The organism is Gillisella taibaishanensis (genome assembly GCF_001938985.1).
Classification (GTDB): domain Bacteria; phylum Pseudomonadota; class Alphaproteobacteria; order Rhizobiales; family Rhizobiaceae; genus Allorhizobium; species Allorhizobium taibaishanense.
Window position 1 is genome coordinate 286274 of record NZ_MKIN01000022.1, and the last position, 55962, is coordinate 342235.

Consider the following 55962-nt stretch of genomic DNA (forward strand, 5'->3'; position numbering starts at 1 on the left):
CCATCGGCGATGCGCTTGGACGCCTAGCCAAGGGCGATGTCAGCTTTACTGTCGACAAGGCATTTGCTGCCGATTTTGAATCGCTCAGAACCAACCTGAACGAAGCCGTTGGTCAACTTGCCACGACGCTCATTGCTGTGGCCGAGTCCACTGACCAGATCGATAACGGCAGCCGCGAGATCAGCTCGAGCGCCGAGAACCTGTCGAAGCGAACCGAACAACAAGCCGCATCTCTGGAAGAAACAGCCGCTGCCCTCGACCAGATCACCGTCAACGTGAACAACGCCTCCAAACGCGCTGATGAAGCCCGGCATGCGACGCAAGCTGCCGACACGAGTGCAACGCGCTCCGGCCAGATCGTCGCAGAGGCCGTCGGTGCCATGGCCCGCATCGAGCAGTCGTCGAACCAGATCTCCAACATCATCGGCGTCATCGACGAAATTGCCTTCCAGACAAACCTCCTCGCGCTCAATGCAGGCGTCGAAGCGGCACGCGCCGGTGAAGCCGGTAAAGGTTTCGCTGTTGTTGCCCAGGAAGTACGCGAGCTCGCGCAGCGTTCGGCACAGGCGGCAAAAGAGATCAAAGAGCTGATCCGCAATTCGTCCGAAGAGGTAAAGAACGGTGTCAAGCTGGTCAGCGAAACCGGTGAAGCATTGAAAACGATCCAGGACAATATCGTCGCGGTTAACGACCATATGCAAGCAATCGCCAGCTCGGCGCGCGAGCAGGCGACGGGTCTTTCAGAGGTGAACTCAGCTGTTAACCAGATGGATCAGGTGACCCAGCAGAACGCCGCGATGGTCGAAGAATCGAATGCGGCGAGCGCCACACTCGCGACCGAAACACAACGCCTACGCCAGTTCATATCCCGCTTCACACTTGGCCGGGACCATAGCAGTCAGAAAAGACGCGCGGCGTAAGCTAATCACATGTAGAGAACGTCGTCCTGAAGCAGGATGAGTGGCAAGAGTTGAAATTCAATGCCGATGGTCAACATCACCGGCTGACAAACTCCCACAACTCATCCCGCTCCCTCTCAGCCGCTGCAGTCCCCTATTCCGGCACATCCGCCCTTATCTTGTAACCGTATGCATGCGCTGACCGTCCAGCAGCTCAAGAAGCTGCCGGCAGATCAGCGCATGGCCGCCGAGGACGCGAGCGGTCGATGCATTAGCTCCCTGCCCTGCCCCTGGAGCCCGCCAGCGACCGCCGCGCCTCGCGGGAAAACTCTTGGAAATCACAGAGAATAGCACGCAACAACGTTGCAACGCGCGCCGTGGCGACATGCGCTCGGCTCGACTTAAGTACCTGAAATTACTATAAATTTGAATGGAGGCCTCGCCCGGAATCGAACCGGGATGCAAGGATTTGCAGTCCTCTGCGTAACCACTCCGCCACGAGGCCATTCCATAACTTAAAAGCGTGTGGTGACGGGCATTTAGAACGGATCGAAACGAAGCGCAAGAGGAATTTCCGAAAAACCTGTCATTGGCCAATTTAGCTGGGCGGGGAGTACCGATCAGGGCGTTGTCACTAGGTCGTCCAGTTGCGGACCGCCACGCTACCGCTGACCAAATCGTTCTTTTCGGCGGAGAACAGGCGGACTTTCCGCTTGCTACGCTGATGCTTTATCGTCAGCCGCACAGCGGCAAAAAACATCAGGAAAGAGCCGACCTGATAGGCAAAGATGATGTCGATTTCCACAAAGGAACGGATGACCAGCAGCAGCATCAGGCCAAACATCACGGACGAATCCACGTCCACGACCCGGGTCAAGAGTCGGCGCAGATGGCCGAACAGCGCCGTATAAAGGACAGCGCAGAGCGACAGCACGCCAGCAACGCCATTTTCAACAGCGACTTCGATATAGGTATTATGGAAATGGAAGCCTTGGCGGGAATCGATGAAAAACTCCGCCCAGAGACGCTCCGGCTCAGAAGAGCCCTGCCGCCAATAGGCCTGATAGCCGACTCCGAAGATCGGATTGCGCGACCACACCGTCATCCCCTGCTGCCAGAGATAAGTGCGTCCGGTCAATGTCGAATCCTTACCGAACAGGCCGAGGATCAGATCGCTACCTCCGCCATAGACAAAAGCTGCGCCGGCAACGAGGAAAAACAGGCCGCCGCCGACAAACAGCACAACCCGGTTGCTTGGCATCAGCTTCATGCCCATCTGCAGCACGAGCGACACCATGATGACAGCTGCAATGGTTATGACTGACGTTGCCGACAGGGCCGCATATAGACAGTAGATAGCCAGCACCACGGTCATAGCCGCCGCCGCTAGCCAGATGCGCTCCCGTTCCTTGGCCAGAAACACCGCTGAGAAGGCGACGAACAGCCCAAGGGAAGCGTAGAGCCCAAGCTGGTTCTTCGACGAGAAAGCGCCGATAAATCCGACCGTGCCATCGAGCGGATCCAGCAGGTATTCGCCAAACAAAATAGAGTAGAGCAGCACGAGGACAGAGCCGATCAAGCCGCCACGCAGGAAAGTCTGTGTGTCGATGATCCGCGCTGCGACCAGGGCGCACGCGATATGGGACATGTACTGCGCGAAGGCGCGTGCCGAAGAAGATGGGTCATTCGACCAAAAAACCGACAGAAACGCGATAGCAAGAAAGGCCATAAGCCAGGGATAACGATAGAACGGTCCAAGAACCCGGCGATAATCAACGAAGATCATCGACAGCCACAGGCCATAATAGCTCAGGATCGCGATCTGCCCCCAGCGGGCGGAATAGGCAAAAACCAGCCAGGAGAACGAAACGGCGGTAACGCCGTAAATGCTGTTTTCTCCCGGCTCGACGAGACTGACCCTGCTGATGCGCATCTTTATCCCACAGAACCGGCTTTGTTCTTGTCGACAAGTAAAACCAGCTCGAAAATAGCCCCATAGACGGCGTTCTGCACGGATGCCGCCGGGTCCTTCTTAGCGCAACAGTCTTAATAATGACATCGCAGGATAATCGCCATTTTCGGCTGTATCTGGCGCTCAGTCTGATTTTTGAAGTAACGAGGCTTCTTCAGGGCTCTCATTGTGACATTTGCAACGGGTCGCAGCACCCTCCGGAGCAAATATCACACTATTTCAGACAAATACCCCTTTGTTTCTACTGGAAGAATTTGACAGTTGATCCTCGGGCGCGCGGCAAGTGGATAATAATGTCGAATTCGTTCCATTGGGGGAAACAGATCGCGCTTGCCCGATGGCAGCGCTGGGGCGTCTAGACCCGGATCAGCATATCGCCGTCAGGAGCGCCATTTCTTGGGGTCTTCGGGGCTCTGGCAGCCGGCGGGCGGCAGCATCGTGCCGAAATTAGCCTGCAGTTTCGCGCAGCCCCACTTGTTGAAAGGGTCGGGAAGCCGGCTATTGATGTCGATGCCGACCTCCTGATACGGGCTTTCCGTATTGGTGACGTAGGAATACCAGCGCGAGCCGAATAGCACGATGGCAGCGATGATCATGACCAGGATCACACGTAGCAGGCGTTTCATCAGTTTTGTTCTCTCTTTTGCGGCTCAGCCTGCAAACAGCATCACCCAGGCAACATATAGCGCATTGGCAACCAGCAGGCAGAACACGGCAAAAGAGCCGAGATCCTTGGCATTGCGGGCCACGACGGAAAACTCCGGCGAAATCCGATCGATCACGTCTTCGATCGCCGTATTCAGCGCCTCCACGGCAAACAACACCAGCATCAGCAGCAGAAAGCCGAGGTAATGCAAGGGTGCAGCACCGCGCAAGGTCAAAAGCACGAGGCCAGTTGCCAGGGCCAGCACTTCATGGCGAAAAGCCGCTTCTTTCCAAAGGCGGCGCAGGCCCTGCATGGAATAGCGGGTGGCCGCGAACAGATGCGCAAAGCCTGTCTTCTTTTCGAAGGGGGCGGCTTTGCGCTCAAAGGAGCCTGGCTCTTCGCCGTCGACGATCATCGGCACCTGCGCATCAATGGGTGCCGGCGTTGGTAACGCCGGCCTGTTCGAAGGTCGCCATGCCGGAATGACAAGCCGCGGCAGACTTGACGATGCTGGCCGCCAAGGCAGCACCCGTGCCTTCGCCAAGGCGCATGCCAAGCGCCAGAAGCGGCGTCTTGCCGAGCTTGTCGATGGCCCTCATATGCGCCGGTTCTGCCGAGACATGGCCGATCAGGCAATGATCGAGCGCCGACGGATTGGCGGCCTTCAACAGAGCCGCGGCCGCCGTCGCGACATAGCCGTCGATCAGAACGGGAATACGCTCCACGCGGGCCGCCAGGATCGCGCCCGCCATGGCAGCGATTTCCCGCCCGCCCAAGCGCCGCATCACTTCCAGAGGATCGGAGAGATGCTCCCGATGGAACTCGACGGCCTGCTTGACCACGGCGATCTTGCGCGCCAGCATCTCGCCTTGCGAACCGGTGCCGGGGCCGACCCAGTCTTCGGCAGTGCCGCCGTACAGCGCTAGGTTAATGGCGGCCGCAATCGTGGTGTTGCCGATCCCCATTTCGCCAAGGCAGAGAAGATCGGTACCACCGGCAATCGCTTCCATGCCAAAGGCCATAGTGGCAGCGCAGTCGCGTTCCGACAGCGCCGGCTCAATGGTGATGTCGCCGGTCGGGTAATCCAGCGCCAGATCGAAGATCTTCAGGCCAAGGTCGTTCGCCGCGCAGATCTGGTTGATCGCAGCGCCGCCAGCGGCGAAATTCTCCACCATCTGCTGGGTCACGGACGCCGGGAACGGGGTAATGCCATGGCGCGCCACGCCGTGATTGCCGGCGAAAATCGCCACCAGCGGCCGATTGACCGCAGGCGCGCGCCCCGTCCAGGCGGCAAGCCACATGGCGATTTCTTCGAGACGCCCAAGCGAGCCCGGCGGCTTGGTCAATTGCCGGTCACGGTCGCGCGCTGTAACCAGCGCCTGGCTGTCAGGCCCGGGCAGATCGCGCAGCAGCACTCGGAAATCGTCAAACGGCAGACCGGTCACACTCATCAGGCAGGCTTTCTTGTCATAGAGCATCGGACCGGAAAACAGAATCGGACCGATGCCCCAAATTTTTGTTTGCGCATCGGATATGCTCGAAAACCGGTTCCCACTTTTCGGTCCGATGCTTAAGGCATCACATCCTTCGCTCATGCGAAGACGGCGCCCTTCTTACTGCATAAATCCCCGCAGCGGAATCGATTCGGATCAAAAATTATTGGATTTAAAGTCCTGGCTCCTCTTGCACTCCTGCGACCAAGACAGGAGATCCTTCCGGCTGGCAAATCGCACTATCGCAGCTATATAGTCAGTCAGGCGAGGCAGGTCGGCAGTCGTGGCCGGAGCTTGCAGAAATTCCGCAGTGGACCGATGTGATGACCCTCAATGCGCTTGTCGACGATCTTGCCCGCTCGCTCGGCTTTCTCAGCCGGCTTCCGGTGTCCTCGCGCTTCTTTGCCGGTCATTCCGGTGAAATGAGCCGCACGCCACGCGCCTTTCCCCTGGCCGGTGCAGTCATCGCAGCGCCAGTCGGGCTGGCGCTGGCATTGCTCCTCAATCTAGGCGCCAGCAGCCTCATCGCGGCCTTCGTTGCGGTGGCGTTGCAGGTCATCCTGAGCGGCGCGCTGCACGAGGATGGTTTGGCCGACACGGCAGATGGTTTTGGCGGCGCCAGCCGTGAGCGAGCGCTTGAGATCATGAAGGACAGCCGTATCGGCGCCTATGGTGTACTCGCCCTGGTGCTCGGGGTTGGGCTGCGGGTGGCTGCACTTGCAGCGCTCGCCAACCGGTTGGCACCCCTCGACGTCGCACTTGCCGTGATCGGCATCGCCGCCGTCAGCCGGGCGCTGATGGTCTGGCATTGGCATGCCCTTCCCCCGGCCCGGCCGGGTGGCGTCGCCGCCTCGCTCGGCAAACCCACTGACACGGCGCTTTATACGGCATTGTTTTTCGGACTGGCTGTGGCGGTGATCACCATCACGCCCTTCGCCTCCTTCCATCCATTAGCCGTCACGCTTTTCATCTCGGCCACGGCTGCTTTTGGCTTCAACCAGTTGACGCGACGACGGCTTGGCGGCCAGACCGGCGATACGATCGGTGCCACACAGCAGATCTGTGAAATCGTCGCACTGGTCACTCTGTCGATGGCGGTATAGCAAAGGCCATGACCACAGCATCCGCCACCCCCGCCGACCCCATTTCCTCGCCCTGCACCCGCGTTTGCACGCTGGATGAACACCGATCGGTCTGTATCGGCTGCGGCCGAACGCTGGAGGAGATCATGAACTGGTCGTATTACAGCCATGACCAGCGCCAGACGATCATGGCGCGTCTTTCCTCGTTGCCCAAACCGAACTGGACCAGCCCATGAAGATCGACGGATTCGTTGTTGTTATCGCTATCCTTTCCGTCGGCCTGATGATCCTGATCGCAAACAACAATAGCGGCCAAACCTTCGGCATGGACAATGACGATTTCGCCCAGGCGTTGGTTCTGCTGCCGTTCATCATGGTTCTTTCGGCAAGCATGCTTGCCAGCCAGCACAATCTCAGCCGCAACCTGCGCTATGCCGCCGCCTGGCTTTTGATCGCGCTCGTTCTGGTGACAGGCTATGTCTATCGACAGGATGCAACCACTGTTGCCGACCGCGTGCTGGGCGGCCTGATCCCGGGCCGGGCCGTCGTCACGACCACCAGCGACGGCGAAAGCCAGATCGTACTACAGCGTGGCCGCTCCGGGCATTTTTCCGCCAAGGTCGAGATAGAAGGCGTTACCATGCCGATGATGGTCGACACCGGCGCAAGTTCTGTGGTGCTAAGCACCGAAGACGCCGAGAAACTGGGCATCGATACCAATAAGCTGAACTTCGGCGTCACGGTCAGCACGGCCAATGGCGATGCCCTCGCCGCACCGACCGTACTGCGTCAGGTGGCGATTGGCCCTATCGTGCGCAACAATGTGCGGGCGCTCGTCACGCAGAAAGGCCGCATGGATGGCAGCCTTCTGGGTATGAGCTTTCTATCGACACTCGACAGCGTCCAGATCCGCGGCGACGAATTGCGGCTGACGGATTGATGGCTGATCAAGCCTTCAGCTTGTAGCCGGTGCTGAACATCCGGGCGATCACGACGAGGCAAACGGCTAGAAACAGGCCGACCATGCCAAGGCTGATGAGCGGATTGATGTCGGCCTCGCCGAAGAAGCTCCAACGGAAACCGCTGACGAGGTAGAAGACCGGGTTGAAATGGCTGACCACCTGCCAGGCGTGCGGCAGTGCGCTGATCGAATAGAAGGTGCCACCGAGGAACGTCAGCGGCGGCACGACCAGCGTCGGCACCATGCTCAACTGCTCGAAATTCTGCGCCCAGACGCCGATAATGAAGCCCGCAATGCTGAAGGAAATAGCGGTCAGCAGCATGAAAGCCAGCATCAGCAGGGGATGGTCTATCCGCATATCCACAAACAGAGTGGAGGTTGCCAGAATGATCAGGCCGAGAATCATGCCCTTGGTGGTTGCGGCGCCAACATAGCCAATCAGCACTTCGGGCAACGCAATCGGTGCGGAGAGAATTTCGTAAATCGTCCCGGTAAACTTCGGGAAGTAGATTCCGTTTGCACCATTGGCGATGCACTGGGTGATGAGCGCCAGCATGATGAGCCCCGGCGTGATGAAGCCGCCATAGGCAACCGCATTGCCGGCCTGCATCCTGGAGCCGATCGCCGCCCCAAAGACGATAAAATAAAGCGCCGTCGACACGACGGGAGAAATCAGGCTCTGCAGCAGCGTGCGGCGCATGCGCTGCATTTCTGCTCGGTAAATCACCCAGATCGCCGTGTAATTCATGATTTTTCCCCGATCAGCGAAACGAAAATATCCTCGAGCGAGGTCTGTCTGGTGGCAACGTCTGTTACCGCGATGCTGGAGGTCTCCAGCGCCGCCAGCAGCGCCATCATCGCGCCCGGCGTTGCCTGCGGTTCGTAATCGTAGACGATCTGGCGCCCTTCGCCGGCAAGGCTCAGGTTCCAATCGTCCAGCCGCCCTGGCAGGCTCTTCAACGGTTCGGCCAGATCCAGAATCATCTGCTTGCGCCCAAGCTTTCGCATCAGCACGGCCTTGTCTTCGACCAGCAGCACCTCGCCCTTGTTGATGATGCCGATGCGATCGGCAATCTCCTCGGCCTCCTCGATATAATGGGTGGTGAGAATGATGGTCACGCCACGCTTCTTGAGGTCGCTGACCAGCGCCCACATGTCGCGGCGTAGGGAAACGTCGACGCCGGCGGTAGGTTCGTCGAGGAACAGCACTCGCGGCTCATGCGACAGCGCCTTGGCGATCAGCACTCGCCGCTTCATGCCGCCCGAGAGTTCACGCAGCACGGCATCGCGCTTTTCCCAGAGCGACAGCGATTTCAGCACCTGCTCGATATAGGCGGGGTCGGCCTTGCGCCCATGAAGGCCGCGCGAAAAGCAGACGGTGTTCCACACGGTTTCAAACTGGTCCGTCGTCAGTTCCTGCGGCACCAGGCCGATAGCGGCGCGGGTTTTGCGAAAGTCGCGCACGACGTCGAAGCCGTCGACCAGAACCGTCCCGGAGCTGGGATTGACGATGCCGCAGACGATAGAGATCAGGGTTGTCTTGCCGGCTCCATTCGGCCCGAGCAACGCCAGGATCTCGCCCTCCTCTATATCAAGGGACACATTCTTCAGGGCCGAATACCCGGTGGAATAAGTCTTGGTCAGGGAGGTGATCGATATGATAGGCGCCATGCTTGCAGACAATCCTGAATTTCCGCCTGACGGCTCCAAGTGTCGATCGGCAACACGGATTTTATCCACGCGCCTGACCGGCCTTGCCTCCCGCAGCGGACGATGAGCGACAGAGGCGCCTATATAGCACGGCGACCGGAGGCGGCCACCGCCATCAGGCAAATCTTTTACCTGAAACCGAAAAAGAGCGGTGGACGGCGGTAATTTCGCTGGAAATCAAGCGTTTAACGCGACTGCAGTTAAAGAGTGATCGTTGAAGACCCGGTTGCGGCCATTCTGCTTGGCTAGATAGAGATACTGGTCGGCTGCATTCAGATAATTGTCGAATGTCTCGCGTCCGCCGACTTCCGCCACGCCAACGGAAACGGTCAGCCCCACCTCGCCGGCTGCGAGAACGACGCGCCCCTGGGCCAGATGCTCGCGCAGGCCGTCGCAAAACACCTGGGCTTGACCACTATCCATATCGGGCATCAGGATCCCGAATTCCTCGCCGCCAAGCCGCCCCAGCAGAACCGAAGTATTGCTGGCATAGGCCGTCATTCGGTCGGCTACGTGTTTAAGCACCCGGTCGCCGGCTTCGTGGCCATGGGTATCGTTAAGCCGCTTGAAGTGATCGACATCGACGATCGCTACGCTGCAGGCGCGGTTATGCAGCAGACATTGCTCGACCAATACAGGCCCTTGGCTGAAGAAATAGCGGCGGTTGTTCAATCCGGTCAGATAGTCCTTGAAGGCTGCCGAGCGCAGCTGCCGAATCTGCAGCAGCGCTTGCACATGCAAGTCGATGCGGCATTGCAACTCCTCGGTGACATAGGGCCGATAGACGAAATCGCTGGCACCGGCTTTCAGGAAACTTGCCGACAGCAGTCGGTCCGCAGAAGAGGAAATTCCGATAATGCGCAGATCGGCATTGGCATAGAGCGAGCGGATCGTACGGGTCAGCTCATACCCGTTCATGTCGGGCATGTGGTAGTCGGTCAGGACGAGCGAAACTTCCTTTTCCTCCGCCAGAATTTCCAAGGCCTGACGCCCGGTTCGGGCTTGCAGCACCTGGAACCCCTGGAGAACAAGCATATCCACCAGCCCAAGCCGCGCCGAGACCATATCGTCGACGACAAGCACCTTGAAAGCCCGGTTCGCCAAAAGCCGCTTCACCGAGGTAATGACGACATCCATCGCCCGGTCATTGTCCTTGACGATGTAATCGGCAACGCCGCGCCCGATGATCTGTTCGCGAATATGGAGGTTGAACGTCCCGGTGAAGACCACGACAGGTATGCTCCGCGCGATAACCGCGTCCAGCATTTCGCCATCCTCAGCCCCTGGTATCTGCAATCCCGCGATCGCTATGTCGAAATGGCAGTCCTCCCGCGACAGGACGGCACGGCACATATCGGCGCTCATGCAACAGGTGACCTCGGCCCCGAGGCTGGTGCGCAGCCGGTGCTCGAGCAGACGGGAAATCGAACGAGAATCCTCGATCAGCAGGACCCTGAGCGGCGCACCGGAAGACGGTCCGCCGCCCAGTCCGACAATGTCAAACAGTTCAGATAGTGGCACGTCCTTCTCCATGGCCTCCCGGCGTCAGGCGTCAGGCAATACCTGCCCAATCACACCGCGCCATTGCTTCGGAAAAGCACCGCTGCGCCTTCAACGGCGGATCAGAGCATTCCCGCATAGTGCTGCTTCCAACGTGCAATCGCGAATACTCGTATTCATCGGAAGAAAAGGATGGGCCGCATCGCGGAAAATCAAATTAGCCGTCACGGCAGTCGGATTGAAAGCCGCATATTATAACTGCACCAACCGGACTGCAGCGGCATATGCTCCATTGCATATCGCCAAGAGGCTTGTCCTCAGCGGCGCTGGCATCGTCTAACGCCGGTGTTCAGCCACCGATTATGCCGATGTAGGGCGCTCCAGCTTTCAGCTGGAGCATCGAACATAAAATTTGGAACCCGCGCAATTCTCGCGGCTGCTTTTCCGCATCGGATCTACTCGAAAACCGGCTCCCTTTTCGACCCGCGCCAAGGTCAGGCTGCGGCCTGATTGCGCTTGCGGCCCGCGCGGATCTGCACCAAAGTGTCAAGGTTCTGGTTGACGCGGCAGTAGAACTCCTCATCGATAAACGGCCGCAGCATAAAATCGTTGCCGCCAACCTTCAGGAAGCGAGCCGACAGCAACCGATCGGAGGAGGAGGAAACGCCGATGATGCGCAATTCATGCGATCCGCGAACCGCACGTATGCGGCGGGTCAGTTCAAAGCCGTCAATGTCGGGCATGTTATAGTCGGTGACGACAAGACCGATATCGGCGTTGCTCTTGAGAAGCTGGAGCGCATTGGCACCGTTATCTGCAGTGCTGACGCGGAAATTGTAGCGTTTCAGGCGGCTCGACAGCAATGCACGCGCAGTCGGGCTATCGTCGACAATCAGGACGTGGTGATTGTGATTGGTCAGGAAGCGGCAAACAGACTCGATCAGCATTTCAACTGCGAAGATATTGTCCTTGAGAATGTAATCGACAATATCCTTCGCCAAAAGCTTTTCACGGGTTTTCTCATGAAACGTGCTGGTAAAGACGATGGTCGGAATGCTCAGATCGGTTAAATATTCGAGCGCCTCACCGTTTTCAGCGCCTGGCAAGTTTATATTCGAGATTGCGAGTGTCACCGGCTCGTCAGAAAGCTCGTTGGCGGCCATCAGATCTTCGTAGGTACGGCAAATTTCCGCGTCTATATTGAATATTTCTTTCAAACGCTGCGATATCATTGATGTAAAAACGTTGGAGTCTTCCGCGACAATAATACGTGCGTCCGGGAATTTTTCGCCCGAATATTGCATTCCTGAAACGCCAAGATAGGTCATGACACGCCTTCGAAAAAATGATCTTGCCGTAACATAGACATGATCGATTGCTGAAATATTAATTGAAACCGCAAGTTATACCTTGTATGCTTAATAAACGAAAAAGGCGGCTCCCCATGGAGCCGCCTTTTTCAGAAGAGTTGGTTTGTTAAGAGACGCGGGTAGTAAATCGTAGCGCCGATCAGGCCCTGAGCGCTGCGTTATCAGGATCAAACGGGCTCTCACCTACAACCACCGCATCATAGAGGGTGCCAAGAATCTTGATCTTCAAACGCGTTCCCTCAGCCGCATAACCGGGTTGCAGCATGGCAAGCGCAATCGACTTGCCGATGCGCCAGCCATAGGTGCCGTTGGTGGCCCGGCCGACGAGTTCGCCGGCGCTGTTGTAGATCGCTTCCGAGCCGCGCGCGTCAACATCGGCGACGCCTTCGACAATAATGGTTGCGAAATTCCATCTCAGTCCATTATCGCGATAGGCAACCAGCGCCTCCTTGCCGATAAAGTCCTTATCAAGCTTGATGAAGCGGTCGAGTGCGGATTCATAGGCATTGTATTCGATCGACATTTCGCGCGGGATCAGACGGTAGGATTTCTCCACCGACATCGACAGCATGGCGCGGATACCGAAAGGCTTGATCGAAAACTCGGCACCGGCCTCCATCAAACGGTCGAAGATATAGTTCTGCATTTCGATCGGGTGATGCAGTTCCCAACCGAGTTCGCCAACGAAGTTGACGCGCAGGGCATGGGCGGAGGCAACGCCAACCGAGATTTCCTTGCCGGTCAGCCAGGGGAAATCCTTGTTTTCAAGGCTGGTGCGGGTCAGCTTCTGCAGGACCTGACGCGACTTCGGCCCGGCCAGCACGAGCACGCCGAGCTTCTGGGTGATCTGCTGCAGACGCACAGAGCCCTCGGTCGGCGCCAGCTTGCGCAGATAATCATGGTCGTGAGCCTCATAGGCTCCGGCCGAGACGAGATAGAAGCGGCCGGGAGCCCATTCGTAGACAGTGAATTCAGCCCGCACGCCGCCATGCTTGGTGAGCATATGGCAAAGCGCGATGCGGCCGCGCTTTTTCGGGATCGCATTGGCAAAAATGCTGTCCAGCCAGGCGCGCGCGCCAGGGCCGGAGACTTCCATCTTGGCAAAGGCTGACATGTCGAGCACGCCGACATGCTGATTGACGTGCTTTACCTCGTTGCCGACATGCTCGAAGTAGTTGGAGCGGCGGAACGACCATTTTTCAACGACGCGGCCATCCTCGGTCGGCGGCGCGTAGTTATGGCTGGTGAGAACATCGACGCCGACGCCAAGCTCTTCCTTCGGCACTTCATAGCCTTCGGGCGCAAACCAGTTGGCGCGCTCCCAGCCATAGACGGAGCCGAACACCGCACCCATCGTCTTCAACCGGTCGTAGACTGGCGTGGTCTTCAACGGGCGAGCAGCAGCGCGCTCCTCGTCGGGATAATGCATGGTGAAGACATTGGCATAGGCTTCTTCGTTCTTCGCGATCAGATAGCCTTCCGTCGCATAGGGGCCGAAGCGGCGCGGATCGGCGCCCATCATGTCGAGCGTGGATTCGCCGTCGACAATCCATTCCGCCAATTGCCAGCCAGCACCGCCAGCGGCAGTGATGCCGAAGGAATGGCCTTCGTTCAGCCAGAAATTCTTGAGGCCCGGTGCCGGGCCGACAATCGGGTTGCCATCGGGCGTATAGGCGATGGCGCCGTTATAAACCTTCTTGATCCCGACTTCGCCGAAGGCCGGCACGCGCACCATCGCCGTTTCGATATGCGGCATCAGCCGGTCGAGTTCTTCCTGGAACAACTCGTATTCGCTCTCGTCGGAGGGACCATCGACATAACACACGGGCGCGCCATGTTCGTAAGGCCCGAGCAGCAGACCGCCGTTTTCCTCGCGCATATACCAGGCACTGTCGGATTCGCGCAGCACGCCCATTTCCGGCATGCCCTTGGCCTTGCGCTCGACGATGGCAGGATGCGGCTCGGTGACGATATACTGATGCTCGACCGGAATGACGGGAATGTTGATGCCGACCATTTCACCGGTCTTGCGGGCAAAGTTGCCGGTGCAGGAAATCACGTGCTCGGCGGTGATTTCGCCCTTGTCGGTGGTGATCTTCCACAAACCGTCCGGCTGACACTCGATGGCTGTCACCGTCGTGTTGCGATAGATAGTGGCGCCGCGATCACGCGCGCCCTTGGCCAGTGCCTGGGTCAGGTCTGCCGGCTGGATATAGCCATCGTCGGGATGCTGGATCGCGCCGAGCAGACCTTCGGTCTCACAGAGCGGCCAGATCTCCTTCACCTGTTCCGGCGTCAGGATATTGACATTGACGCCGATGGTTTCGGCAATGCCGGCATAATACATATATTCGTCCCAGCGGTCCTTGGTACGGGCGAGACGAATGTTGGAGACCTTGCTGAAACCGACATTCATGCCGGTCTCTTCCTGGAGCTCCTGATAGAATTTCACCGAATATTTGTGGATCTGTCCAACCGAATAGCTCATGTTGAACAGCGGCAGCAGGCCGGCGGCATGCCAGGTCGACCCCGAGGTAAGCTCCTTGCGTTCGATCAGGACGCTATCGCTCCAGCCTTTCTTTGCAAGGTGATAGAGCGTGGAAACGCCGACGACGCCGCCACCGATCACCACGGCCCGTGCATGAGATTTGATCGACATGGATTTCCCCTGTTCTGCTGCTGGCCGACGTAGGTGGCCGGATGATGCCGCACGATTCATCCCGCGACTATGATAAAGACCCGCCCCCCTGTGCCGCCCGTTTGCGACATACGACGCCGCGCGTTTTACAAAACGCGCAAAGGACGCCGTAACTCTTTAAATCAGAGGCATGGGCCGCCGCGACATCAGTGGAAAAACTGCACCGGCTACGGCTCTTGATCAATCGCAAAATTTCAAACCCGTCGCAGCGAGGCAGAATCGGCTGGAGCGAGCAGACGGGATGCTATTGCGGCACGAGAAAAACCAGCTTGCAATCCGGCCGGTCGCAGGGCCGGTAGTTGAACTGGCGAAACCGCAACTGACCACGATCGGGCAGCGTAAACATTCGCTCTCCGCCTTGGCGTTCAAGCACCATCTGCTCCTGCCACCCTGCTGCAAACAGTGGGCTTTCCCGCTGCAATAGTTCCACCAGCGCCCGCATGGCGGGATCGCGCATCATATGGCTGAAATCTGCACGAAACTCCGCCAACAGACGCAGTGCCCTCAATTCCCAATCGACGATCAGCTCACGCGCTCGAGGATCGAGAAACACGTAGCACATTAGGTTCTTTTCCTCGCTGCGCTCGTCGAGCCAGTCGGCAAACAGTGAGGCGGCTGCGGAATTCCAGCAGCAGGCGTTCCAATTCCGGTCAAGGGCATAGGCGGGATGCTGGACCATGCTGACGGCCGCAACCAGCGAGGCTGGCACGTCCTCGATCGCATCGCCCTCCTCCTCGTCGGGATCACGCCGTGCTGCGAGCTCAAAGAGATAGGCCCGTTCGGCTCTGGTAAGCTCAAGCGCACGCGCCAGCCGTGCCAGCGCATGGGGAGAGGCCTGCACCTGGCGCCCCTGTTCGATCCAGGCGCACCATGTCGGGCTGATACCGGCGCGGTCAGCCAATTCCTCCCGCCTGAGCCCCGGCGTGCGTCGGCGGCCGATGCGCTCAGGCATCAGTTTTTCACGGTGAGTGCGAACGAATTCGCCGAGCAGTCGTCTCTGTTCAACATCCAGCATGGCAGCATTTATAACAGGATAACTGCTCCTCTTGTAACAGCATATTTTTCCGTCATGCTCTGGTCAGATCTTCGGCAAACAGTGGCCTATTTTCCGCAAGACGAGCGCCAGAATGCGATAACGTCCGCCCCCCAAACCCCGGGGAGCGGCGACAAGGTTTCGATCTTGTCGGGAGCCACGTCGTATTTGTCAGTTTAGCAGGATCGAACCCTTACCAACACCAACCATGAGAGCAGATATGACGAAAGACAGTCACGACCGAAACGTGCAGCAGAATTTCGGACCGAGAGCCGGGGCCTATGTGGAAAGCGCCGTTCACGCGACAGGCGCGGATCTGGCCCGGCTGGGCGAGCTGGCCCGCAACGCTGGCGCACGCCACGGCATTGACCTCGGCTGCGGCGGCGGCCATGTCTCCTATGCGATAGCACCGCATCTTGAGACTGTGACCGCGGTGGACCTGTCCAACGACATGCTGACGGCAGTCACTGAAGCCGCCAAGGCTCGTGGCCTTGCCAATATCACCACACTGCAGTCACCGGTCGAACACCTGCCCTGCGAAGACGGCCAGTTCGACTTCCTCGCCTGTCGCTTTACCGCGCACCACTGGCACGATGCCGAGGCAGGACTGCGCCAGGCGCGCCGGGTACTAAAGTCAGGCTCGCAAGCCGTATTCATCGATGTCGTTTCACCGCAACTGCCACTCGCCAATACCCATCTCCAGGCGGTCGAACTGCTGCGCGACACCTCGCACGTTCGCAATTACACGATTGCGGAATGGACCGAGGTGCTGGGACGGGCGGGCTTTGCCATCGAGGCCTTCCACACCAGCCGGCTGCGGATGGAGTTCAAGGTCTGGACAGACCGCATGGATACGCCGGAAAGCCTGCGGGCAGCCATCCGCCAACTGCAGCAAAGTGCCGCCTTTGACGTCAGGACGTATTTCGAGATCGAGGACGACGGCTCGTTTATGCTCGACGTCGCCATGTTCGAGACCCGCCGGGTCTAGCGCATCTCAGCAGATAATGAGGACCGGATGTCGACAGATCCGGTCCTCCATAACAATCAGGCATCAAGCGCAGGCGCCGGTGGGTCTGCCGTTGCCGGCGCCTCTTCCTTGAGAATGATGCGCTCAGCCTTGAACCGTTCGAAAATACTCAGCCGCAACTCGTTGCGCACCGACAGCCCGTTCAGCACGTCGCCAACGAAGACGCGCACCTCGAATTCGAGGTCGCCGCCATCAAAATTCTTGAAGACAACGACAGGCTCCGGGGTGCGCAACACGCCGGGGATCTCGCCAGCCACTTCCCTCAGGATCGCCATGACGTGACGCGCGTCATTGATCGCCTTGGCGCTGACCTGCATGTCGATCCGACCAAGCTTGTTGCGGTGGGTCCAGTTGCCAACCGAAGCGTTGATCAGCTGCGAATTCGGCACGATGATCGACTGGCGCTGGAAGGTCTCGATTTCCGTCGCGCGGACCGAGATACGCCGCACGAAGCCTTCGCTGGTCCCCGTTGCCACCCAGTCGCCAACCTTGAAGGGCCGCTCGAACAGCAGGATCAAGCCGGACACAAAGTTGGAAATGATGTTCTGTAGGCCGAAACCGATACCAACCGAGAGAGCACCAGCAACGAGCGCCAGGCTCGAGAGATTGATGCCGGCCGCTGACAGGCCCATGAAGCCCGCGACGATTGCTCCGAAATAGCCGACAGAGGTCTTGACTGAATTGCGCACGCCCGCATCGACCTGCGAGCGCGCCATGACATTGCCATCCAGCCATTTCTCGAACCAGCGGGTAATAACGACACCGATCAGGAAGATGGCGATGCCGCTAAAGATCCCGACGATGGAAATGCTGATGCCGCCGATATTGATCTGGATGAAAAGATTGTAGAACCAGGTCTGGATGTCAGGCGGCTGGAAACCCCAGGAGACCAGCACCAGCGGCACGCCGATGATGAACACGAAGCCGTAGATCAGCAGCCCTGCAACGATACCGAACTGATCAAGGGCGACAGGCCCGAAATTGAAACGGCGCTGCATGAAACGACCGACCATGGTCTCCGCAAACCGGTCGCGCTCGGACACCGCCCTGCCCGACCGGATACCGATATACATGGTCGCGACCACGCCGCCGGTCAGGATCAACTGTGTTGCGACGAAGCGTGCCAATCCAACATAGCCGATCAAAGCGGTGAAGATCAGCCAGACGCCACAGACCCTCAAGGCCAGTGCCGTGCGCTTCGACCAGGGACGCCCGGCCTCGGCTTCCTCTTCGGTCTTCGGCAAAAAGGGGCGAGTGAACGACACGACCAGCAGAATCAGCCCGATCAGGCTTGAGGACATCATTCCCTTCAGAACCGTCAGTTCGATCGGCGATCCCAGCGTCTGGGCTATGCTGCCCATGGCATAGTCGAGACCATTGATCGTGGTCATTCCCACGAAGGCGGCAACCAACCGCCGGCTGCCGCGATCCGACACGTGCACCAGCCGCCACTTCGGCGCCCAGGGATTGAAGACGGCAATTGCCAGGCGCGCGGCAAAGAACACGAGCCAGAACACACCAAAGAAGGAATTGATGATCGGCTGGATATCCGGCCGCATCACATTGAAGTTGTCGAGGAAGAAAAAGGTCGAGATCAGGAAGAAGGCAAAGGCGAATGAGGGAATAATCGTCGACCAGAAGGCAACGGAAAACCGGCTCATATAAGAGGGATTTTCCTCCAGTTTGCCACGTTCGATCACAGGCCCGAGAAGGCGGTGCAAGGTAAAACGGATGCCTAGTGCAAGCGCCAGCGACAACACCAGGGCAGAGGCCAGCGAAATCTTCTTGAACCGCCAGGCGAAGCTGACCCAGCCATCGACCAGGTCGACGAATTTGCGCATTTCCGGACCGACCGACATGAGTGCCGCGCCCATGCTGTCAACCGAAACATCGGTATGAGCAAGCAATTGCCGGGTAAACAATTCTCTTCGCGTGGTGATGATCTTAATGGCAAGATCGTTTGCCGCCTTGCTGACATCGTCGATCCGGTTCAGGACCGAGGCAACCTGCCCTTTTTGCGCGTTGAGCTTGTTGCGCTGCTGCGTCACATCAGTTGCTTCGGGCGGCTGACCGTCCTTGGGTGGATCGCCGAGATCCTTGAGCCGCGCGGCAATATCGTCCTGGCGTGGCGCGATCTGCGCCTTCATCGCCAGCAACTGGCCGGTGATGTCATCCAGCGCAGACTTCGCAGCCATCAGCTCACGGTCGTTATTTCCTGATCTTGTCGGGACATCGGCAAGCGAATCGATCTTCTTCTGGATCTGATCGAGGGTCGACGGCGCCTTGGCGACCGGATCGTCGCCGGCAAAGGGGCTGTCCTGAGCCTGGGCCGGGCCGGTGAAGCCGTGCGGACCGAAACCTTCTGCCCCTAGCGCAAGCGCCAGGATCATCGAAAATAGCGCAAGAAATCTCTTCAAGCTCTTCAACTCACTGTCCCTTTATCCCTGAAGCGCGTCGCCATCTCAGGCAAAAAGCGAACGCTCCGACTCACTGTCTCCGGCTTTTACCAAAGGAAAACTGCTTTACGCTTTCCTATGGCAAGCACTCACGAAACATGCCGATGCGCAGGCCTGCCAGCCCTTTCCGGCTAATCCATGATCAAGCCAAACAAGGATAAGCCGGTCGCGCTCAGGCAATGGCGCAATCGGTACACACGATGCTCTCGATATAGCACCGCCTGATGAAGGAGAAACCGGTTTTCGACAGGAAATTTAGGGATTGACGAAGATGGCGCGCAAGGGCGAGCGATGTCGCAGGAGCGGCGATAGAAAAGCAGGAGCGCGGTATTGATGCCGGCTCGCAATCAAGCAAAATGGCGTGGATCCACCAAGGCAGGATGAACCCGCCGAGGGAAGAAATCAACGCGGCTGGCGATAACCAGCTCTGAGTATTTCAAACAGCGCCACCTGTTCGGCAATCAGCGCCTTTTCCGCGTCCCGGCGCACGAAGATTTTGAACATGGCGCCGCCATCCTCGTTCATGAACCAGATCGACAGCGAACGGCGGCCGTGGAACATGCGGTCGACGAAGGCGATGGAGCGGCAGCGCTCCATGCGGATATGGCCGCCAACAGGGCTGTCGCCGTGGATATTGAACCAGCCATGACCGATAGAGCCAGGTGGCAGGGCGCCGACCACTTCCAGAACCACGTCCTTGGTATGGACAATGGTCAGCACATCGCCCCAGCCAGTCAGATGCGCCCAGATCGGCTCGAAAGCCTCGGATGGTGCCAGCGTCACGGCGTCGGCGGGCAGGAGTGCCAGTACCTCGGCGGGCGTCACACCGGCCTCGTCCGCAATCGCTTCCACCACGCCGTCGGGCTTGGCGGCCAGGGCCGCCTTCGCTCGATCGAGCGCAGACGATGGCGCATGATCAATGATGTCCATGCTCATCTCCAGCAGGCTCAAGCCGCTTCGGAGCGGCGCGTGCCGGTGCTGTCTTCGTGAAGGATGACCTCGAAACCTTCGAAATGCGGACCGCTCAGATATTGCACCTTGCTCTTGCCGGCATTGGCATGGGCGGCGCGAAACTGCTCCGATTTCGTCCATGCGACAAAGGTCTCGTGATTTTCCCAGACGGTATGGGAGGCATACAGCGTGTGATCCTCGCTCTTGGGGCCCTTCAGCATGTGAAACTCGATGTAACCGGGCACTTCCGCCAAACGGCCCTGACGCTCGCGCCATTGCGCCTCGAAAGCCTCTTCAAAGCCGGGAACGACGCGAAAGCGGTTCATTGCGATATACATGCTCTGCTCCTTTGCGGCACCGCGCCGCCAATGTCCTGTTGCACCATTATTTAAACTTGTGCATTATAGTCAAGTTAAAACCCGGCCCATCGCGACCAGTCCGACACCTGCTCTGTTAGAGTGTACCAAAGGGCGCATGACCATCACCAGTTATTGCTTTGAACCATGCGCGCAACCGCGCTTGTCGAGCAAGATCCAGGACGATTTTTCGATGAGACTCTCTTCTCGCCTCGCCTGCCCCGACCGCTCCGGCCTGCCCCGCCTGGTGCTGGCCTTCGTCGGCTTTGCCCTTTTATCTTCGACAGTCGTGCGGGCAGCGGACAGTCAACCAGAAGCACACCGAATCGTCTCTGTCGGCGGCACCGTCACCGAAATCCTCTATGATCTCGGCGCTGGCGACCGCATCGTGGCAGTCGATTCGACCAGTTTCTATCCATCCGAAGCTACCAAGAAGCCCAATGTTGGCTATATGCGCCGCCTCTCGGCCGAAGGTATTCTGGCGCAGACGCCAGACCTCATCCTGACGGAGGCTGGCTCAGGCCCGCCGGACGCTCTTGCGGTGCTGGCGCAAAGCGGCATCCGCCTCATCAACATTGCAGAACCGCCGGCTGCCGAAACCGTTGGCGCCCGCATTCGTGCCATTGGTGCCGCCATCGGCAAGACCAGCGAAGCGGACGCGCTGGCCGGAAAGGCAGACGCCGACCTGGCAAAGCTGAAGGCCGATCTTGCCCATCTGCCGCCGGAACGAAAGCGGGTGATGTTCGTGCTCTCCATCGCCAATGGCCGGATCATGGCCGCGGGCAAGGACACTGCGGCGGACGCAATGATCAGGCTTGCGGGCGCCACCAACGCGCTCGCAGATAGCACCGGATATAAACCGCTGAGCGACGAGGCAGTGATTGCCGCCGCACCTGACGTAATCCTCACCATGGACCAGGGTGCTGCCCCTGTTAAAGCCGAGGATGTGTTTGCCCTGCCCGCGCTTGCTGCAAGCCCGGCGGCCAAGCAAAAGGCCTTTGTGAGCATGGACAGCCTCTATCTCTTAGGCTTTGGCCCGCGCACCGCGGACGCCGCCCGTGAGCTGGCAAGCCGGCTTTATCCCGGGGCGGCCATCCGGTGAGCATCGCCATCGACATCGCGCAGCAGCAGCCCGCGCGCGGAGATCGGTCGCAGCAGGGCGCTTTGGCACTGGCCTTGCTAAGCGCCCTTCTCGTAGCCGCCTGCCTTATCTCTTTGACCAGTGGCCCAACCGGCGTCGGGCTCCGCGATCTGATGTCTTATCTGGCCGGCAGCCTCCTCTCGGGCCACCAGACACTGTCCAAGCAGGATCTGATCGTGCTGGAAGCGGTGCGCCTGCCGCGCACCCTGCTTGGCTTGCTGGTCGGCGCCGGGCTCGGTCTGTCAGGCGCGATGATGCAGGGCCTGTTTCGCAATCCGCTTGCCGATCCCGGCATCGTCGGCGTCACCTCAGGCGCGAGCCTTGCCGCCGTCGCGGCCATCGTGCTTGGCCCTACCCTGCTGCTGCCCTTGCAGACCGCACTCGGGGCGCAGTTCCTACCGCTGATGGCTTTTGCCGGCGCACTGATCAATACCGGCATGCTCTACCGGATTGCCACGCGCGGCGGCCAGACATCCACCGTGGCGCTGGTGCTCTCCGGCATTGCCATCGGCGCGTTGACCATGGCAGCAACCGGATTGCTGATCTTCCTTGCCGATGACCGCGCGCTACGCGACATCACCTTCTGGAGCCTCGGCTCGCTCGGTGGCGCCACCTATGGCAAGGCGCTGTCGATTGCCCCCTTTATTCTCGCAGCACTCGCCCTGCTGCCCTTTCTCGCCCGTGGACTGGACGCGCTGGTGCTCGGCGACGCCGCAGCCTTTCATATGGGCATCCCGGTGGAACGACTGAAGCGCATCAGCGTGCTGGTTGTCGCGGGCGCCTGCGGCGCATCCGTGGCCGTGGCCGGCTCGATTGCCTTTGTCGGCATCATCGTGCCGCATCTTCTGCGGCTGGCGATCGGTCCGTCGCACCGTTTCCTGCTGCCGGGCGCAGCACTTGGCGGCGCAAGCCTGCTGCTGCTTGCCGACAGCATCGCCCGCACCGTTGCAGCACCCGCAGAATTGCCAATCGGCATCATTACCGCGCTGATCGGTGCGCCTGTATTTCTGCTTCTGCTGCTTGGCCGCGGCGGGCGCGGCCTCATCGACTGACATTGGTGGAGGAATAGCAATGATCATTGCCGACCATTTGGTCCTCACACGCCAGGGCCGCCCTATTCTGGAAAAGGTCAGCTTACGCCTTGTGCCCGGCCGCTTCACCGTTGTCATCGGCCCGAACGGCGCTGGAAAATCGACGCTGCTAAAGCTGATAAGCGGCGACATCAAGCCGGACAGCGGTCATATCCTGTATGGCGACGAGGATATCAGCCGGCTAAAGCCCCGGCAGTTGGCGGAAAGACGCGCCGTTCTGCCGCAAAGCACCAGCCTCTCCTTTCCCTTCACGGCTCTTGAAGTGGTGCGTATGGGCGCAATCGCCGCCGGCAGTCTAAAGCCCTGCGAGGATGCTCGGAGGGCACTTGCAAGGGTCGGGCTTGCAGCACTTGAGGCACGCGCTTACCAGGCGCTTTCCGGAGGCGAGCAGCAGAGGGTGCAATTTGCGCGAGTTCTCGCGCAGCTGCCAACACCAGTCAACGAGGCGGGCCCGCGTGCCCTGTTTCTCGACGAACCCACCTCTAGCCTTGACCTCACCCATCAAATATCAGTGCTGGAAATCGCGCGGGAATTCGCCGCCGCAGGCGGCATGGTGATGGCAGTGCTGCACGACCTCAATCTGGCTGCCGAATTTGCCGACAGCCTGCTGATCCTCAAGGGCGGTAGAGCAATCGCTGAAGGACCACCGCAAACCGTCATCCGAGACGACATCATCACCTCAGTCTATGGCCTCAGCGGCACTGTAGGCCGCACCCCGGAAACAACACCTTTCGTGCTACCTCAATCGCGCCACCCTGCGTTCGCATCGGCGATCTGAAGCCGGCGAATCATCTCCATAGGCGGCAAACGGCTAACCAAAGTTATCCACAGGAATCCACAGCCATTTTTGGATGAAGTTTCAGAAATAACGTGAACAAAGAGGGAAAAACCCGACCTCTTCACTGAACAAAAAAAGAACGACCTTAAGCAGACGTCTGACTATCCACAGCGTCCACTCCATCAGCTCTTTACGATCGCCGCTTGGACACCATCTGTAAAAGATAAGCCCGCACGAGATGCAGGTCACAAAACATAGCGTGACATCGCAATGAGCCTATCAACCGTTGCATCGATGATGGCCAGCCAAGAAGGCCGCCCGACGAGCGCTTCTCAAGAACGATCAAAAACTCAAATCCGTCCGGCGATAGCAATCCGTCGACATAGCGCAAGCCAGATGAACTCGCCTCGGCTGCCAGAGACACGACGTCGCGGACCGACTGCACGTCGTAAACGTGGTAATGCTGCCTGAGGTCAGCGTCGACCCATTCCTGCGCCTGGCGGTCGAGTTCGACCGGATCGGTTATTTGGTAGAGAGTGCGGCAGATATCGACATAGTGCTGGAAATTACGCGCTGGCCGGCCCTCCGCGTCTCGGTGATCGAGGTCCAGATGATCCCGCCGCACCGGAGGGCGCTCGAAATCGTAGCAATTCCCACGAAAATTCGGCAGGGTGATAAACAAATAGCCCCCGTCTTTGACAATCCGCATCCACTCACGCAGGCCGCCAACCGGATCGTCGAAATGCTCAAGCACATGGTTGGCAATGACGAAATCCAACGCGCCGTCTGCGTAGACCGATAGATCGTTTCCATCGATGACATGGGCCAGCGGTACGAGTTCGTCCACCGGCAGCCCATAAAGCGCGACAAGGGTCTCGTTGGAAACGACATCGACATATTCGACCCGGCAGCCCTGTCCCACATTCGTCGGAACCTGCTGTGCGCCAAGCTCTATGCCCCGTCCACGCAGATGTTTTCGCGCGAACCAGTCCCTGATTTCGAGCCGGTTCTTTAAGGCAGAACACAGTGTCGCTTTACTCAACCAGGATCGCGCTTCAGCTTGATCAAGAAAACGGCGCACCCAAAGCAGCATTCCATCATCAGGCGCTGGCCAGACATAATCACGGATATTGATCACTGCCCCTCACTCACTTTACGCTACGGTCCAGACAAAGCTGGATAATATCTTCTCAACCGGCCACACCCGAGGGCCACCTAACCAGGTCGGCACCACGCAGGTCCTCTCCTTAAAAGGCTCAATCGCACAGCGCCCGCAAGGTTGGCAATTAAAGATAATCTTTTCATGGCAACCCAACGCCCCTCAACATACGGCGCAACCTCAGCCCGGGCGGGAAGCAAAAAGGAAAAAGCCGTATGAATCGGCTCTCGCGAGCCGCCTGCCACAGGCAAGACGGTATAAAAATTCCGCTTCTTGCTAGGACAGCATAGACTTATCGAGAAACTGGAAGAGCTGCATTATCCACAGCGATCGGCGCACAGACCGCTCACCAGCTAAGCTCATGACAATTTTTATATTCTGAGGAAGAATAACCAGGGTAAACCCTGTCAAACTCAACCTTAAACACGGTTGGAAAAGAATGGTGGGTGATGTAGGGCTCGAACCTACGACCCGCTGATTAAGAGTCAGCTGCTCTACCAACTGAGCTAATCACCCGCCTGCAGAGCTTGGTAAGTGCCTCGCCGCTGCCGTGAGCGGGGATATAAAGGGGTTCCCCGCCCTTGTCCAGCGCCCTTTGAAAAAAACATTGAAGGAAAGGGCAAAAAACCGCTAACCCACGAAAAAGTCAGCAAAATCAAATGTCGAGTTGGCCGGAGGCTATGCGCACGGCATTGCCGCCGATGCGGGCGCGGAAAACTTTGGCGTCCTTGGTATCGATGTGAAGGTGGATGAAAGAGGGTCGGCCCATCTCTAAGCCCTGCTCGATCAGCAAGGGGTGATGCCCATCAGGCAAGGCGTCGAAATGCTGGATTGCACCGGAAAGTGCGGCGACAGCCGAACCTGTCGCCGGGTCCTCGGCAATCCCCATATCGGGTGAAAACATCCGCGCGTGGAAATGGGCAGCATGGTGCACGCCGCCCCGGCAATAGACATAGGCGGAGGTCAAAGCACCGTCGCAAAAGGGCGCGGCACGCTCCCAGAGCTGCGGATCGAACTCGATGCTCTCGACCTCACCCAGGTTGTTGACCGGCACCAACAGGAAGGGCACACCGGCCGACCAGATCGACGGCACATGATTTTCGAAGAACAGCTGGCTGGGCTTCAGCGCCAGCGCATCGGCAATACCCTGCCGGTCGAGCGGCAGTTGGATCTGTGTCGAAGTTTTCGGCAGGTCAAATTCGGCAAAGCTTACCTCACCCGGCCGCAGGCTCACTGCACAACGCACCGGACCAATCTTTTCGTCGATCACGGAAACGAGGTCGATAGGCCCCGAGCGATCCTGATGCGCCTTCTCCGCCAGCGCAATGGCGGTTCCAACCGTTGGATGGCCTGCAAAGGGTAATTCCCGGCCAGGCGTGAAGATCCGGATACGCGCTACATGCGCGACATTCACGGAGGGAAACACGAAGACGGTCTCCGATAAATTGAATTCCCGCGCTATTGCCTGCAACGCGTCGTCATCAAGACCTTCGCAATCGAACACGACTGCAAGCGGGTTGCCGCCCAGCTTTTTATCCGTGAAGACGTCGTAAATGCAATAGTGCCGAGCCAAACAAGCCTCCAGTCGCCGTTACCTTCGGCGCAGACTGCACGAGCGGCGCCGGCCATGCAAGGCGAACCGTCGCTTAGCCGGGAAAAACCCAATCGAGCAGGGGATACATGTCTGGCGTGTAATCGTAAGCACTGCGATCGGCCGAGCGGATCGCGACGGCGCGGGAAATCTCCTGCTCCTCGTCTACGGCCATATGCGCGGCCACGCGCTCGAAAATTGCCTCGGTGGACAGCGGTAGGCGGAATACCCGGAACATCGTCACCCGCCGTCCGCGACGATAGGCTCGAAGTTGTGGATCAATGACCGCCTCCGCCAGCGACAGGCCAGTCTCTTCCAACACCTCGCGGCGCATATTACCGTCGACATCAACCTTGCCATCGACGATATCGGAACCATCGAGCGAGCCGGCCGGGCAATAGACCCGTCCTGCGTTGGCCGTATGAGCCCCCATTTCAACGGCAATCATCGCGCCGTCCGCCGACAACACGACCGGGAAGGCGAACAGATGATAGCCAAAATCCGGCTCAGCCTGCCGACGCCAGAACAGGAATGTCGAATAGGGCACGATATGGCCGGCGCCGACCATTTCCCCTGTGCCGATCCTCAGCGACGAGAACAACACCATGGAGCCGTCGTAAAGTGCCGGATTGGCAGCCGACTCGGCGGCCCAATTTCGGCGAATAGCGTCCAGATTGCTGCTATGAAACGGATGGTCGCCAGGCTGAACACTGAGATCAAGGAGGTCTATATCAAAAACCTCACCATCTGCCGGAAAGGCCGCAAGGCCGTCATCGGCCTGCGATAGCATGATCTTGGCATGAGACAGCATCGAGGGGTCCTTTATCTAGCAGGTCCCGTCAGGGCGCCGCAGCCCCGTTATTGGCGGGGATTTCCAGCATTTGTAAAGGGAGCCCTGCGCAAAAAGATGACAGCAGCATCACGTCTTCACGTTTTCCCGCCTCAATATCAAAAGTGCTCGTCAGACGGATGTCTTACGAGCACTGCACCTTCTGCCGTGGTCTGTAAAAGGCCTCTAACTCAAGCCGCTCTCGAATAGCTCGCGGCGTTGGTCCTGGCTTCCGTCTTGAATTGAGCGACCATATGGAAAAGATCCTCGACTTCCTTGGCGAGTGAAAAGGCCGCCGCGGTGGTTTCTTCGACCATTGCCGCATTCTTCTGAGTGGACTGATCGATGACGTTGACCGAGCTGTTGATTTCCCGCAGGGCTGTCGCCTGCTCTCTGCCGCCGTTGACGATCGCCAAGACGTTGCTGTCGATAGAACGGATCTGGCCGAGGATCAGATCGAGCGCTGCGCCAGTCTGACCGACAAGATCGACGCCGCGGCCGACCTGTTTGCCCGACACATTGATCAACTGTCGGATTTCCTTGGCAGATGCCGCCGAGCGCTGGGCGAGTTCACGTACTTCCTGGGCAACGACCGCAAAACCCTTGCCGGCCTCACCGGCCCTAGCCGCTTCCACGCCTGCATTCAGGGCAAGAAGATTGGTCTGGAAAGCAATCTCGTCGATCACGCCAAGAATGCTCGAAATCTGTCCGGAAGACTGTTCGATCTCGTTCATGGCAACCACGGCATCCTTGACGATTGCGCTTGACTGCTCGGCATTGACACGAGTTTCCCCCATGAGCCGGGCGACCTCCGTGGCCCTCTCCGCCGAATCGGCCACAGTGGTCGTGACTTGCTCCATAGATGCCGCAGCCTCTTCAACGGAAGCAGCCTGCACTTCGGTGCGGCGCGACAAATCGTTGGCAGCCTCTTTGATCTCGTTTGTGCTTGAAGCGATGGAGCGGGCGCTTATCGTCACTCCATTGATCGTGTTGCGCAGATGATTGAGTGCCTCATTGAAATCGGCACGAAGCTTTTCCATGGTCGGGACAAATGTCCTCTCGATCGTCATGGTCAGGTCGCCGGCAGCCAACGCCTTCAATGCAACGCCGAGATGGGCGATAGCATCCATACGGTTGGACACATCGGTGGCGAATTTTACGATCTTGCAGACCTTTCCATGCGCGTCGAAAACCGGATTATACGTGGCTTGGATCCAGACATCGTGGCCGTCCTTGGCAACACGGCGGAACTCGTTGGCCATGGTCCGTCCGCTGGCGAGATCGCGCCAGAAAGCGGTATAGTCGGCCGACGCACTATAGTCCTTCTCGCAGAACATCCTGTGATGGCGACCGACGAGTTCGGAGTGTGCGTAACCCAGCGCCGTGCAGAAATTTTCGTTGGCGGTGATGATCGTGCCATCGGGCGTGAATTCGATCACGGCCATCGACACGGATACTGCCTTTAGCTTGGCATCGTCTTCCATGGCCTTGAGCTTCGTCGCAGTGATATCTGTTGCGTATTTGATCACCTTGAAGGGCTTGCCGCCCTTCATGACGGGATTGTATGAGGCTTCGATCCAGACGTCCCGGCCACCCTTGCCAATACGGCGATATTGAGCGCGTTGGAACTTACCCTGGCTAAGGTTTTGCCAAAACTGCCGATACTCCGGCCCCTCGATCTCGCTCGGGTCGACGAATATCCGATGGTGCTTGCCCTTGATCTCGGCCAGCGTGTAGCCGATCACCTGACAAAAATTCTCGTTGGCGTCGAGGATCGTTCCGTCCAAGCCGAATTCTATCACTGCCTGCGATTTGCGCAGGGCGACAACTTCTGACCTGGCATCAGCTCCCAATCCGAAAATGCTCATGTTCAATCCTCGACTTCCCATCGGCGTGGTGCTTTGACCAGCGTCATTTGATGCCAACATTATCGCACAAAAATAAATACAATAAATATCTAAATTAGAAGAACTATGCAGTTACTGTATATTGATGGAACAAGATGAAGGACGCGTTATCGTTGCAATTTAAATTTCCCTAAATTTATAGGGGCTCAAACGCCAAAGCTCTAAAACTGCACGAAAACGCCCGTTTTCTGTGAAGACGCGGTCTCCTCGCCGTTTCACGACAATAAGGAATAGCGGCCAGAAAACCTCGAATGAAAGCGTTACCTTTCACTGCAATCGTCGACAATAAGTGGATTTACCGGCTTATAAGCATTGTTGTATATGTTAGAAATAGTGACATGTGACGCGGTGCAACTCATGAAGAACACTTATTCGCTTCGGGAAATTGTCGAAGAAACCGGCTTGTCCAAGCTTGTTCTGCACGCGTGGGAGCGGCGCTATGGGGCGATCGTGCCGGAGCGGACGGAAACAGGCCGCCGCATCTATCGACATGAGGATCTTCTCAGGCTGCAATTGCTGAAGGGCTGCGTCGACAATGGCCAGCGGATCGGCTCCATCATTCACCTCTCGAACGACGACTTGCAGAGGGTACTGCTCGGCCAGAAAAGGCTGCAAGATCTGGGTGACGTCATCGCGGCGATTGAGCTCATGGATGGTGACGGCTTGGACCGGATGCTGGGCACCCGCTTCATGACGCTCGGGCCGGTCGAATTCTGTCGGGAAGTCGTGCTGCCATTGATGAGTGAAATTGGCCGCCTCTGGGCAGAGGGCAAAATGTCCATTGCCAGCGAACATCTGGTAACGGCAGCCATCCGGGCGCTGCTGAGCGGCGCCTTCAAGCTCATGCCAGCCCCGCGCGGCGCACACCGCATGGTGTTTTCAACGGTTGAGGGCGAATTGCATGAAATAGGCGCGTTGGTCGCGGCGATCATTGCCCGGGATCAAGGTGTGCACGCTACCTATCTTGGCAGCCAGCTTCCGGCCGAGGCTTTGGCGGAAGCGGTGACAAAGACTGGCTCTACGATCGTTTGCCTCAGCGGCGCGGTCAAGCGCAATCGCAATGCGATCTCTCAGATCAAGACTATCCGCGCCGCTCTTCCCGCCAATGTGGCGCTCTGGCTAGGCGGCGCCGCGTTCGCCGATTTGCCGCCGATCACGGGCGTCACCTATTTCGATCGAATTGACCTTTTCGAGACGGCGACGGCAGCCCTGCAGGCCGATTGAGGCCGAGACGGCTCTTAACAAAAAGGCGGGGATGCCGAAACATCCCCGCCATTCTTAGTCGAAGCCTAATTGGCGAACCGCTTTCGCAGGATTAGTTGCGGGCCTTGTCGACCAACTGGTTCTTGGCGATCCAGGGCATCATGCCGCGCAGCTTGGCGCCGACTTCTTCGATCTGGTGCTTGTCGTTCATGCGGCGAATGCCCTTGAAGCGAGCAGCACCTGCACGGTATTCCTGCATCCAATCCGAGGTGAACTTGCCGGTCTGGATGTCGTGCAGAACGCGCTTCATTTCAGCCTTGGTTTCAGCCGTGATGATGCGAGGACCGGTGACGTATTCGCCCCACTCTGCCGTGTTGGAGATCGAGTAGTTCATGTTAGCGATGCCGCCTTCATAGATCAGATCGACGATCAGCTTCACTTCGTGCAGGCATTCGAAATAGGCCATCTCAGGCGCATAGCCGCCTTCGACCAGGGTTTCGAAACCAGCGCGGATCAGCTCGACCAGACCGCCGCAGAGAACGACCTGCTCGCCGAACAGGTCGGTTTCGCATTCTTCCTGGAAAGTGGTTTCGATGATGCCGGAACGGCCGCCGCCAACGCCGCAGGCGTAGGACAGAGCGAGTTCAAGGGCATTGCCCGAAGCATTGTGATGGATGGCAACCAGGCAAGGCACGCCGCCGCCCTTCTGGTATTCGCCGCGAACGGTATGACCAGGGCCCTTCGGCGCGATCATGACGACGTCGACAGTGTCCTTCGGCTCGATCAGGCCGAAATGGACATTCAGGCCATGGGCGAAGGCAATGGCAGCGCCGTCGCGGATGTTGCCAGCGATGTCAGCCTTGTAAATGTCGGCCTGCAGCTCGTCCGGGGTCGCCATCATCATCAGGTCGGCCCAGGCAGCGGCTTCAGCAACGGTCATGACCTTGAAGCCATCGGCTTCGGCCTTGGCGATGGTGGCCGAACCGGCCTTCAGCGCGATGACCACGTTCTGCGCACCGCTGTCCTTCAGGTTCAGCGCATGGGCCCGGCCCTGAGAGCCGTAACCGATGATAGCGACTTTCTTCGCCTTGATGAGGTTCAAGTCGGCATCACGATCGTAATAGACGCGCATTGTGTAATCCTTCCCTATGCTTGTCGTGTTGTTTGGGCTTGTCTGGTTATGACAGGGTTTTAAAAAACGCCGGCGCGGTTACGCCGACATGCTTTTCTCCGTGCCGTGCAGCACGAGAAAGGCGGCAACCGCCTTCTGCGCGCGGGCGTCGAATTTGTTCGGCTCTGGCTTTTCACCGAGCAGAAGACGGACATGCAGATCCGAAACGATCAGGCCGTAGAGAGTGCGATAGGCATCCTCGCCGTCCTCGAAGCGCAACAGACCATCGCGGCGGCCGGCATCGAGCAGCGCCCTCGCCCGCCGGTCGATCTGGCGGCGGCCGCGCTCCAGCAGCATCTGGCCAAGCTTGGAGCCGTCACGGCTGGTCTGGCCGATGGCGAGCCGATTGAGCGCCAGCGAGATTTCGCCAGAGAGCACGTCGAGCAAATCGCGGGCAAATACCTGCAAATGATCGGCAAGCATCTGCGGGCTCAGCCGCTCGCCGGCGCGCTCGAAGGTGCGGACCTTGCTGGCTTGGTAGGAAATCATCGCCGACAACAAGCCGTCGCGATCGCCAAACCACTTATAAAGGCTTTCCTTGGAGCAATTGGCGGCACGCGCCAGACCCGCCGTCGTCAACGCCTTATCGCCGCCCTCGACCAGAAGACGAAGAGCCTCCGCCAGAACCGCGCTCTGGCGTGCAGAAAATTCTGCTGTTGGCATGGCATTGCTCGACACGCGATTAATCCTCTCCATAAGTACCGTACGGTACGGTTCCTAGTAGCGCGCTTCGAAAAGAACGTCAAGCACCCAGCGCAGGAGAATGAAGAATGATCGGTGTGATTAATTTATAATCGTCGCCTCGCGCCCTCTCACATTGAAGTGACAGAGGCAAGGAAGCGATTAGGGGATGTCATATATCGACGCGCGACACCGGATCATCCGTTTGAAAGCCTGCGTTTTCCGCTGTCACAAACCGGACAAGGTCCGCGAATGCATGCCTGCGATGCACAATCGCGGCCACGGGAAAGGTTGCAGCGCAAGAGAAATGCGCCCAAATCTAAGACATCGAACCAAAAAGTTCGACTAGATTTTAATCCGCTGAAGAGTTGGAAAACCGATGAAATTTCTTATAGCCACCACGTTCGCAGCAATTATCGCTAGTGCATCCGTCTCCCTCGCCGCCGCCCCGTCCAAGGCCAATGACGCTTCTTCACAGTCCGCGTCGAGCGAGGCATACCAGCAATCGGACAACAGCACATGGCAGTTTAAAGCTCCCGCCAAGGAACCCCATCACCGCAATCAGTTCAACCGCTGATCCGCAGGTACACGCCTTGAGACGGAGCGTCGCAGGCCTGCTGCGACGCTCCGGACTGCGCGGATCAAGCCAGCGTGTTCACGCACCTAATCGCCCCATGGCCTGATCGCCTACTCAGCGTAATCCACCGGCACCGCAGACCCGCTCTTCATCGTCTCCATAGAGATTGACGCGGAGACATCGAATAGTTCGATCCGGCGCACCAACCGCCGATAGACGACATCGTAATGCTCGACGCGCGGCAGCACGATCTTCAGAATGTAATCGTGATGGCCCGTTAGCCGATGTGCCTCGACGATTTCGGCAATATCAGTAATTGCCCGGCGAAATTCCTCGGTCCACTCATCCGTATGATGCGCGGTTTTGACCAGCGCATAGACCGTGGTCGGCACGCCCACTTTATCCCGGTTGAGCACAGCGATGCGCCGCTCGATGTAACCGGCTTCCTCCAGCCTCTGAATCCGGCGCGAGCAGGCCGAGACCGACAGCGACACCTTGTCGGCGAGATCGCTGACAGCAATTGCCGCGTCTCGCTGCAGCAGGTCGAGAATCTTCCGGTCTCTCTCGTCAATCACGCTTCAATTCTCCGCCGAATTTAATACGGTTGCAAAAACAGAGCGCCGTGGGATTACTGGACGCAAATTATAGGCGCCACATCATCATGTTTTTCTCAAGTTTGCAAACGCGTTGCGCCGTGGTGCTGGCATAGTCAGTGCATTCCAATTAAAGACGTCAAGGGAACACGACAATGCGGATGATCGGCCTGATCGGAGGAATGAGTTTCGAAAGCTCGGTGGTTTATTACCGACTGATCAACGAGGCGGTGCGCGAGACCCTGGGCGGGTTGGCTTCCGCCGAAATCGTCATGCGCTCCGTCGATTTTTCTCAGATCGTTGCCTACCAAAAGGCTGGTCGCTGGGATCTCGCCGAGAAGGTGCTTGGTGATGCCGCAGCGGCCCTAGAACGGGCGGGCGCCGATTGCGTGCTGATCTGCACCAATACCATGCATCTGATTGCCGATGCCGTCGCCGCCCGCATTTCCGTGCCGCTCATCCATATCGTCGATGCAACGGCGACCGCCATCAAGGCCGCCGGGTTCAAGCGGCCGTTGCTGCTTGCCACCCGCTATACAATGGAACACGGGTTCTATACCGACCGGATGCGCGCGCTCGGCCTTCAGCCCATGGTGCCCTCGTCAGAGGATCGCGGCACCGTGCACAACGTGATTTTCGATGAACTGTGCGCCGGGCATGTCAAGCCCGCCTCCCGCGCCGCCTATCTGGAAATCATCGAGAAAGCCAAATCCGAAGGTGCCGATTGCGTCATCCTCGGCTGCACCGAGATTTGCCTGCTGCTCGACCCGGCTAGTCTTTGCCTGCCCGGCTTTGATTCCACCGCCATCCACTGCGCTGCAGCTGTTGATTTCTCGCTTGCAGACCAGGAACTCAAGAAGATCGCCTAATCCGATTTTCTGCCACGATTTAAAGCGAGATTGCCCACGAAATTGATCGTGGGCAATTTTTTGCTTGATTTGGAAACGATCATTTCCTAAGTAGAGTCCATGAACCAGAACGCGATGAGATCGGGCAGGCTTGGCCGGCCCCGGGAATTCAACATCGAGGAGGCGCTTGACGCGGCCCTCGTGGTGTTTTCCGAACGCGGCTATCAGGCCGCCTCGATCAGCGAGCTCGCCGAGGCCATGGGCCTGACGGCGGGGAGCATATACAAGGCCTTCGGCGACAAGCGCGGCGTGTTCCTCGCTGCCTTCGACCGCTACTGGTCGGTGCGCCACGCGATGATCCTTGCCCGCATCGCCCCGTTACAAACCGGGCGCGAAAAGCTGTTTGCGCTGCTGCAGCACTATGGCGAAAGCGCCCATGGTGAGATCGGCCGGCGCGGCTGCATGGTCGTCGGCGGTGCCAATGACCTTGCGCTTCTCGATGCGGAGGCCGCTGCCCGGGTAGCAACTGCCTTCGACGCCAACCGACAGCGTATCGAGGACCAGATCGTGCGCGGCCAGACCGACGGCTCGATACGGCCAGACCTTGACGCGGATGTGACGGCCAGTGCCTTGCTTTGCCTGACTATGGGCATGCGGGTCGTTGGCAAGACCGGTAGAACCGAAGCCGAGATGCTCGCCGTGGCCGAGGCTGGCATGCGCCTGCTGGATTAGACCAAACCGTGGGCCTGACGGATCGGTCTGAGCCAGGTCAATTATTGCTTACGACGCCGGTGAAACGTCCCCCGGCTGAATTCGTCACGTATAGGTCCGGGCTTCCTTCTCGGTCCGGCAAAGCAGGCATCGCGCCGCGCGAGCCAGAAAATCCCGCATGGCGCCCAAGCGTCATGCCCGCCTCTATCAGAGACCAATCGCCAGGCGCTCCCAACGCCATGGCCCCATCGAAATGAGAACACGATTATGTCCCTGCCCCGCCCCTTGTTGCGCCATGACGGCGACCATGCCCTGTCGCCGCTGCTGACCTTTATCTTTGCGCTCGCCTGCGGGCTGATCGCCGCCAATCTCTATTACGGCCAGCCGCTGGCGGGGCCGATCAGTGCCGATTTGGGCTTTTCGCCACAGGCAACAGGACTTATCGTTACCCTCACCCAGATTGGCTATTGTCTCGGCCTTCTGTTGCTGGTGCCGCTCGGTGACCTCGTCGAAAACCGCAGGCTCGTCTTGATCCTCATCGGACTTGCCGCGCTTGCGCTGCTGGGCGGCGCGCTTGCAACCACGCCCGGCCTGTTTCTTCTTGCCTGTCTGGGTATCGGGCTCGCCTCGGCTGCCGCACAGGTTCTCGTACCCTTTGCCGCCAGCATGGCGCCGGAGGCAACACGCGGCCGCGTCGTCGGCAATGTCATGAGCGGGTTGCTCTGCGGTATCATGCTTGCCCGACCCATCGCCAGTTTCATCGCGGAGTTCTCGTCCTGGCACGTCATTTACGTGCTCTCGGCCGTTGCAATGATTGTGCTTGCTATCATCCTTGGCATCAGCCTGCCGCACCGCAAGCCCCATGGCCAGATCAGCTACGGTGCACTCCTCTCCTCCATGGCCCACATGGCACTGACGAACCGCGTGCTGCAGCGCCGGGCGTTGTACCAGGCCGGCATGTTCGGCGCATTCAGCCTGTTCTGGACGACAACCCCGCTATTGCTGTCGGGTCCACATTTCGGCCTCAGCCAGAACGGCATCGCGCTGTTTGCTCTTGCCGGTGCTGCCGGCGCCATCGCCTCGCCGATTGCCGGCCGCCTTGCTGACCGCGGCCTCACGCGGCAGGTCTCGCTCGGCGCCATGGTGCTCGGCATCGCCGCCTTCCTGCTTGGTCGCTATGCGCTGGATGTCGCACCGACCGCCGGCCTCATCTGCCTGACGCTTGCCGCAATCACCCTCGACTTCGGCGTTCAGGCCAATCTGATAAGCGGCCAGCGCATCATCTATTCGATGTCGCCAGCCCATCGCAGCCGGCTGAACGGCATCTACATGGCGACCTTCTTCCTCGGCGGAGCGCTTGGTTCGGCTATCGGCGGCTGGTCCTATGCCACAGGCGGCTGGGCACTTGCCGCCTGGGTGGGGCTATGCTTCCCCTTGTTCTCACTGCTGCTGTTGCTGACAGAAACACGTCAGCCGAAAGCCTCCGCCCAGCAGGAAAGCCAGGCCTAAGGCCTGAGCAGATCCACACAAAGACCGATAGGCACCTAGAGCATTTCCGGACCCAAACGCATCGCATTTTGCCGGAAATGCCCTCTCAGCCATTGGTCATATCGAACCGCTCTCTCGCCTCGACCACGCGAGAGTGATTGTCCACGGCAAATTCCACCAGCGCCCGGAGCGATTCCACCAGCTGCTCACCAAGCTCCGTCAGCGTATATTCAACGCTCGGCGGCTTGGTCGGAAACACTTCACGATTGACATAACCATCCCGCTGCAGGTCCCGCAGTGTCTGCGTCAGCATGCGCTGCGATATGTCAGGCACAAGCCGGCGCAATTCACCAAAGCGGGAAGGCTGCTTGGCCAACGCTGCCAGAATGAGCGTCGACCACTTATCGCCGACATGGGAAATTACCGAGCGAACCGGACAAACGTCTTCCAGTCGACCGGCCTTGTCGCGGCCCTTTATGGCCGCTGATGCTGTCGTCAGGGTGAGCATGGTATCGTTCATAACGGTATCCTTTCTGTAACCTGCGGAGCAGAAACTGCCTTCTTTACAGCAACTACGTAAACCTGTTTGTAGAGCAAGTCTCAAATTGAGAGCAACACCTTTATAGGCTATCGAGACCTAGCCGGGACATTATGTGATGACCAAAATCTTGATTACCGGAGCCTCCGGACACCTTGGAAAACTCGTGATCGAGCATCTGCTGCAGAGCCAGCACGTTGCAGCCTCCGAGATCGTTGCCGGCAGCCGCAAGCCTGAAGCCCTCACGGAGCTTGCCGCCAAGGGCATTGAAACGCGCCGCGTCGATTTCACCGATCCTGCTTCGCTTCCCGCTGCCTTTGCCGGCATCGATCGTCTGCTGATCATCTCCACCGATGCCATCGGCTCGCGCGTCGAGCCGCAAAAGGCTGCTATTGCCGCCGCCGTTAGTGCCAAGGTCGGCCGGATCTTCTACACATCCATGCCGAAGCCTGACACGTCGAAGATCCTGTTTGCTCCTGAACACCAGGCAACAGAGCAGGCCATCAAGGACAGCGGCCTCGCCTACACCATCTTCCGCAACAACTGGTACATGGAAAACCTGTTCATGGCGCTGCCGTCAGCGCTTGCCAGCGGCCAGTGGTACCAGGCCTCGGGTGCCGGCAAGACCGCCTATATCGCCCGTGCCGACATTGCCCGCGCGATGGCTGCCGGCCTTGCCAAACCCGTTGCCGACAGCGTCATCTATACGCTGAATGGCGAACACGCGTACAGCAACCCGGAAATTGCCGCGCTTGCCGCGAAGGTCACCGGCAAACCGCTGACCGTCGTTGACATCACCGACGAGCAGTTGGTGCAAGGCATGATCAGCGCCGGAGTCCCTGCAGCTGTCGCACCGGCCTTTGCCTCGGTGGATGCAGCTGTGCGCGCGGGTGATCTCGATATCGTCAGCGACGATGCAAGAAAGCTTGCCGGTCAGCCGCTGATGACGCTGGAAGCCTTCCTGGACGCCAGCAAGGCAGTGTTGCTCGGATAATATCCAGATCAAAAGCTGTGCGCCATCTGGCGCACAGCATCAAAACTGCGCGATGATCAGATCGTCTCGCCGCAGGCGCGGCGGAACCGCCGGACGGCTTCCGCCATGCCGAACTCCAGCGCTTCCGCCGTCAGCGCATGACCGATAGACACTTCCGCCAGATAAGGAATGCGCGCCGCGAGTGCCGGAAGATTGGCAACGGTGAGGTCATGACCACCATTGACCTGAAGCCCAAGCGCATGAGCCGCATCCGCAGTGGCGCCTAGCAGGTCCAACTCCTTTGCCGCCTTTTCCGGCGCATCGTAACAGCCGCCATAAGTGCCGGTATACAGCTCGATACGGTCGGCGCCGGTCGCCTTGGCTACGGCAACCGGTTCCGTCCGGCCATCACCATCCGCAAATAGCGATACCCGCATGCCGCCAGCCTTCAACCGGGCAACCGTATCGGTCAGGAAGGACTGATGGGCCAGAAAATCCCAGCCATGATCGGAGGTTGCCTGCGATGGGTCGTCAGGCACAAGCGTTACCTGATCTGGCTGGGCCTCCTCGCAAAGCCGCAGAAAATCCTCGCTCGGATAACCCTCGATGTTGAATTCCGCCTGCGGATATTCGTCATCGATCAAGGCGCGAAGCACCGGCAGATCGGCAAACCGGACATGACGCTGGTCCGGGCGCGGATGCACCGTCAGCCCGTAGGCGCCCGCTGCGAGCGCCAGATGGCCAAAATGACGTAGGTTCGGCCAAGGAAGGTCGCGCCGATTGCGCAGCATTGCGATGGCATTGAGATTGACGGATAATTGTGCTGGCATGACCTCAAACCCGTGTGAGCGCGCCGCGCAAAGGCGCAGCATCAAAGCAGCGGCTGTGCCGCCACCCAATCCTGTAAAACCTTGAGGACCAAAACACCAATGAGATTCTGAGATGAATCGGTAGAAATCGATGATGTTGCGCGCAGGCAGCGCGGCTGGAAGGAAAGAATTCCTCCAAATATGTGAAAAAGCCCATCAAAACCTTGGGTTTGAATTTTAGAGATATTGATGATAATATTGCAAACAAAGGGTTAAAGATAGCGCTGGTGGCGGATACTCATAAAAGACGCGCCACAGCAACATCTAAGGCCAGTCCTGTTTCGGAGGAAGAGCATCTCTATCGACAATCGATTTTTGAGTATCGTCGCGTCTATGTAGAGCTGATTTTGAAACGATATTGCAATGAATTGATGAAGGCCCCGACTTGATCGGGACAGGGGGGACATATCGCATGGCAGGCCAGCATGAATTGCTTGACGTTACCAAGCCTATCGCTCCGGCCTTGAAAGGAGCACTTACGGTGATGCCGGATCTGCCTCTACCTGAGGATTTGCCGCCAGAACCAGTGGCGATTTCCGAGATGGCAAATCTGTTCGGCGTCACCCATCGAACTCTCCATTTCTACGAGGAAAAAAATCTTCTCTCCTCGAGCCGCATGGGGCTGATGCGGGTCTATTATCATAGCGACATCATCCGCATGGCGCTGATCAACACCTGTCGAGAAATCGGCATGCCGATTGCCGCAATCCAGGACCTGCTGGTCGAGCTTAACGAAACCGCTACGCAGGCGCAGGCCAACGCACTGCTTGATGCCGCGCTCGAAGCCCGCAAGCGCGAGTTGATCGCTTCGCAATCGATGATGTTTCGCCAGATCGAGCAGATCAACAGCCTGCTGTCACGCGACGAAGATGACGTTGAACATGATGTCTCCCCGCCCCATCCTGGCATCGACCTGACTGAGCTCGAGCACCACTGTCTGACGCTGATGGCCGAAGGCTATACCCAGATCCGGGTGGCACGCAGCATGCAGATGACCTTCGAAGCTGTAGTGGCGCTGGAAGCGGGCATCATGCGCAAGGTGCAGGCGACCAACCGGTTTCAGGCGGTCGCAAAGGCGGTGCTGCTCGGCCTGATCGCCAACTAGATCTGTCAGATCCCGCTTTTCATCTGATAGTAAACCGCATCTTTGGATGCATTATCTGACGATAGTCAGGGTCTCTGCTGCGCGGGTCACGGCAGTGTAGAGCCAACGCTCGCGGGTATCGCGAAATGCCCAACTCTCGTCAAACAGCACGACATTGTTCCACTGCGAACCCTGCGCCTTGTGTACTGTCAGCGCATAGCCATAGTCGAATTCGTCGTAGCGCTTGCGGGTTGACCACGGAATTTCGGTCTCGACATCCTCGAAGGCCGCTTTCAGCAGCTTGATCTTCGCCGCGCCGCGATCCATGTCGTCGTCCTCGGGCTTGATCAGCAGGTTCATGCCTGGCTTTACCGTCTCGCGCGACGAGGTCATCACCTGCCAGAGCGAGCCATTCAGCAAGCCCTTCACCTGATCGTTGCGCAGGCATACCAGCTTGTCGCCGGATTGCGGGTAGTCGGCTGTAAAGCCTTTCAGCTCACGCAACCGCTTGTTATAGCGCCGCCGCGTCTTGTTGGTGCCGACAAGAACCTGGTCGCAATTCAGCACCAGATCCTGATTGACCTCGTTCTTGGAAATCACCCGCGCCGTATCGCCGTAGTCGCCATGCATGATCTCCTTGCCCTCGCGGATCTGCATGGCAAGCTGAATGATCGGATTGTCACGGGCCTGGCGATGGATATCGGTCAGCAGGAAATCCGGCTCCTGCTCCGTGAAGAAGCCACCGCCCGTCACCGGCGGCAACTGGCCGGGATCGCCCAGCACCAGAATCGGCGTGCCGAAACTCATCAGGTCGCGGCCGAGTTGCTCGTCGACCATCGAGCATTCGTCGATAACTATCAGCGCTGCCTTGGCAACCGGGCTCTGACGGTTGACCGAAAACATCGGCGTCATCGAGGTCTTGCCGGTTTCCTCGTCCTCAATAGCTTCTTCGCCGCGCGGCCGATAGATCAGTGAATGAATGGTCTTGGCCGTCGTTGCCCCGCGCGAACGCAGCACCTGCGCCGCCTTGCCCGTGAAGGCCGCAAACAGCACGTCTCCGTCGACATGCTCGGCAAAATGCCGGGCAAGGGTCGTTTTGCCGGTTCCAGCATAGCCGAACAACCGGAAAACTGGGGTCTTACCCTCCTTCAGCCATTTCGCAACGGCCTTGAGAGCTTCGTCCTGTTGAGGTGCAAATTCCATGGCGAGGAGATGCCGGGATTCGCGGCGGAAATGCAAGGAGAGAATAGACCGCCCCACATGGTAGATGCCCTGCCCCTTCGCAGGCACAGGACACCCCCTTTAACAATTTACCTGGGATCAGCCAACCTGGAACGGCCGGGGATAATTCCAGTATTGGGCGTTGGACGCGATGAACAATTGCACAACATTCGCTCTCCCGCCCGTGCTGAGCGGATACGTCGTCTCTTCGTAGTCGAACAGCGACCAGCCCAAACGCATACCATCAGGAGACAAGGCCGCATCCCCCAGGAAGCTCAGCACATCCTGCATGATGTAGATGCCGGTGACACCAAAATACGTTGCACTGGCATAATTCAACAACAGGCGTCTCGTATTCCCATCGATAGCGGGGGGATTGATTTGCGCGAGAGCCGCTTCCCAGACCCGGAATTTCTCTTCTGTCGCACCAAATGTCGGCAGACCCTTGAACTGATCTTGAACGTAGAGCTCGAAATCCCGTCCCGTCACCGGCATGCAAAGCTGCCCGCTCGTATTATCGGTCCAACTGATCGGCGCGCCAAACCGCTGCTCGCCATTGATCCGGTTCAGCAGATACATATGACCGCGCGCCTCGGCGAGTGTCGGCATCGCCGCCTGGGCGAGAACGGGATAGGGCTCAAGCAGAGCGGCCAGAGCATTCAATGCGGCAGGCTGCTGGGCGAGCGACACGTTGTTCCACGCATCGATTTTCAGCGAGATTGCCAGGAACTCTCTTTGGTGGTGCACTAGAAATGTATTGAACTCATCCAAGGCGGACGACAGCGTTTGAAACTCATTCAAATGAACCTGACTTCCAATCGGGCCGTGGCATGTCACAAATGAAAACGTGCCGTCGGCATCTCGCACGCTGATACGAATATCAAACAGACGAACACCGCTCGTCATTTGCGCCGTCAGACTGGTGTAGTGGCACGCATAGAATGTGTGCATGTCGGGGTTGATCGCGGCACTGTCATGCGTTCCTGGCAGATTGATCTGGTCGAGATAAAGCGCATCGGGAAGCTCGCTCAGCCAATCCGAATGATCCGTGGTGTCCTGAACCACAATAAGTTGCCCCACGAAGAGAAAGTGGGAAGCAAGCAGGCTGCCCAAGCTGAAGAGTTGCACCAACTGGCTCGTAGCATCGGCAACAGGCAGATAGGCAAGGTGCAAATAGTCCGGTTGAGCGGCAAGGGACGGACTGCCGATCCACCAAAAATCGTCACCGTCAGTGTCACCTTGACCGACCCAGATATCGAGGTCAAAGTTTTCGACGCCAACAGCGAGTTGAACAGTGAGCTGAAACATAAATTTCAGCGTCTGGGGCGTGGTGCCCATCGTGGATTCGTCGCCGATAATATGTTGGAAGCCGCCACTTTGTTGCTCGAACACGTCGGCGAGCTGACTACGAGCGGGATCATTGATCCCATCGTCGTCGATTGTCACGCTCCAGACATGGTCATTGTTGTGACTGATCTGGGGAACCACCGCGTTGATGACGCCATTGACTGTCTGGAACGTGCCGGGCGTATAGGTGATATCCCGGATGGCCGGGCACGTGAAATAAACACTGCTCATTGTCTAAATCCTGTAGGTATGGAGATTGCCAGCCTTGGCAGCAGCGTGCCTGCCAGCCGCTGAACAGCAGCGGCAACAGCAACTGGAAACCAGCGGCATCGGCAAAGTGATTGAGGGATGGATTATCGGCAGCCGGCGCAACGCCGGGCGCACTACAAATCCGAAGAAACGGCCTTAGAACCAGGGCGTAAGCTGGAAGAGATCGCCGTCACGATCGGTGACCTGCAGGATCTGCTGCACCGCCGAATTATCTTGGGTGACGAACGGCAGCAAAGCCACTCCGTTGGCATTGGCGAGCGGAAGACCGCCGAGCCACCAGACATATCCGAGCTTGTTGGCGCCCTGCCCCACAAAAAGTGCAACATCCCTTTTGTCGCCATTCAAGTTCAGCGTCACGTCGATCTTGGCGTAAAAACTGAGCGTATCCGGGCTGGCTTTTGGGCCATCGATCGAGCAAACGCGATCCGCACCGCCGCAGAGATTGGTGAACTCAATGGCCAGTTCCGGATCCAGACGACCGTCACAGTCGAAGGTCAATATCCAGACATCGTCTGCGCGGTCCACCACCGGTGGATGGAAGGGGATGTTTGCCGCGGCCGTAAACGATCCATCGACATAAGTAACCCTTTCGATGAGGGTGCTCTCAATCGCCAGAAGGCTTTTATGGTAAGGCATTGTGTCGGACGTCAGCGACGCCGAAAGAGCGCTCCGGCTCGAACTGCTTTGTGAATTGGACATGGGAACTCTCGCGTTAAAATTGAAAATCGCGACGCCCCACCTGCGTGCTGTGCAAACACAATGCCACCCAACCTCTGAACGGGCGAAACTGCATTTGCACAACCTCGGTATGACATAAATAATCAATACAATCAATGATTGATTTAATAAAAATAACAACCGCCCCAACGGCGGCTTTTCGTGATCCATGTCGGTGTCATGCGAAATGAGCATGCTGAACCATCTCGGCCGCAGCCGATCGAGGCGCAACTCGGACCGACAAGTTAGACCTTCAACCCTTCCCTGCCCGGCCCAACCGCTTATATTGATCTGAAAGCGAAGAGGAGCCGAGGATGAACGATCAGATCCCGACAATCACGCTTCCATCTGGCAAAATCCTGCCAGCGCTGGGTCTCGGGACCTGGATGATGGGAGAGACCGCAACAGCCGCAAGCGACGAGATCGCCACAGTCCGGGCGGCATTAGATATCGGCATGACGGTGGTGGATACAGCCGAAATATACGCCGATGGTGGCTCGGAAAGCATCGTCGGCAAGGCCATCAAAGGGCGGCGCGACGAAGCCTTCGTGGTCTCCAAGGTTGCGCCCTGGAATGCCAGCCAAGCCGGCACCATCGCTGCCTGCGAAGCCAGCCTCAAACGGCTCGGCATCGAGTGCATCGATCTCTACCTCCTGCATTGGCGCGGCGAGTACCCGTTGCAGGAAACTGTTGCAGCCTTTGACACGCTGAAGCGTCAGGGCAAGATCGGCGCCTGGGGCGTGTCAAATTTCGATGTTGCGGATATGGAAGAGCTTTGGACGGTCGAAAATGGCGACCAGTGCCAAGTCAACCAGATCCTTTATAATCTCGGTCGCCGTGGCGTCGAGTTCGATCTGCTTCCGTGGTGCCAGGCACGCGGCGTTAGCATCATGGCCTACTCGCCCATCGAACAAGGCCGATTGGTGAAGCATCCCGAATTGGTTGCTGTCGCCAAGGCCAATCAGGCAACGCCAGCGCAGATCGCACTCGCATTTCTGCTGGAGCGCGAAAACGTCATGCCTATCCCGAAGACCAAATCGATATCGCGTCTGCAGGAAAATCTTAGCAGTATCGATATTGACCTCAGCGACGAGGATCTTCAGCGTCTGGACGCCGCCTTTCCGCCGCCAGAGCGCAAAGTTCAACTCCAGATGCTGTAACGGGGAGCCGGATTCAAAACCTGAGCCGACACACCCAAATCGCTGTAACGGCTAAGCTTTAGCCCTTCAGGCAAGCCTGCAGGCTCGCTTCGTTGGCAGCACCGCCATCAGCGCCGTAAGCGTCATAGCAGTCGAGCGCCCATTCGCTATTGGCATCCGCACCGATGGCGCTCTGTTCGTCATGAGGGGCAGACTGCTGCGGCTCCAGCGGCAGACGAGACGTCTTGTGCACGTTTGTCTCGGCAAACGGCAAGGCAGTTACTGCCGCCTGGTAAGTATTGGCAGGTTGCTGTTGGTGGTCAGCAAGTCCCTTTGCCGCAAGACCAGCCGGAAGAGACAAGGATGCGATAAGTATGGCGACTGTTGCTGCTTTCATGGCAAGCTCCCGTGTTTGGTAACCCGTTAACGTGCCATTAGCGTTTTTGTTCAAACCGAGGCATCAAGTAAAAATCACAAGCCCGTGTAGGTGACGATGCTTGTCAACCGGCTGAGGCGAGAAAGTTCTGCAAAAATGCAAAGAGCGCTCCTGCCATCAGCAGAAGCGCCCCCAATTTGCCTGCAAAACCGAAGCCTCGTCGTCACATACCCTGCGCGCCACGGTTCATGGCGGCAATGCCGGTGCGGCAGACTTCGTTGAGGCCGAGCGGCTTCATGATCGAGACGAACTGGTCGATTTTAGACGACTTGCCGGTGATTTCGAAAATGAAATGCTCGACAGTCGCATCCACCACCTTGGCGTGGAAGGCATCGGCCAGCCGCAGGGTTTCGGCCCGCATCTCGCCTGTCGAAACCACCTTCACCAGCGCAACTTCGCGCTCGATCGGCCGCTCCTGGCCGAGCTGACGGGCACGCACCGTCAGATCCAGCACCCGATGAACCGGCACGATCCGCTCCAACTGCGCCTTGATCTGCTCCAGCACCAGCGGCGTGCCGCGTGTGACGATGGTGATCCGCGACAGATGCGCCTCGTGCTCGGTTTCAGAAACCGTCAGGCTCTCGATATTGTAACCACGGCCGGAAAACAGGCCGATCACGCGGGCAAGGACGCCCGGCTCGTTATCGACAAGCACCGAAAGCGTGTGGTTCTCGACCGCCGCCGTTTCCGGAGAGATGAAATAGGCCGAACCGGTCGGCTGTAGGTGTGCGTTCATTTCTTGTCCCCTCCAAATTAAACGAGCTGACGGCCCTTGGCGTCGATGGCGGTGGCCACCGCGTCATCCGTCGCCTCATCCGGCAGCAGCATTTCGTTATGGGCCTTGCCCGACGGGATCATCGGGAAGCAGTTGGCGAGATTAGCCACGCGGCAATCGAAGATGACGGGCTTGTTGACGGCGATCATCTCTTCGATGGCACCATCCAGATCCTCAGGCTTTTCACACCGCAGGCCAACCGCGCCATAGGCTTCCGCCAGCTTGACGAAATCAGGCATGGCTTCCGTGTAGGAATTGGACAGGCGGTTACCGTGCAGCAACTGCTGCCACTGGCGCACCATGCCCATATACTGGTTGTTGAGGATGAAGATCTTCACCGGCAGGTTATACTGCACAGCGCAGGACATTTCCTGGATGCACATCTGGATCGAGGCATCGCCGGCGATATCGATGACCAGGCTTTCGGGATGCGCGATCTGCACGCCGATGGCGGCCGGGAAGCCGTAGCCCATGGTGCCGAGGCCACCCGAGGTCATCCAGCGGTTCGGCTGCTCGAAGCCGAAATACTGGGCCGCCCACATCTGGTGCTGGCCGACTTCCGTCGTGATATAGGTGTCGCGACCCTGGCTCAGCGCCGACAACCGCTCGATGGCGTATTGCGGCATGATAACGTCCTTGGACGGCGTATAGGAAAAGGACTTGCGCGCCTTCCAGCGGACAACGCTTTCCTTCCACTCCGCCGTCTGGGCCGCATCCGGCTTCTTCGGCAGCGCCCGCCAGAGACGGACCATGTCCTCAAGCACATGGGCGATGTCGCCGGTCACGGGAATATCGACCCGTACCGTCTTGTTGATCGAAGACGGATCGATATCGATGTGGATCTTCTTGGAATTGGGTGAAAACGCGTTGAGGCGGCCGGTGATACGGTCGTCGAAGCGCGCGCCGATGCAGACCATTACGTCGCAGTCATGCATGGCCATATTGGCCTCGTAGGAGCCGTGCATGCCCAGCATACCCAGCCAGTTCTTGCCCGAAGCAGGGTAGGAGCCCAAGCCCATCAGCGTTGAGGTGATCGGGAAATCCGTGAGCTGCACCAGTTCGCGCAGCAGCTTTGAGGCTTCCGGACCGGAATTGACGACACCGCCGCCGGAATAGATCACGGGACGCCGGGCACCGGCCATCAGCTCGACAGCTGCCTGGATCGCCTTGGCGTCGCCCTGCACCTTCGGCTGGTAGCTCCGCTGGATCGAATGGTTTTCCGGCGGCACGTAAGTGCCGGTGGCAAACTGTACGTCCTTCGGGATATCCACGACCACGGGGCCGGGACGGCCAGTCTGGGCGATGCGGAAAGCTTCGTGAATGGTCCGGGCGAGATCGTTGACGTCCTTGACCAGCCAATTGTGCTTGGTGCAGGGCCGGGTGATGCCGACGGTGTCGCATTCCTGGAAGGCATCCGAGCCGATCAGCGTCGTCGGCACCTGGCCGGACAGGCAGACCAGCGGCACGCTGTCCATCAACGCATCCTGCAGCGGCGTGACCGCATTGGTTGCGCCAGGGCCTGACGTGACCAGCATGACGCCGACCTTGCCGGTGGAGCGGGCATAGCCTTCGGCCGCATGGCCGGCGCCCTGCTCGTGACGCACGAGGATGTGCTGTATATCGTCCTGCTGAAAGATCTCGTCATAGATCGGCAGAACTGCGCCGCCCGGATAGCCGAAGATATGTTCGACGCCGTTGTCCTTCAGCGCCTTCAAGACGATTTCCGCGCCGGTCATCCTGTTGTCTGTGCCAGTCATGTCTGCTCCCGATATTTCCCGAATGCTGCTGTTATCGTGATTTTGGCCATAAAAAAAGGCCCCGGAAGGAGCCTGTCTGTCGCGCATGGGAGGCTATTGCCTGACGGTCACACCGTCATGCCCATGCGCGCACCCACCACGAGAAGAATGTTAAAATTGATCATGGATAAAGTGATAGCCACTCTCTTCCCAAGCGTCAACGGCAAAAAGCCCGCAAATGCGGCAGGAGGCGCACATTTTCGCGTCAGTTCGGCGCAAAGGTGCTGCGAGCCGATATACCGGATCTTAACGGCACATCGTTAGGCTTTTCCGGTCGATGGAGCGCCTTTTGCAGAACCCAAACATTTCCCCCGCACCAGCGCATGATCCGGGCGCCTCCGGCGAACAGGATCGCCGTGACCGGATGCATCCCGGCAACCGCTTCCTTGGGCGTGTCGTCGCCTGCAATGGCGCGCGCGCCACCATCGCCGCCTCGGCCGAGGATGGCGGCACCGAGCTGACCTCGCTCTGGTCCGTTGGCCGGCTGATCTCCATCACCGTGGATGATAATCGCGTCGTCGCCCTTGTCTATGCAATGCGAACCGAGAGCGGGCTTTGGAACGAAAGCCAGGGCAATGGATTCGTCGTCGATGTGGAGCTGATGGGCGAGGTGCGGCGCGACGCCGATGGCCGCGAGGGCTTTTCATCAGGCATCACCCGCTATCCCTATCTCGGCGCGGTCGCTCACCGGATCCGGGCCGCAGACCTGAAACGCATCTATAGTTCTGCCAGCGAGGGAAGTTGCACCATCGGCCGCCTCTCCCAGGATGAGGAGATCGACGCGACCCTCCATATCCCCTCGATGCTGTCGAAGCATTTCGCCGTGGTCGGCTCGACCGGTGTCGGCAAGTCCACGGCCGTCTCGCTGCTGCTCCACAAGGCGATTGCCGAAGACCCGAAGCTGCGGGTGCTGATTCTGGATCCGCACAATGAATTTGCCGCCGCTTTCGGCAACAAGGCTGTGGTGATCGATACCGACACGCTCGACCTGCCCTTCTGGCTGATGCGGCTAGACGAATTGACCGAGGTACTCTACCGCGGCCGCGCGCCGATGCCGGAAGAGCTCGACATTCTGCGCGACCTGATTCCGGAGGCCAAGCGCGCTTTCAAGGGTACGGAACAGGGCCTGATACGCCGTGGCGAGCGGGCAGGCTTCACCGCGGACACCCCCGTTCCCTATCGGATGTCGGACCTGCTCGCAGCCATTGACGAGCGTATTGGCCGGCTGGAGGGCCGCGAGGAAAAGCCGGCGCTCCGGGCGCTGAAAATGCGCATCATGTCGGCGCTCAACGATCCGCGCTATCGCTTTATGTTCTCCAACAACACGATCGCCGACACGATCCTCGAAACGGTCGCCCACATCTTCCGCGTACCCGGCCACGGCAAACCGATCTCCACCTTTCAGCTGTCAGGCATCCCGTCGGAAATCGTCAATTCGGTCGCTTCGGTGCTATGCCGCATGGCCTTCGAGCTGGCGCTGTGGTCGAATGGCGCCATCCATATGCTTGTCGTCTGCGAAGAAGCACATCGTTACGTGCCCTCGGATCCCGCGCTCGGCTTCTTCCCAACCCGCCAGGCCATCGCCCGGATTGCCAAGGAAGGCCGTAAATACGGCGTCTCGCTCGGCATCATCACCCAGCGTCCTGGCGAACTCGACCAGACCATCCTGTCGCAATGCTCGACCGTCTTTGCCATGCGGCTCTCCAACGAGCGCGACCAGGAAATCATCCGCAAGGCGCTGCCCGACGGTTCGCTGTCCGCCACCAGCTTCATTTCCTCGATCGGCAATGGCGAGGCTATCGCCTTCGGCGAGGCCATTGCCGTGCCGATGCGAATGCGCTTTGACCGGGTCGCGCCGCAGCAACTGCCAAAGGCAAGCGGCAGCACGCTCGCCCCATCGCCCGACATGCCCGACAATATCGACCTGACCGAAGTCATAGCCCGCATGCGCGCCAGCGCCGAGCCTGACATTTCGAGCTTTCAGCAGAGTTTCAAGATAGCGGAACAGGAGGCGTACCGGCCCGACCTGGATCGGGCAGACTTCGCCGAGCCAAGCTTCACCTCGGCGCCGATCATTGAACCCGATCCTGTCAGGAGCGACGCCTGGCGCCAGGAGCCGCAACGCTTCACCGCAAGCCTGGACCCGCAACCGCCGGAAAGTCTGCCACGCACTGCCGAAGCGCCTCGCCCGGCCCAATCACCACTTGCCGCCCCGCCCATCGAGCCCTACCGGCCAGAAATGCTGCCGGGCACCGCGTCAGGCACTCTTGCGCCACGCCCCGAACCGACATCAGGCTTCCGCCCCGCGAGCGCCTATGCCGGCCGCCGCTTGCCCGACGCCAACACCCTCTTCGCCGCCGCCCCCTCGCCCGCGGTGCCACCTAAGCGTGACACAGGCATGAGTTTGCGGGAGAGTATCCTGAAGAAGCCGCTGGGTGGCTTGAAGGATTGATTGTCGTCGCTGACGAGGTAGCCACCTGCCGGGGCAATGCAAATCAGGGCGACCTGATTTCTCCACGGCGCACGAGCCAGAGAATGAGCGGTAAAACGACCAGTAAGCCGGCAGAAACTAGACCGACAAAGATCACTCCGGCACCAAATTCACCGCTTTTCAAAAAAGTCACCAGGTATGGCTCGGCCTTTGAGGCCATATACAACAGAAGCAACCAGAGACAGGCGCCGGACCGCAGCAGTAGCGCAATAACGGCCAGGACAAGGCTCAGGTCCATCCAAATAGCATCGATTTTGGCCGCCCAAGCTGGGCCAATGAGATCTGCATATTGGAGAACGTTGCTATCAACGGCATGAAAAGTCAGCCTCATTTTGTTCACAACAGCCAAAACGAGAAGAACGGATAATATACGGTAAGCCCAAGTCGACAATTGAGTACGCATTTTCTTATCCCACAAAAACGAGCGATGACCACTGAGTGCACTGAGTGGCCATTCAATCTGGTGAAAGGAAAATCGGGCGCTACGTCATATTGTCCAGAGATCACCGCTTAAGATCGCAGCGAAAGCAGCCGAGACTGCGCTCAACTTCCTCCACTGCGCTTCGTAGCCTCGGCCAGCACGCTCAGATGCCGCTCGATCAGCGTCAGGAAGGCGATGGTGCCGCAGACGATGGCCGCGATGAAAATGCCGGCGATGGCGCCGAAGATGGCGCCCGGCACGGAGATCTGGCCGTCGTAATAATAGTAGTGCCCGTTTCCGGAAGCGCCTGAGGCGGTGGTGACCGCAATAATCACAAGGGCAACGAGGATGTTGAGGGTGGACAGGGTGCGAGCCAGAAAGCGGTTCATGACGACTCCAGGAGGGGATAGAGCATCGGACCAGACCGCAAGAACCGGCTTTTTCCGATGACTCCGATGCATGGCGAGAAGCGAGAGCATTGTGTCGATTCTAAGTTTCGGCACGGTGCTCAAGGCCACCGAGCATAGCGGATCTGGGAGAGGAATCATGCCGCCCAGCGGCTGAAAAAAACAAGGCTTTTAGAGCCCTCTACACGTCTTTGTCGCAAGGCGCATACCCTGTGTTACAAAGGATATGCCGACGCAATCCTTGACTGCATCGAAGATAACTCAGCCCAGCCGTTTCCAGCTCTCGTCCATCTGGTTGCGAAACCAGGTCATCTGCCGCTTGGCATACTGTCGCGTGGCGGCAGACGCCTTTTCGATCGCTTCTTCCCGGCTGATCTCCCCCTGCAGCATCGCCGCAATCTGGGAGACGCCAATGGCCTTCATCGCGGGCATCTCAGGCGAAAGATTTTGCGCCAGCAGTGCCCTTACTTCCTCGACCGCGCCCTCGTCCATCATACTGGCAAAGCGCCGGTTGATCCGCTCATGCAGCAGCGCACGCTCGGGCAGGACAATCAGTTTCTGCGCCCTTGCGGGATCGACGATGACGGGACCGGACCGCGCCTGGAACACCGTGATCGACTGGCCGGTCACCTCGAGCACTTCAAGCGCCCGCACGATCCGCTGGCCGTCGCTGGGATCGAGCCTTGCCGCAACCGCAGGGTCACGCTGCGTCAGTTCCAAGTGCAGCACCTCAGCACCGTCGCGCCGTTCGCGCTCGCGCAGCGCCGCCCGCACCGTCTCGGGAATCTCCGGCATATCGGACAGCCCGCCGGTCAGCGCCTTGAAATAGAGCCCGGTGCCGCCGACGATCACGGGGAAACGCCCCTCGGCTTTCAGGCCCTGCAGCAGCGCCGTAACCTCTCGCAACCACTCGCCGGTGGAATAGACCGCGCCGGCAGGCACGTGACCATAGAGACAGTGCGATACGCCCTGCCTTTCGTCTGCGCTTGGCCGGGCTGTCACCACCCGCAGCGTGTCATAGACCTGCATGCTGTCGGCATTGATCACGACGCCGCCAACCTCGCCCGCGAGTTTCATCGCAAGCGCGGACTTGCCGCTGGCGGTCGGCCCGGTTATCAGGATGGCCTCGCTCTTGTCGTCGTCATCAAGGTTTTTCATCATGGCTTTCGTTGCCACGCTTATTGCCAATCCGTCAAATCCTGTTCTGGCTCCAGCCATCGCCGAAAAGGCGGCAGCGGCCGTCTCTGCCTCGGGCCTCTATTGGTTGGCGGACGGGGTGGCCTGCGATATCGCCCTTAAGGACGGCAGCAATCTTGACGCATCGGAAGCGGCCTTACGCAACGTCATCGCCGGACTACCCGTCGATCTCGCCATCCAGCAGGCCGAGACCCGCCGCAAGGCCTTCCTGATCGCCGATATGGATTCGACCATGATCGGCCAGGAATGCATCGACGAACTCGCCGCCGAAGTCGGACTGAAAGACAAGGTCTCTGCCATCACCGCCCGGGCGATGAACGGCGAAATCGCTTTCGAGCCCGCTCTGCGCGAGCGCGTGGCCCTACTGAAGGGCCTGCCGATTACCGTGGTCGATGAAGTGATTGCCAAGCGCATAACTCTCACGCCAGGCGGCCTGGAACTGATCGCCACCATGAAAGCCAAGGGCTTCTACACGGCGCTGGTCTCGGGCGGGTTTACAATCTTTACCTCGAAGATTGCCGCCACGCTCGGCTTTGATGAAAATCGCGCCAATATCCTGTTGGAGCAAGATGGCTTGCTAACCGGCGAAGTCGCTGAGCCGATCCTTGGCAAGCAGGCCAAGGTCGATGCGCTTCTCGACATCACCGCCCGCCTCGGCATTACGCCCGAAGACACGATTGCCGTCGGTGATGGCGCAAACGATCTCGGCATGCTCGGCATCGCCGGTTCGGGCGTCGCGCTGCACGCCAAGCCGACTGTTGCCGCCCAGGCAAAAATTCGCATCGACCATGGCGATCTGACCGCGCTGCTCTATCTCCAGGGCTACCGAAGGACGGATTTCGTCACGGCTTGAAAGCAGGTCCAATGATCATTCTCGAAACAGAGAGATTGCTCCTGCGCCGCTGGCTGGAAAGCGATCGCAATCTGTTTCGGGAAATCAATGCCGACCCGAAGGTCATGCAGTTCTTTCCTTTCCGGCGCAGCTATGAAGAGGCGGACCTGATGATGGACCGCGTCAATCGGTTGATCGAGGAAACCGGCCTGTGTTTCTTCGCGCTGGAACTGAAGGAAAGCCAGGAGCCGATCGGCTTCTGCGGCCTCTCTGACGCAATGATGCCGGACATACTGCCGACAGGTACCATCGAGATTGGCTGGCGGCTCGCCACCCGCTTCTGGGGCAATGGTTATGTTACGGAAGCAGCCGAAGCGCTGCTCGCCCACGGCTTCACAGTAAAAGCCCTTCCCGAAATCGTTTCCTTTGCCGTCGAGACCAATTATCGCTCCATCGCCGTCATGGAGCGGATCGGCATGACCAGAGACGAGAACGGTGACTTCGACCACCCGCGCGTCCCGGACAGCCATCCGCATCTCAAACGCCATGTGCTTTATCGGCTGACGGCGCAGCAATGGGCAAGCCAACAAACGAGATGAAGTTCCGGATTCGGTTTGTGAACGACAGGCACCAGACCGCTGAATCGATTCACGAATTGCGAAGGTGATACGGCCTTTCCTATGGCCGCCGAATCGCCGGAACCTCAGCGCCTATATTTTTTGCCAGTCTATGGCCAGGACACCACCCGCCCCGCAAACAGCGCAATCCACACCAGAACCGGCTGCAGCGGCAGCCGGATGATATGGTAAGCCCACAGCAAGGCCGAGGGATGCGCGGCGCTGAGGCTGTCGATGGCATGCTTGATATTCGCGGGAAAGACGCAGACGGCATAGAGGGCAAGGCCGATCCCGGATAGGCGCCGGAGCGGCGGAATCCATAGACCTACGGCACCCGCAAGCTCGCAAAGGCCCGTTAACGCAATGACGGCGGGAGCGTAGGGAACCCAATCCGGCGTGATGGTCAGAAAGGGTGCAGGATAGGCGAGGTGTAGAACACCGGCGAGCAGATAGAAGACAGAAAGGCCCACCCGAGAGCGAACGCGCCATGTCTCGATTCGGTGGCGCGGGTCAGGTTGGTTCATACCATTCCTCCCGCCGCTCAGGCTCCATCAGCCTACACCGAACCGCTTTTTGCATGAGCGGTTGCCATCTACACAGCAACCGGCGCCTCGATGGCCGGATGAGGATCGTAGCCCGTCACTTCGAAATCTTCGATCCGGTAACCGTCGATGCTATCCGGGCGCCGGAGCAAGCGGAGCTTGGGGAATGGCCTCGGCTCGCGCTGCAGGATCGTCTCTGCCAGCTCGATGTGATTGAGATAGAGATGGACGTCGCCGCCGACGCAAATCAGCTCGTGCGGCACCATATCCACCTGCTGGGCCACCATCGCCAGCAGCGCTGCCTGCTGACAGGTATTGAAGGGGTTGCCCAGACCTAGATCATTCGAGCGGATGCCGACCATCAGAGACAATTTGGGCGTCTGGTCGCCATTCAAGCCGCTGACAAAGAACTGATAGAAGTTGTGGCAGGGGTTCAAGGCCATCTGATCGAGATCGGCGACATTCCAGGCATGGAACAGCATCCGCCGGCTGGTCGGGTTTGTCCGGAGTGTCTGGATGACGGAAGCGATCTGATCGTATTCCTTGCCATCAGGTCCCACCCAGCGGCGCCATTGCTTGCCATAGACAGGCCCGAGATCGCCCCATTGCAACGCGAATTCCTCGTCTGCAAGGATGCGGGCTTCAAAGTCTTCCTGGCTGATGTCGGACCCGCTCGCCTTGCGATATTTGTCGAGCGGCCAGTCCGTCCAGATCCGAACATTCTCCTGCAGCAGCGACCGAATATTGGTCTGCCCGGTTAGAAACCAGAGCATCTCCTTGACGGCGGTTTTCCAGTAAACCCGCTTCGTCGTGTAAACCGGGAACGTGCCGTCGCTCATGTCGAAGCGCAGCATCGCACCGAAGGATGCCAATGTGCCGACGCCCGTGCGGTCAATGCGCCTGTCGCCGTGCTTCAGCACGTGCTCGACGAGATCAAGATATTGGTATTCCTGATGACGGGCCATGAGTCTTTCCTGTTTTGTATGGACAGTGGCGCCGACCGCCGACAGTTGCAAGGCATTCATGGCAGGCGCCCTGCCCGCCATCTCCATCTGTCCAGATGCAAAAGCGGAGCGATGCATCCACCCTTGTCACCCACGGCTCAAGTCTTAGCCGCGAAGCCACGGCCATGAAAGCCGTCACCGACGCTCCTATGCCACTGTCCAATGGATTTTGATGGGGATCGGCCACAAGCCCGCGGCTTTGCGTGAAAATGCAAAACCAAGCTCTTTCATTCGCCGGGGAAATTCCCTATATGACCCTTGCCGGGGCTTGCTCCGGCTATGGCAATAAACGGTCGGTGAAATAAACCTATTGGACCCGGGGGCGGTACCCGGCGCCTCCACCAAAAACTGGTCGCAGCGATGACCAGCTTTTGATGGGGGCGAAATAGGATCGACAAGGGCGTAAAGATCGAACTTTTGCTCGGCATGATACCACCGTCATCGGGTCACAAGTGTAGTTGCAAATGACAACAACGCTCAGGGTTACGCTGTCGCTGCTTAATCGCGGTGCCAGAAACCCAAACTAAGTCCTTACGGGTAGCACCGTAAGGCGGGGTTCGGAGGTACCTGGCAACAGAAACCTCCACTTTCCTTTTTCGTGCTGCCTATCTTTGCTGGTCTATCGTGTTGCCGGCCTTTCCTTTTGTTCATTGACCTCCTCGCTATCGGCTGCGACATGCTGTTGTCCTGGCTTATCCGCGGGCTCTTTTTCGCCCTGATCAGCGTGCATCTTGGCCTTGCGCTTCACGGCGCCCTACCCTCGCACTTGAGTTTGCATTACAGTGCTATAGATAGGGGCGGAATCGGGCTTTGCGCCAAGGCATCGCTTGGCTTATAAATGTCCAACAGCGCATCATCCGCGATGCAAACGACCGTACGCAGAAGAAAGACAGGACCATATGGGGCAGGACCACATCCGTTACGATATTCTGGCTCAGGACGCGTTGCGCGGTGTGATCCGCAAGGTGCTGACCGAAGTGGCCGCGACGGGCCGTCTGCCGGGTGATCACCACTTTTTCATCACCTTTCTGACGGGCGCGCCGGGCGTGCGGATTTCCCAGCACCTGAAGGCCAAATATGCCGAGCAGATGACCATCGTCATCCAGCACCAGTTCTGGGATCTGAAGGTCACCGACAGCCTGTTCGAAGTGGGCCTGTCCTTCTCCGACACGCCGGAAAAGCTGGTGATTCCCTTCAACGCGATTCGTGGCTTCTACGATCCATCCGTCAATTTCGAGCTCGAATTCGACGTGCCGCAGGTGGAAGAAGACGAAAACTCCGCGGAGATCACCGCCTACCCCACAGCTGCCGTTGCCGACAAGGCCGAGGATGGCGCAGACAAGCCGGAAGGCGAAAAGAAGGAA

General features: G+C 58.7%; 54 protein-coding genes, 2 tRNA genes and 1 other RNA gene (2 of these 57 only partly in view). 22 read left to right on the top strand and 35 right to left on the bottom strand.

Going from position 1 to position 55962, the window contains the following annotated elements:
- Nucleotides 1–920, top strand: the 3' portion of a protein-coding gene (locus BJF91_RS12535) for a methyl-accepting chemotaxis protein (RefSeq protein WP_075614854.1). Its footprint begins 751 nt before the window's first position; only the last 920 of its 1671 coding nucleotides appear in the window; its start codon lies beyond the left edge, outside the window; it ends in the stop codon at nucleotides 918–920.
- Between the two features lie 410 nt (nucleotides 921–1330).
- On the opposite strand, the gene BJF91_RS12540 is transcribed toward BJF91_RS12535, so the two are convergent.
- The 5 genes from BJF91_RS12540 to cobT all read right to left on the bottom strand — a co-directional run bounded on the left by BJF91_RS12540 (nucleotide 1331) and on the right by cobT (nucleotide 4968).
- Nucleotides 1331–1404, bottom strand: a tRNA-Cys gene (locus BJF91_RS12540).
- Between the two features lie 129 nt (nucleotides 1405–1533).
- Nucleotides 1534–2832 (bottom strand): O-antigen ligase family protein, encoded by a 1299-nt coding sequence (locus tag BJF91_RS12545; protein WP_075614855.1) that lies wholly within the window; start codon nucleotides 2830–2832, stop codon nucleotides 1534–1536.
- Nucleotides 2833–3251: 419 nt separating this feature from the next.
- The gene (locus BJF91_RS12550) at nucleotides 3252–3497 is read right to left on the bottom strand and encodes a hypothetical protein (protein WP_075614856.1); all 246 of its coding nucleotides are present in this window, start codon (nucleotides 3495–3497) and stop codon (nucleotides 3252–3254) included.
- A gap of 24 nt (nucleotides 3498–3521) precedes the next feature.
- Nucleotides 3522–3932, bottom strand: coding sequence for a diacylglycerol kinase (locus BJF91_RS12555; protein ID WP_075614857.1), 411 nt, complete (start codon nucleotides 3930–3932; stop codon nucleotides 3522–3524).
- A gap of 13 nt (nucleotides 3933–3945) precedes the next feature.
- A complete protein-coding gene (gene cobT, locus BJF91_RS12560; protein ID WP_075615603.1) occupies nucleotides 3946–4968 on the bottom strand; it encodes a nicotinate-nucleotide--dimethylbenzimidazole phosphoribosyltransferase in 1023 nt (340 codons plus the stop codon).
- A 365-nt stretch (nucleotides 4969–5333) separates the two neighbouring features.
- Here cobT and BJF91_RS12565 point away from each other — a divergent pair, with 365 nt between their 5' ends.
- Genes BJF91_RS12565 through BJF91_RS12575 form a run of 3 tightly spaced genes read left to right on the top strand, consistent with a single transcriptional unit; the run spans nucleotide 5334 to nucleotide 7032 of the window.
- The gene (locus BJF91_RS12565; protein WP_075614858.1) at nucleotides 5334–6113 is read left to right on the top strand and encodes an adenosylcobinamide-GDP ribazoletransferase; all 780 of its coding nucleotides are present in this window, start codon (nucleotides 5334–5336) and stop codon (nucleotides 6111–6113) included.
- 8 nt (nucleotides 6114–6121) lie between these two features.
- Nucleotides 6122–6328 carry a DUF1289 domain-containing protein gene (locus BJF91_RS12570; RefSeq protein WP_075614859.1) on the top strand — a complete coding sequence of 69 codons (207 nt, stop codon included), beginning with the start codon at nucleotides 6122–6124 and terminating at the stop codon, nucleotides 6326–6328.
- A 2-nt stretch (nucleotides 6329–6330) separates the two neighbouring features.
- Nucleotides 6331–7032 (top strand): retropepsin-like aspartic protease family protein, encoded by a 702-nt coding sequence (locus tag BJF91_RS12575; RefSeq protein WP_075615604.1) that lies wholly within the window; start codon nucleotides 6331–6333, stop codon nucleotides 7030–7032.
- Between the two features lie 7 nt (nucleotides 7033–7039).
- Here BJF91_RS12575 and BJF91_RS12580 read toward each other — a convergent pair whose 3' ends face one another.
- The 6 genes from BJF91_RS12580 to BJF91_RS12605 form a co-directional block, all read right to left on the bottom strand.
- Entirely contained in the window at nucleotides 7040–7801 is a 762-nt protein-coding gene (locus BJF91_RS12580) for an ABC transporter permease (protein WP_075614860.1), read from the bottom strand.
- The gene (locus BJF91_RS12585) at nucleotides 7798–8724 is read right to left on the bottom strand and encodes an ABC transporter ATP-binding protein (protein WP_075614861.1); all 927 of its coding nucleotides are present in this window, start codon (nucleotides 8722–8724) and stop codon (nucleotides 7798–7800) included. The genes BJF91_RS12580 and BJF91_RS12585 overlap by 4 nt, the downstream gene beginning before the upstream one ends.
- Nucleotides 8725–8940: 216 nt before the next feature.
- A complete protein-coding gene (locus BJF91_RS12590; RefSeq protein ID WP_407639882.1) occupies nucleotides 8941–10284 on the bottom strand; it encodes a GGDEF domain-containing response regulator in 1344 nt (447 codons plus the stop codon).
- Nucleotides 10285–10757: 473 nt separating this feature from the next.
- The gene (locus BJF91_RS12595) at nucleotides 10758–11591 is read right to left on the bottom strand and encodes a response regulator (RefSeq protein WP_075614863.1); all 834 of its coding nucleotides are present in this window, start codon (nucleotides 11589–11591) and stop codon (nucleotides 10758–10760) included.
- 181 nt (nucleotides 11592–11772) lie between these two features.
- Nucleotides 11773–14286 (bottom strand): GcvT family protein, encoded by a 2514-nt coding sequence (locus tag BJF91_RS12600; RefSeq protein WP_075615605.1) that lies wholly within the window; start codon nucleotides 14284–14286, stop codon nucleotides 11773–11775.
- 289 nt (nucleotides 14287–14575) lie between these two features.
- Nucleotides 14576–15346 (bottom strand): helix-turn-helix transcriptional regulator, encoded by a 771-nt coding sequence (locus BJF91_RS12605; RefSeq protein ID WP_075614864.1) that lies wholly within the window; start codon nucleotides 15344–15346, stop codon nucleotides 14576–14578.
- 238 nt (nucleotides 15347–15584) lie between these two features.
- On the opposite strand from BJF91_RS12605, the gene BJF91_RS12610 reads away from it, so the two are divergent.
- Entirely contained in the window at nucleotides 15585–16352 is a 768-nt protein-coding gene (locus BJF91_RS12610; protein ID WP_075614865.1) for a class I SAM-dependent methyltransferase, read from the top strand.
- A gap of 56 nt (nucleotides 16353–16408) precedes the next feature.
- On the opposite strand, the gene BJF91_RS12615 is transcribed toward BJF91_RS12610, so the two are convergent.
- The 3 genes from BJF91_RS12615 to BJF91_RS12625 all read right to left on the bottom strand — a co-directional run bounded on the left by BJF91_RS12615 (nucleotide 16409) and on the right by BJF91_RS12625 (nucleotide 20136).
- Nucleotides 16409–18808 carry a mechanosensitive ion channel domain-containing protein gene (locus BJF91_RS12615; RefSeq protein WP_139310678.1) on the bottom strand — a complete coding sequence of 800 codons (2400 nt, stop codon included), beginning with the start codon at nucleotides 18806–18808 and terminating at the stop codon, nucleotides 16409–16411.
- A gap of 441 nt (nucleotides 18809–19249) precedes the next feature.
- On the bottom strand, nucleotides 19250–19777 hold the full coding sequence (hutX, locus tag BJF91_RS12620) for a heme utilization cystosolic carrier protein HutX (protein ID WP_075614867.1): 528 nt from the start codon (nucleotides 19775–19777) through the stop codon (nucleotides 19250–19252).
- A gap of 17 nt (nucleotides 19778–19794) precedes the next feature.
- Entirely contained in the window at nucleotides 19795–20136 is a 342-nt protein-coding gene (locus BJF91_RS12625) for an antibiotic biosynthesis monooxygenase family protein (protein WP_075614868.1), read from the bottom strand.
- A gap of 211 nt (nucleotides 20137–20347) precedes the next feature.
- Here BJF91_RS12625 and BJF91_RS12630 point away from each other — a divergent pair, with 211 nt between their 5' ends.
- Genes BJF91_RS12630 through BJF91_RS12640 form a run of 3 tightly spaced genes read left to right on the top strand, consistent with a single transcriptional unit; the run spans nucleotide 20348 to nucleotide 23164 of the window.
- Nucleotides 20348–21256 (top strand): heme/hemin ABC transporter substrate-binding protein, encoded by a 909-nt coding sequence (locus BJF91_RS12630; RefSeq protein ID WP_075615606.1) that lies wholly within the window; start codon nucleotides 20348–20350, stop codon nucleotides 21254–21256.
- Nucleotides 21253–22347, top strand: coding sequence for a FecCD family ABC transporter permease (locus tag BJF91_RS12635; RefSeq protein ID WP_075614869.1), 1095 nt, complete (start codon nucleotides 21253–21255; stop codon nucleotides 22345–22347). Before BJF91_RS12630 ends, BJF91_RS12635 begins: the two co-directional genes overlap by 4 nt.
- Before the next feature lie 19 nt (nucleotides 22348–22366).
- Nucleotides 22367–23164, top strand: a complete 798-nt coding sequence (locus BJF91_RS12640) for a heme ABC transporter ATP-binding protein (protein WP_075614870.1) — start codon at nucleotides 22367–22369, stop codon at nucleotides 23162–23164.
- A 190-nt stretch (nucleotides 23165–23354) separates the two neighbouring features.
- Here the strand turns inward: BJF91_RS12640 and BJF91_RS12645 are convergent, their stop codons facing one another.
- The 5 genes from BJF91_RS12645 to BJF91_RS12665 all read right to left on the bottom strand — a co-directional run bounded on the left by BJF91_RS12645 (nucleotide 23355) and on the right by BJF91_RS12665 (nucleotide 28611).
- Entirely contained in the window at nucleotides 23355–24302 is a 948-nt protein-coding gene (locus BJF91_RS12645) for a methyltransferase domain-containing protein (RefSeq protein ID WP_075614871.1), read from the bottom strand.
- 461 nt (nucleotides 24303–24763) lie between these two features.
- Nucleotides 24764–24839 (bottom strand) — tRNA-Lys (locus BJF91_RS12650).
- 139 nt (nucleotides 24840–24978) lie between these two features.
- Nucleotides 24979–25896 carry a PhzF family phenazine biosynthesis protein gene (locus BJF91_RS12655; protein WP_075614872.1) on the bottom strand — a complete coding sequence of 306 codons (918 nt, stop codon included), beginning with the start codon at nucleotides 25894–25896 and terminating at the stop codon, nucleotides 24979–24981.
- 73 nt (nucleotides 25897–25969) lie between these two features.
- The gene (locus tag BJF91_RS12660; RefSeq protein ID WP_083943290.1) at nucleotides 25970–26725 is read right to left on the bottom strand and encodes a DNA mismatch repair protein MutT; all 756 of its coding nucleotides are present in this window, start codon (nucleotides 26723–26725) and stop codon (nucleotides 25970–25972) included.
- A gap of 209 nt (nucleotides 26726–26934) precedes the next feature.
- The gene (locus BJF91_RS12665; protein ID WP_075614873.1) at nucleotides 26935–28611 is read right to left on the bottom strand and encodes a methyl-accepting chemotaxis protein; all 1677 of its coding nucleotides are present in this window, start codon (nucleotides 28609–28611) and stop codon (nucleotides 26935–26937) included.
- 396 nt (nucleotides 28612–29007) lie between these two features.
- Between BJF91_RS12665 and BJF91_RS12670 the strand changes: the two genes are divergently transcribed.
- Nucleotides 29008–29874 carry a MerR family transcriptional regulator gene (locus tag BJF91_RS12670; RefSeq protein WP_075614874.1) on the top strand — a complete coding sequence of 289 codons (867 nt, stop codon included), beginning with the start codon at nucleotides 29008–29010 and terminating at the stop codon, nucleotides 29872–29874.
- 91 nt (nucleotides 29875–29965) lie between these two features.
- On the opposite strand, the gene ilvC is transcribed toward BJF91_RS12670, so the two are convergent.
- Nucleotides 29966–30985 (bottom strand): ketol-acid reductoisomerase, encoded by a 1020-nt coding sequence (gene ilvC / locus BJF91_RS12675; protein WP_075614875.1) that lies wholly within the window; start codon nucleotides 30983–30985, stop codon nucleotides 29966–29968.
- A gap of 78 nt (nucleotides 30986–31063) precedes the next feature.
- Nucleotides 31064–31687 (bottom strand): TetR/AcrR family transcriptional regulator C-terminal domain-containing protein, encoded by a 624-nt coding sequence (locus BJF91_RS12680; RefSeq protein ID WP_234801642.1) that lies wholly within the window; start codon nucleotides 31685–31687, stop codon nucleotides 31064–31066.
- A gap of 397 nt (nucleotides 31688–32084) precedes the next feature.
- Here BJF91_RS12680 and BJF91_RS12685 point away from each other — a divergent pair, with 397 nt between their 5' ends.
- Nucleotides 32085–32282 (top strand): hypothetical protein, encoded by a 198-nt coding sequence (locus BJF91_RS12685; protein WP_075614877.1) that lies wholly within the window; start codon nucleotides 32085–32087, stop codon nucleotides 32280–32282.
- Nucleotides 32283–32392: 110 nt separating this feature from the next.
- Here BJF91_RS12685 and BJF91_RS12690 read toward each other — a convergent pair whose 3' ends face one another.
- The gene (locus BJF91_RS12690; protein ID WP_075614878.1) at nucleotides 32393–32857 is read right to left on the bottom strand and encodes an Lrp/AsnC family transcriptional regulator; all 465 of its coding nucleotides are present in this window, start codon (nucleotides 32855–32857) and stop codon (nucleotides 32393–32395) included.
- Between the two features lie 173 nt (nucleotides 32858–33030).
- On the opposite strand from BJF91_RS12690, the gene BJF91_RS12695 reads away from it, so the two are divergent.
- From BJF91_RS12695 to BJF91_RS12705, 3 genes are all read left to right on the top strand, one after another.
- Nucleotides 33031–33744: an aspartate/glutamate racemase family protein gene (locus BJF91_RS12695; RefSeq protein WP_075614879.1), complete on the top strand. Its 714-nt coding sequence runs from the start codon at nucleotides 33031–33033 to the stop codon at nucleotides 33742–33744.
- A gap of 99 nt (nucleotides 33745–33843) precedes the next feature.
- Nucleotides 33844–34455, top strand: coding sequence for a TetR/AcrR family transcriptional regulator (locus BJF91_RS12700; protein WP_075614880.1), 612 nt, complete (start codon nucleotides 33844–33846; stop codon nucleotides 34453–34455).
- A 246-nt stretch (nucleotides 34456–34701) separates the two neighbouring features.
- On the top strand, nucleotides 34702–35943 hold the full coding sequence (locus BJF91_RS12705; RefSeq protein ID WP_075614881.1) for an MFS transporter: 1242 nt from the start codon (nucleotides 34702–34704) through the stop codon (nucleotides 35941–35943).
- Nucleotides 35944–36028: 85 nt separating this feature from the next.
- Here the strand turns inward: BJF91_RS12705 and BJF91_RS12710 are convergent, their stop codons facing one another.
- Entirely contained in the window at nucleotides 36029–36442 is a 414-nt protein-coding gene (locus BJF91_RS12710) for a winged helix-turn-helix transcriptional regulator (RefSeq protein ID WP_075614882.1), read from the bottom strand.
- 136 nt (nucleotides 36443–36578) lie between these two features.
- On the opposite strand from BJF91_RS12710, the gene BJF91_RS12715 reads away from it, so the two are divergent.
- On the top strand, nucleotides 36579–37454 hold the full coding sequence (locus BJF91_RS12715) for an SDR family oxidoreductase (RefSeq protein WP_075614883.1): 876 nt from the start codon (nucleotides 36579–36581) through the stop codon (nucleotides 37452–37454).
- A 56-nt stretch (nucleotides 37455–37510) separates the two neighbouring features.
- Here BJF91_RS12715 and BJF91_RS12720 read toward each other — a convergent pair whose 3' ends face one another.
- Complete coding sequence (locus BJF91_RS12720; protein ID WP_075615608.1) at nucleotides 37511–38263, bottom strand: pyridoxine 5'-phosphate synthase; 753 nt, start codon at nucleotides 38261–38263, stop codon at nucleotides 37511–37513.
- A 182-nt stretch (nucleotides 38264–38445) separates the two neighbouring features.
- On the opposite strand from BJF91_RS12720, the gene BJF91_RS24770 reads away from it, so the two are divergent.
- Nucleotides 38446–38691 carry a hypothetical protein gene (locus tag BJF91_RS24770; RefSeq protein WP_139310680.1) on the top strand — a complete coding sequence of 82 codons (246 nt, stop codon included), beginning with the start codon at nucleotides 38446–38448 and terminating at the stop codon, nucleotides 38689–38691.
- A gap of 23 nt (nucleotides 38692–38714) precedes the next feature.
- Entirely contained in the window at nucleotides 38715–39407 is a 693-nt protein-coding gene (locus BJF91_RS12725; RefSeq protein WP_075614884.1) for a MerR family transcriptional regulator, read from the top strand.
- Nucleotides 39408–39458: 51 nt separating this feature from the next.
- Here BJF91_RS12725 and BJF91_RS12730 read toward each other — a convergent pair whose 3' ends face one another.
- The 3 genes from BJF91_RS12730 to BJF91_RS12740 form a co-directional block, all read right to left on the bottom strand.
- Complete coding sequence (locus BJF91_RS12730) at nucleotides 39459–40589, bottom strand: ATP-dependent DNA helicase (RefSeq protein WP_075615609.1); 1131 nt, start codon at nucleotides 40587–40589, stop codon at nucleotides 39459–39461.
- Nucleotides 40590–40706: 117 nt separating this feature from the next.
- A complete protein-coding gene (locus BJF91_RS12735; protein WP_075614885.1) occupies nucleotides 40707–42185 on the bottom strand; it encodes a PI-PLC domain-containing protein in 1479 nt (492 codons plus the stop codon).
- Nucleotides 42186–42359: 174 nt separating this feature from the next.
- Nucleotides 42360–42923 carry a hypothetical protein gene (locus tag BJF91_RS12740; protein ID WP_075614886.1) on the bottom strand — a complete coding sequence of 188 codons (564 nt, stop codon included), beginning with the start codon at nucleotides 42921–42923 and terminating at the stop codon, nucleotides 42360–42362.
- Between the two features lie 332 nt (nucleotides 42924–43255).
- Between BJF91_RS12740 and BJF91_RS12745 the strand changes: the two genes are divergently transcribed.
- Nucleotides 43256–44101, top strand: a complete 846-nt coding sequence (locus BJF91_RS12745) for an aldo/keto reductase (RefSeq protein WP_075614887.1) — start codon at nucleotides 43256–43258, stop codon at nucleotides 44099–44101.
- Nucleotides 44102–44159: 58 nt separating this feature from the next.
- Here BJF91_RS12745 and BJF91_RS12750 read toward each other — a convergent pair whose 3' ends face one another.
- The 3 genes from BJF91_RS12750 to BJF91_RS12760 all read right to left on the bottom strand — a co-directional run bounded on the left by BJF91_RS12750 (nucleotide 44160) and on the right by BJF91_RS12760 (nucleotide 47048).
- Nucleotides 44160–44477: a hypothetical protein gene (locus BJF91_RS12750; protein WP_075614888.1), complete on the bottom strand. Its 318-nt coding sequence runs from the start codon at nucleotides 44475–44477 to the stop codon at nucleotides 44160–44162.
- Nucleotides 44478–44679: 202 nt separating this feature from the next.
- The gene (gene ilvN / locus BJF91_RS12755) at nucleotides 44680–45252 is read right to left on the bottom strand and encodes an acetolactate synthase small subunit (RefSeq protein ID WP_075614889.1); all 573 of its coding nucleotides are present in this window, start codon (nucleotides 45250–45252) and stop codon (nucleotides 44680–44682) included.
- A gap of 17 nt (nucleotides 45253–45269) precedes the next feature.
- Complete coding sequence (locus BJF91_RS12760) at nucleotides 45270–47048, bottom strand: acetolactate synthase 3 large subunit (RefSeq protein WP_075614890.1); 1779 nt, start codon at nucleotides 47046–47048, stop codon at nucleotides 45270–45272.
- A 403-nt stretch (nucleotides 47049–47451) separates the two neighbouring features.
- On the opposite strand from BJF91_RS12760, the gene BJF91_RS12765 reads away from it, so the two are divergent.
- A complete protein-coding gene (locus BJF91_RS12765) occupies nucleotides 47452–49539 on the top strand; it encodes an ATP-binding protein (protein WP_075615610.1) in 2088 nt (695 codons plus the stop codon).
- Nucleotides 49540–49582: 43 nt separating this feature from the next.
- On the opposite strand, the gene BJF91_RS12770 is transcribed toward BJF91_RS12765, so the two are convergent.
- The 3 genes from BJF91_RS12770 to miaA form a co-directional block, all read right to left on the bottom strand.
- Nucleotides 49583–49981: a hypothetical protein gene (locus tag BJF91_RS12770; protein WP_139310681.1), complete on the bottom strand. Its 399-nt coding sequence runs from the start codon at nucleotides 49979–49981 to the stop codon at nucleotides 49583–49585.
- 140 nt (nucleotides 49982–50121) lie between these two features.
- On the bottom strand, nucleotides 50122–50388 hold the full coding sequence (locus tag BJF91_RS12775) for a hypothetical protein (RefSeq protein ID WP_075615611.1): 267 nt from the start codon (nucleotides 50386–50388) through the stop codon (nucleotides 50122–50124).
- Between the two features lie 279 nt (nucleotides 50389–50667).
- The gene (gene miaA / locus BJF91_RS12780; RefSeq protein WP_075614892.1) at nucleotides 50668–51567 is read right to left on the bottom strand and encodes a tRNA (adenosine(37)-N6)-dimethylallyltransferase MiaA; all 900 of its coding nucleotides are present in this window, start codon (nucleotides 51565–51567) and stop codon (nucleotides 50668–50670) included.
- Between miaA and serB the strand changes: the two genes are divergently transcribed.
- Together serB and BJF91_RS12790 are read left to right on the top strand one after the other, a co-directional pair.
- Nucleotides 51566–52456, top strand: coding sequence for a phosphoserine phosphatase SerB (gene serB, locus BJF91_RS12785; RefSeq protein WP_075614893.1), 891 nt, complete (start codon nucleotides 51566–51568; stop codon nucleotides 52454–52456). The two genes, miaA and serB, sit on opposite strands and share 2 nt — an antisense overlap.
- Nucleotides 52457–52467: 11 nt before the next feature.
- Nucleotides 52468–53034, top strand: coding sequence for a GNAT family N-acetyltransferase (locus BJF91_RS12790; RefSeq protein ID WP_075614894.1), 567 nt, complete (start codon nucleotides 52468–52470; stop codon nucleotides 53032–53034).
- A 128-nt stretch (nucleotides 53035–53162) separates the two neighbouring features.
- Here BJF91_RS12790 and BJF91_RS12795 read toward each other — a convergent pair whose 3' ends face one another.
- The gene (locus tag BJF91_RS12795; protein WP_075614895.1) at nucleotides 53163–53576 is read right to left on the bottom strand and encodes a DoxX family protein; all 414 of its coding nucleotides are present in this window, start codon (nucleotides 53574–53576) and stop codon (nucleotides 53163–53165) included.
- A gap of 68 nt (nucleotides 53577–53644) precedes the next feature.
- Nucleotides 53645–54559, bottom strand: coding sequence for a thymidylate synthase (gene thyA / locus BJF91_RS12800; protein WP_075615612.1), 915 nt, complete (start codon nucleotides 54557–54559; stop codon nucleotides 53645–53647).
- A 260-nt stretch (nucleotides 54560–54819) separates the two neighbouring features.
- On the opposite strand from thyA, the gene ssrA reads away from it, so the two are divergent.
- Both ssrA and BJF91_RS12810 read left to right on the top strand, forming a co-directional pair.
- Nucleotides 54820–55186: a transfer-messenger RNA gene (ssrA, locus tag BJF91_RS12805) on the top strand.
- 311 nt (nucleotides 55187–55497) lie between these two features.
- Nucleotides 55498–55962, top strand: partial view of an SspB family protein gene (locus BJF91_RS12810; protein WP_075614896.1) — the 5' portion only. 42 nt of this gene lie beyond the right edge of the window; only the first 465 of its 507 coding nucleotides appear in the window; it begins with the start codon at nucleotides 55498–55500; its stop codon lies beyond the right edge, outside the window.

What these genes read in the sequence shown, in the direction of transcription:
- BJF91_RS12710 (WP_075614882.1), bottom strand. Translation starts at nt 36,442, where the DNA reads ATGAACGATACCATGCTCACCCTGACGACAGCATCAGCGGCCATAAAG.
- BJF91_RS12715 (WP_075614883.1), top strand. Translation starts at nt 36,579, where the DNA reads ATGACCAAAATCTTGATTACCGGAGCCTCCGGACACCTTGGAAAACTC.
- BJF91_RS12565 (WP_075614858.1), top strand. Translation starts at nt 5,334, where the DNA reads ATGACCCTCAATGCGCTTGTCGACGATCTTGCCCGCTCGCTCGGCTTT.
- cobT (WP_075615603.1), bottom strand. Translation starts at nt 4,968, where the DNA reads ATGAGTGTGACCGGTCTGCCGTTTGACGATTTCCGAGTGCTGCTGCGC.
- ilvC (WP_075614875.1), bottom strand. Translation starts at nt 30,985, where the DNA reads ATGCGCGTCTATTACGATCGTGATGCCGACTTGAACCTCATCAAGGCG.
- BJF91_RS12680 (WP_234801642.1), bottom strand. Translation starts at nt 31,687, where the DNA reads ATGCCAACAGCAGAATTTTCTGCACGCCAGAGCGCGGTTCTGGCGGAG.
- BJF91_RS12605 (WP_075614864.1), bottom strand. Translation starts at nt 15,346, where the DNA reads ATGCTGGATGTTGAACAGAGACGACTGCTCGGCGAATTCGTTCGCACT.
- serB (WP_075614893.1), top strand. Translation starts at nt 51,566, where the DNA reads ATGGCTTTCGTTGCCACGCTTATTGCCAATCCGTCAAATCCTGTTCTG.
- BJF91_RS12700 (WP_075614880.1), top strand. Translation starts at nt 33,844, where the DNA reads ATGAACCAGAACGCGATGAGATCGGGCAGGCTTGGCCGGCCCCGGGAA.
- BJF91_RS12670 (WP_075614874.1), top strand. Translation starts at nt 29,008, where the DNA reads ATGAAGAACACTTATTCGCTTCGGGAAATTGTCGAAGAAACCGGCTTG.
- miaA (WP_075614892.1), bottom strand. Translation starts at nt 51,567, where the DNA reads ATGATGAAAAACCTTGATGACGACGACAAGAGCGAGGCCATCCTGATA.
- hutX (WP_075614867.1), bottom strand. Translation starts at nt 19,777, where the DNA reads ATGGACATCATTGATCATGCGCCATCGTCTGCGCTCGATCGAGCGAAG.
- BJF91_RS12685 (WP_075614877.1), top strand. Translation starts at nt 32,085, where the DNA reads ATGAAATTTCTTATAGCCACCACGTTCGCAGCAATTATCGCTAGTGCA.
- BJF91_RS12765 (WP_075615610.1), top strand. Translation starts at nt 47,452, where the DNA reads ATGCATCCCGGCAACCGCTTCCTTGGGCGTGTCGTCGCCTGCAATGGC.
- BJF91_RS12720 (WP_075615608.1), bottom strand. Translation starts at nt 38,263, where the DNA reads ATGCCAGCACAATTATCCGTCAATCTCAATGCCATCGCAATGCTGCGC.
- BJF91_RS12725 (WP_075614884.1), top strand. Translation starts at nt 38,715, where the DNA reads ATGGCAGGCCAGCATGAATTGCTTGACGTTACCAAGCCTATCGCTCCG.
- BJF91_RS12550 (WP_075614856.1), bottom strand. Translation starts at nt 3,497, where the DNA reads ATGAAACGCCTGCTACGTGTGATCCTGGTCATGATCATCGCTGCCATC.
- BJF91_RS12790 (WP_075614894.1), top strand. Translation starts at nt 52,468, where the DNA reads ATGATCATTCTCGAAACAGAGAGATTGCTCCTGCGCCGCTGGCTGGAA.
- BJF91_RS12580 (WP_075614860.1), bottom strand. Translation starts at nt 7,801, where the DNA reads ATGAATTACACGGCGATCTGGGTGATTTACCGAGCAGAAATGCAGCGC.
- BJF91_RS12795 (WP_075614895.1), bottom strand. Translation starts at nt 53,576, where the DNA reads ATGAACCAACCTGACCCGCGCCACCGAATCGAGACATGGCGCGTTCGC.
- BJF91_RS12735 (WP_075614885.1), bottom strand. Translation starts at nt 42,185, where the DNA reads ATGAGCAGTGTTTATTTCACGTGCCCGGCCATCCGGGATATCACCTAT.
- BJF91_RS12625 (WP_075614868.1), bottom strand. Translation starts at nt 20,136, where the DNA reads ATGTATATCGCAATGAACCGCTTTCGCGTCGTTCCCGGCTTTGAAGAG.
- BJF91_RS12640 (WP_075614870.1), top strand. Translation starts at nt 22,367, where the DNA reads ATGATCATTGCCGACCATTTGGTCCTCACACGCCAGGGCCGCCCTATT.
- BJF91_RS12775 (WP_075615611.1), bottom strand. Translation starts at nt 50,388, where the DNA reads ATGAACCGCTTTCTGGCTCGCACCCTGTCCACCCTCAACATCCTCGTT.
- BJF91_RS12695 (WP_075614879.1), top strand. Translation starts at nt 33,031, where the DNA reads ATGCGGATGATCGGCCTGATCGGAGGAATGAGTTTCGAAAGCTCGGTG.
- thyA (WP_075615612.1), bottom strand. Translation starts at nt 54,559, where the DNA reads ATGGCCCGTCATCAGGAATACCAATATCTTGATCTCGTCGAGCACGTG.
- BJF91_RS12595 (WP_075614863.1), bottom strand. Translation starts at nt 11,591, where the DNA reads ATGACCTATCTTGGCGTTTCAGGAATGCAATATTCGGGCGAAAAATTC.
- BJF91_RS12750 (WP_075614888.1), bottom strand. Translation starts at nt 44,477, where the DNA reads ATGAAAGCAGCAACAGTCGCCATACTTATCGCATCCTTGTCTCTTCCG.
- ilvN (WP_075614889.1), bottom strand. Translation starts at nt 45,252, where the DNA reads ATGAACGCACACCTACAGCCGACCGGTTCGGCCTATTTCATCTCTCCG.
- BJF91_RS12610 (WP_075614865.1), top strand. Translation starts at nt 15,585, where the DNA reads ATGACGAAAGACAGTCACGACCGAAACGTGCAGCAGAATTTCGGACCG.
- BJF91_RS12730 (WP_075615609.1), bottom strand. Translation starts at nt 40,589, where the DNA reads ATGGAATTTGCACCTCAACAGGACGAAGCTCTCAAGGCCGTTGCGAAA.
- BJF91_RS12705 (WP_075614881.1), top strand. Translation starts at nt 34,702, where the DNA reads ATGTCCCTGCCCCGCCCCTTGTTGCGCCATGACGGCGACCATGCCCTG.
- BJF91_RS12760 (WP_075614890.1), bottom strand. Translation starts at nt 47,048, where the DNA reads ATGACTGGCACAGACAACAGGATGACCGGCGCGGAAATCGTCTTGAAG.
- BJF91_RS12570 (WP_075614859.1), top strand. Translation starts at nt 6,122, where the DNA reads ATGACCACAGCATCCGCCACCCCCGCCGACCCCATTTCCTCGCCCTGC.
- BJF91_RS12630 (WP_075615606.1), top strand. Translation starts at nt 20,348, where the DNA reads ATGAGACTCTCTTCTCGCCTCGCCTGCCCCGACCGCTCCGGCCTGCCC.
- BJF91_RS12665 (WP_075614873.1), bottom strand. Translation starts at nt 28,611, where the DNA reads ATGAGCATTTTCGGATTGGGAGCTGATGCCAGGTCAGAAGTTGTCGCC.
- BJF91_RS12740 (WP_075614886.1), bottom strand. Translation starts at nt 42,923, where the DNA reads ATGTCCAATTCACAAAGCAGTTCGAGCCGGAGCGCTCTTTCGGCGTCG.
- BJF91_RS12555 (WP_075614857.1), bottom strand. Translation starts at nt 3,932, where the DNA reads ATGATCGTCGACGGCGAAGAGCCAGGCTCCTTTGAGCGCAAAGCCGCC.
- BJF91_RS12585 (WP_075614861.1), bottom strand. Translation starts at nt 8,724, where the DNA reads ATGGCGCCTATCATATCGATCACCTCCCTGACCAAGACTTATTCCACC.
- BJF91_RS12660 (WP_083943290.1), bottom strand. Translation starts at nt 26,725, where the DNA reads ATGCTGTCTCATGCCAAGATCATGCTATCGCAGGCCGATGACGGCCTT.
- BJF91_RS12770 (WP_139310681.1), bottom strand. Translation starts at nt 49,981, where the DNA reads ATGCGTACTCAATTGTCGACTTGGGCTTACCGTATATTATCCGTTCTT.
- BJF91_RS12745 (WP_075614887.1), top strand. Translation starts at nt 43,256, where the DNA reads ATGAACGATCAGATCCCGACAATCACGCTTCCATCTGGCAAAATCCTG.
- BJF91_RS12545 (WP_075614855.1), bottom strand. Translation starts at nt 2,832, where the DNA reads ATGCGCATCAGCAGGGTCAGTCTCGTCGAGCCGGGAGAAAACAGCATT.